Here is a 57,671-nt window from a genome sequence, read left to right on the forward strand (position 1 = left end):
TTCTTCGCAGCAAACAACGCATCGAGCTTCTGCTCGAAGGTGTGGTAGTCGATGCGATCGTAAAGCTCCATGCGTGTCTGCATGGTGTCGATAACGTTCTGTTGCGTGCCGTCGCGACGGATCGCGGTGTAAACGTTTTCCGCGGCTTTGTTCATTGCGCGGAAAGCGGACAGCGGGTACAGCACCAGCGATACATCGGCACCGGCCAGTTGCTCGGTGGTGTACAGCGGGGTCGCACCGAATTCGGTGATGTTGGCCAGGATCGGCGCTTTCACGCGGCTGGCGAACAGCTTGTACATGTCCAGTTCGGTGATGGCTTCCGGGAAGATCATGTCGGCGCCAGCCTCGATGCACGCAGCAGCGCGATCCAGGGCAGATTCCAGGCCTTCGACTGCCAAGGCGTCGGTGCGAGCCATGATCACGAAGCTGTCATCAGTACGCGCATCCACTGCGGCTTTGATGCGGTCGACCATTTCCTGCAACGAAACGATTTCTTTATTAGGACGGTGGCCGCAACGCTTTGCGCCGACCTGGTCTTCGATGTGAACGGCGGCAGCGCCGAACTTGATCATCGACTTCACGGTACGAGCGACGTTGAACGCCGAGGAACCGAAACCGGTGTCCACATCCACCAGCAGCGGCAAGTCGCAGACGTCGGTGATACGACGCACGTCGGTCAGTACGTCATCCAGGCCAGTGATGCCCAGGTCCGGCACGCCGAGGGAGCCGGCAGCCACCCCGCCACCCGACAGGTAAATCGCCTTGAAACCGGCGCGCTTGGCCAGCAACGCGTGGTTGGCGTTGATCGCGCCGACCACTTGCAATGGATGCTCGCTGGCGACCGCATCGCGGAAACGCTGGCCTGGAGTGCTCTTGTTCAAACTCATGACTCACCTCGTTTGGCTGTCGGGTTAGCGCCGTCCTGGTAATGACGGGCGATATTACGTTTGGAGGCGCCGATGTGACGGCGCATCAACAACTCGGCCAGTTCACCGTCACGGTCGGCGATGGCATCGAGAATTCGGTGGTGCTCGGCAAATGCCTGGTGCGGGCGATTGGGTACGGTGGAAAACTGGATGCGGTACATGCGCACCAGTTGATAGAGCTCGCCGCAGAGCATTTGGGTCAGCGTGCGGTTGCCGCTGCCCTGGATGATCCGGTAGTGGAAGTCGAAATCGCCTTCCTGCTGGTAGTAGCCTCGTCCGGCCTGAAACGCCTCATCGCGCTCGTGGGTTTCGAGGACGCGGCGCAGTTCGTCGATTTCTTCGAGGGTCATGCGCTCGGCGGCCAGACGGCAGGCCATGCCTTCAAGGGACTCACGGATTTCGTAGAGTTCCAGCAACTCGGCATGGTTCAGCGAAACCACTCGTGCCCCAACATGCGGCACGCGCACCAGCAGACGCTGGCCTTCCAGGCGATGGATCGCTTCACGCAGCGGCCCGCGGCTGATGCCATAGGTGCGCGCCAGCTCCGGCTCGGAGATCTTGCTGCCCGGGGCGATCTCGCCCTTGACGATGGCCGCTTGAATACGCCGAAAGACGTTTTCGGAAAGTGTCTCCGAATCGTCTTGGGTAGTGAGCGGGGGATCCAGTTGATCCAACATATTGTCGACACCTTGAAAGCTGATGCCGCAAAAACTAGCGAAAACAGGCCGCACAGTCAAAGGTTAATTCGATATTGTCGACAATCGTCTAATAACCGACCGCACCATAACAAAGCAGCACAATGGTTTATAGCCGCCTGCCAGCGCTGGCGCCATCAAACCACCGTGCTAGAATGCCGCCCGCATTTGTTTGTGGCATCTGCACTGCTTGTCATAAATAGCTGACAGGCATACGAGGGAGCTTGTGCAGCAATGCCAGGGCCTTGAATCGAAGTACGGACCGCTGCGCGCCAGGATTTATGAGACTCAAGCCCTTCCCGACATTCCTTTATCTACTTTGCCTGCCCGGTTTTGCCGCGGCAGGGGAAAAGACGGTGTACGGCCTTAACGAGTACGCGTCCCTGGATGGCATCAACCTTGAAGTCGCGGCCAAACTCGACACCGGAGCGAAGACCGCTTCTCTGAGTGCCCGCGACATCAAACGCTTCAAACGCAATGGCGAGTCCTGGGTGCGCTTTTACCTGGCTATCGACGCCGCTCATTCGCACCCGATCGAACGCCCACTGGCCCGTGTCAGCAAGATCAAGCGCCGGGCCGGTGACTACGACCCGGAAGAAGGCAAGAAGTACACGGCCCGCCCGGTGATCGAGCTGGACATTTGCATAGGTTCGGCTTTGCGCAGCATCGAAGTGAACCTGACCGACCGCAGCGCTTTCCAATACCCGTTGTTGATCGGCTCCGAAGCGCTCAAACGCTTCGACGCGCTGGTCGACCCCAGTCTTAAATACGCTGCTGGCAAACCCGCCTGCGCCACCGACGCTCATACCGCAGAGTAATTCCAATGCGCTCTCTTAACCTCCATCTGAAAATGCTGATCGCCATCCTGGTGGTGCTGGGCATTTCAGTTACGGCCTATCAGATCTTCGTGCTCGGCATTCCCGTGACCGAAGACGCCACCGACGACTTGTGGAACATCGACGCCAAGGTCGAGTTCGTCGCCAGTGCCAAAGACCCGGTCAAGATCCAGATGTTCGTGCCGCCGCTGAGCCGCGACTTCGTCAGTCTCAACGAGAGCTTCATCTCCAATAATTACGGTGTGGCGGTGAACCGTGTCGACGGCAACCGCAAGGTCACCTGGTCGGCGCGCCGGGCCAAGGGCAACCAGACACTGTATTACCGCCTGGTGCTGACCAAGCGCTACTCCGGCGAAAAATCCAAAGTCAAAGGCCCGACCTTCCGCGACAGCATCGCCGTCGAAGGCCCGGAAAAAATCGCCGCCGAAGCCCTGCTCGCGCCGATTCGCCAGCACTCGGCCGACGTCGAAACGTTCATTGGTGAGGCGATCAAGCGGGTCAACAACCTCAGCGACGACAATGTGAAACTGCTGCTGGCTGGAGATCCGTCCAGCGCGAACAAAGCCAAAATCGTCGAGCTGGTACTGTCCATCGCCCACGTGCCGGTGGAAAAGGTCCACACCATTCGTCTGGTGGCCGATCAGCCGCAAGTACCTGAATTGTGGCTGCGCAGCTTCAACGGCACCGACTGGCTGTACTTCAACCCGGAATCCGGGGAACAAGGCCTGCCGACCGACCGCTTGCTGTGGTGGACCGGCGACGAAAACCTGATCACGGTCGATGGCGGCAAAAAAGCCAACGTGACTTTCAGCCTGAACAACAGTGAAATGAACGCCATTCGCCTGGCCAAGCTGACCGATGAAAACACCGACGCCAACTTCCTCGAATACTCGCTGTATGGCTTGCCGCTGCAAACCCAGCAGACGTTCATGATCATGGTGATGATCCCGATTGGCGTGCTGGTGATTCTGATCCTGCGCAACCTGATAGGCATTCAGACACTCGGCACCTTTACCCCGGTGCTGATCGCCCTCGCCTTCCGTGAAACCCAACTCGGCTTCGGCATCGTGCTGTTTACGATCATCACAGCGCTGGGGCTCTCGCTGCGTTCCTACCTGGAACACCTGAAGCTGCAAATGCTGCCGAGGCTGTCGGTGGTGCTGACTTTCGTGGTGGTGCTGATCGCGACCATCAGCCTGCTCAGCCATAAACTCGGCCTGGAACGCGGGCTGTCAGTGGCGCTGTTCCCGATGGTGATCCTGACCATGACCATCGAACGCTTGTCGATTACCTGGGAAGAACGCGGCTCGGGCCATGCCATGAAAGTGGCCATCGGCACCCTGTTCGCCGCGTCCCTGGCGCACTTGATCATGACCGTGCCGGAGCTGGTGTACTTCGTGTTCACCTTCCCGGCGATCCTGCTGATCCTGGTGGCCTTCATGCTGGCAATGGGTCGCTATCGCGGTTACCGCCTGACCGAACTGGTGCGCTTCAAGGCGTTCCTGAAGAAGGCTGACGCCTGATGTTCGGTTTCTGGAAGACCTGGAAGGCCCTGGAAGCCCGGGGCATCATGGGTATCAATCGGCGCAATGCAGACTACGTGCTCAAGTACAACAAGCGCAGTCTGTACCCGATTGTCGATGACAAGATCATCACCAAGGAGCGCGCCATTGCTGCCGGCATTCATGTGCCGGAATTGTATGGCGTGATTTCTACCGAGAAAGAAATCGACAACCTCGACGAGATCATCGGCGGGCGCACCGACTTCGTGATCAAACCGGCCCAGGGCGCGGGCGGTGACGGCATCATTGTGATTGTCGACCGTTTCGAGGGCCGCTACCGCACGGTGTCTGGCAAGATCATCAGTCATGAGGAAATCGAGCACCATGTCTCAAGCATCCTCACCGGCCTGTATTCCTTGGGCGGTCACCGCGACCGCGCGCTGATCGAATACCGGGTGATCCCGGACCAGATCTTCAAGAGCATCAGCTATGAAGGCGTGCCGGACATTCGCATCATCGTGCTGATGGGCTACCCGGTGATGGCCATGTTACGCCTGCCGACCCGGCAATCCGGCGGCAAGGCGAACCTGCACCAAGGCGCGATCGGCGTCGGCGTCGACCTCGCGACCGGCGAGACACTGCGCGGTACGTGGCTGAACAACATCATCACCAAACACCCGGACACCACCAACGCCGTGGACGGCGTGCAACTGCCCTACTGGGACGGTTTCATGAAACTCGCTGCCGGCTGTTATGAGCTGTGCGGATTAGGTTACATCGGCGTTGATATGGTCCTGGACCAGGAAAAAGGCCCGCTGATCCTTGAGCTCAATGCCCGGCCGGGGTTGAACATTCAGATCGCCAACGATTGCGGCCTGACCTTGCGCACGCACGCGGTCGAAGCGCGTCTGGAAGAATTGAAGGCTCGCGGGATTACCGAGAAGGTGAAGGAGCGAGTGGAATTTGCGCAGGAGATGTTTGGGCATATTCCGGTGGTTGAAGTCTGATCCGGGACCGAGTCGCCACCATCGCGAGCAAGCTCGGCTCCTACAAGGATTGCGCAAATCCTGTAGGAGCCGAGCTTGCTCGCGATGGCGGATTTCCAGCCGATACAACACTCTACCCGTCCCCCAACCTGCCAATCCCCGACATCTCCTCTAGGAGCAAATCCTGCAGAGGACTACAATCGCCACCCCGCCTCGATGGCTGATCCGTCCCGCCCATGTTGACCTGTTCCGTACATCCACTCCCTTATCGCGCCAACCCCGCCGAGTACTTCGCGGCGATTCGTCATGCCCCCGGTGCCGTGCTGCTCGACAGTGGCCGGCCGAGTGCCGAACGTGGCCGTTTTGATCTGCTCAGCGCCTGGCCGCTGGAGCAATTGGCGGTGCTGCCTGACGAAAGCGGCAGCGATTTCCTGCAACGCCTGCGCGACCATCTGACACGACTCGGTGAAGCGGCTGTTCCTCATGAACTGCCCTTCGCCGGCGGCCTGATCGGTTATCTGAGCTACGACTTCGGTCGGCACCTGGAGCATCTGCCGAGCCAGGCGCAAGACGATCTGCACTTACCCGACGCGCGTTTCGGGTTGTATGACTGGGCCTTGATCAGCGATCACCACGTGAAGACCAGTCAACTGGTGTTTCACCCGTCGTTGATCGAAAGCGAACGCCAGCGTCTGATCACGCTATTCAGTCAGCCGACCGCTGAAGCTGTTGAACCCTTCACACTGAAAGCGCCGATGAAGGCCGATCTGAGCGCCGACGAGTATCGACGGGCGCTGGAACGTATTCAAAACTACATCCAGGCCGGCGATTGCTACCAGGTCAATTTCGCCCAACGCTTCCGCGCTGAGTGCCAAGGCGATCCATGGGCGGCGTATGTCGCCCTGCGAGCCGCGTGCCCGACACCCTTTTCCGGTTTCCAGAGCCTGCCCGATGGCGGCGCGGTGCTGAGCCTTTCCCCGGAGCGCTTCGTCAAAGTCAGCGAGCGTCATGTGGAAACCCGCCCAATCAAAGGCACCCGCCCGCGCGGCCTGACCGCAGCCGAAGATGCCGCGAACGCCGCCGAACTGCTGGCCAGCCCCAAGGACCGCGCGGAAAATTTGATGATTGTCGACCTGCTGCGCAATGACTTGGGCCGTACCTGCCGCATCGGCTCGGTGCGGGTGCCGGAGTTGTTCAGCCTGGAAAGCTATCCGAACGTGCATCACCTGGTGAGCAGCGTGACCGGTGAACTGGCGGATGAGCGGGATGCGCTGGACCTGATCGCCGGCAGCTTCCCCGGCGGCTCGATCACCGGCGCACCGAAGATTCGTGCGATGCAGATCATTGATGAGCTGGAGCCGACCCGGCGCGGCTTGTACTGCGGGTCACTGCTGTATCTGGATGTGCGCGGCGAGATGGACAGTTCCATCGCGATTCGCAGCTTGCTGGTCAAGGATGGGCAGGTGTGTTGCTGGGGTGGCGGCGGGATTGTCGCCGATTCCGAATGGCAGGCTGAGTACCAGGAATCGATTACCAAGGTAAAGGTACTGCTCGATACCCTGCAGAACCTTTAAAAGCATCGCGGGCAAGCCTTGCTCCTACGGGTTTTGAGTCGTTCCGATTTCCGGCGTACGACACAAAACCTGTAGGAGCAAGGCTTGCCCGCGATGGCGTCCTCGAAAACGATTACAGACCCAATGCCCGATTCGAAGCCTTGATAAACTCCTGCTTCAGCTCTTCAAATGTGTGCACCGCCGGAAACTGCGGGAACTCGCGGATCACATTGTCCGGCGCATGGAACAGAATCCCGGCATCCGCCTCACCCAGCATCGTGGTGTCGTTGTAAGAATCCCCCGCCGCGATCACCCGGTAGTAAAGGCTCTTGAAGGCCAAAACCGACTGACGCTTGGGATCTTTCTGACGCAACTGATAGCTGGTCACCCGACCCGAATCGTCGGTAATCAGACGATGGCAGAGCAAGGTCGGGAAGCCCAGTTGACGCATCAGCGGCTGGGAAAACTCGTAGAACGTGTCTGACAGAATCACCACCTGAAAACGCTCACGCAGCCAATTGACGAACTCAATGGCGCCATCGAGCGGCTTGAGCGTGGCAATCACTTCTTGAATATCAGTGAGTTTCAAGCCGTGTTCGTCGAGGATTCGCAGACGTTGCTTCATCAGCACGTCGTAATCGGGAATGTCCCGAGTGGTGGCCCGGAGCGATTCGATCCCGGTTTTTTCGGCGAAAGCGATCCAGATTTCCGGGACCAGTACACCTTCAAGATCCAGACAGGCAATTTCCACAAGACACTCCCATTTGTATTGATTATTGAGTCGAGCGAGTAAAAAGACTGCCGAACTCTAGCGATTCAGACTGATCGGCGCAACGCAGAGGGCGCGCCAGCGACTGCAGGATTTTGTTACCATCAGGACCATATAGAGCGCCCAGCGCCACCGACCTGTAGGAAGCCGCCCTGATGAGCCCAACGTTCGACGTCGTGGAACTCGCCACGACCTATGCCAATAAATCTGCGCAGGACATTCTGAAACTCGCGTTTGCCGAGTTTGGCGATGACCTGTGGATATCTTTCAGCGGCGCCGAAGACGTGGTGCTGGTAGACATGGCCTGGAAACTGAACAAGAACGTCAAAGTGTTCAGCCTCGACACCGGCCGCTTGCACCCGGAAACCTACCGTTTCATCGATCAGGTGCGCGAGCACTACAAGATCGACATCGAACTGGTGTCACCGGACCACACGAAACTTGAACCGTTCGTGAAGGAAAAAGGCCTGTTCAGTTTCTACAAGGACGGCCATGGCGAATGCTGCGGTATCCGCAAGATCGAGCCGCTGCGCCGCAAGTTATCCGGCGTAACCGCCTGGGCCACCGGTCAGCGCCGTGACCAGAGCCCCGGCACCCGCAGCGCCGTCGCCGTGCTGGAAATCGACACCGCGTTCTCTACCCCCGAGCGCACCCTGTACAAATTCAACCCGTTGGCGCAAATGACCAGCGAAGAGATCTGGGGCTACATCCGCATGCTGGAGCTGCCGTACAACAGCCTGCACGAGCGCGGGTTCATCAGCATTGGCTGCGAACCCTGCACCCGGCCAGTGCTGCCGAATCAGCATGAGCGCGAAGGTCGCTGGTGGTGGGAAGAGGCGACGCAGAAAGAATGCGGGTTGCATGCCGGGAACATCATCAGTAAATCCAAGGCATAACCTGTAGGAGCCGAGCTTGCTCGCGATTGCGGACTGCCATTCAACCTCTATTTTGACTGTTAGACCGCTATCGCGAGCAAGCTCGGCTCCTACAGGATCGTGACTGGCTTTAGAAATGTGTACACACGAATGTCACCATAGGTGCCATTTGTGTGTGCACTTTTTGTTTCTACGCCCCAAAAAGTTACACCCTCTTCTTCAGACTTCCTCAGTCGATCATCCCCGCAATTCCCATCGAAAAATAAATAGCTGTTCAATCGGTCAATTTATATCGCCTTTTTTTCAATTACTTACTGGAAACCGATAACAAAACGAAATTACTAAAGGTTTTCATAGATCCCTGGCTGGCATGGATCTGGCTTCAGTGCATACATGTTTTGTATACAATCACATCAAAACATACACACACTTTCGATCCGCAAGCCTGAAGCGCCCTATCCCGTACAGGCTGCAGATGCCCCGTAACCAATGATGCTGACTGCCCGCGACGAAGATTTGTCGAGCCCACGCTCATGCACAGTCATCGCGACGCCTAGCTCGGAGCCTGCCGGAATGCGTACTAGCCTCTCAAATAACAATATCGCGCTGGATCTGCCCTCCTTTCCCACTGCCGCCCCCCACGGCCCAACGTTTCAAGACCCCGTGGTGCTCAGCCCTCGCCTGCACAACAAAGACCTCGCGCCGACCAAAGCCGAGGGCCGGCGCTGGGGCCGCTACAGCATCTTTGCCCTGTGGACCAACGACGTTCACAACATCGCCAACTACTCCTTCGCCATCGGCCTGTACGCCCTCGGCCTGGGCGGCTGGCAGATCCTGCTGTCGCTGGGGATCGGCGCGGCGCTGGTGTATTGCTTCATGAACCTGTCGGGATACATGGGACAAAAGACCGGCGTGCCGTTTCCTGTCATCAGCCGGATCAGTTTCGGCATTCACGGAGCGCAGATTCCTGCACTGATCCGCGCCGTTATCGCCATCGCCTGGTTCGGCATTCAGACATACCTGGCCTCCGTTGTCTTTCGTGTGTTGCTGACGGCGGTGCATCCCGGTTTCGCCGACTACGACCACAACTCGATCCTTGGCCTGTCGAGCCTGGGCTGGGTGTGTTTCGTGGCGATCTGGTTGGTGCAACTGGGGATTCTTGCCTATGGCATGGAGATGGTGCGGCGCTACGAAGCGTTTGCCGGGCCGGTGATCCTGCTGACCGTCGCTTCCCTCGCCGGGTGGATGTACTTCCAGGCCGATGCGACCATCGCCTGGTCGATCCGCGAACCGCTGACCGGTGGCGAGATGTGGCGCAATATCTTCGCCGGCGGCGCGCTGTGGCTGGCGATTTACGGCACGCTGATCCTGAATTTCTGCGACTTCGCACGCTCGTCGCCGTGCCGCAAAACCATCAAGGTCGGAAATTTCTGGGGCTTGCCGGTGAATATTCTGGTGTTCGCCAGCATCACCGTCCTGCTGTGTGGCGCGCAATTTCAGATCAATGGCCGGATCATCGAAAGCCCGACCGAAATCATCGCCTCGATCCCCAATACCTTCTTCCTGGTGCTTGGCTGCCTGGCATTCCTGATCGTCACCGTGGCAGAGAACATCATGGCCAACTTCGTGGCCCCGGCCTTCGTGCTGAGTAACCTGGCGCCGAAGTACCTGACGTTCCGCCGCGCCGGGCTGATCAGCGCGACCATCGCGGTGCTGATCCTGCCGTGGAATCTCTATAACAGCCCCTTGGTGATTGTGTATTTCCTCTCCGGCCTAGGCGCCCTGCTCGGGCCGTTGTACGGCGTGATCATGGTCGATTACTGGCTGGTACGAAAAGGTCAGGTCAACGTGCCGCAGTTGTACAGCGAAGACCCCAACGGCGCTTATTACTACAGCCGTGGCGTCAATTTACGCGCCGTGGCGGCTTTTATTCCCGCAGCGTTGATCGCCATCGTCCTGGCGCTGGTACCCGGTTTCCACAGCGTATCTCCGTTCTCCTGGCTGATCGGCGCCGGGATCGCCGGAATGCTCTACCTGATCATCGCCAAACGGCAGCCCCACTACGCCGACGTTAGCGGTGAAGCCATCGCGGTCGACAACGTCAGCCATTAATCCCTTGGCGACCCGACAGCGTCGGGCCGCAGAACCACCCCGCTATAAGGACTTCTCATGCGAATTCTCGTGGTCAACGTCAACACCACCGAATCCATCACCCAGGCCATCGCGCGTTCGGCTCAATCGGTGGCCGCACCGGGCACGGAAATCATCGGCCTGACGCCGCACTTCGGTGCTGACTCCATCGAAGGCAATTTCGAAAGTTACCTGGCCGCCATCGCCGTGATGGACCGGGTGATGTCCTACGACCAGCCTTTCGACGCAGTGATTCAGGCCGGTTATGGCGAACACGGCCGCGAAGGCTTGCAGGAACTGCTCAACGTGCCAGTGGTGGACATCACCGACGCGGCGGCCAGCACCGCGATGTTCCTCGGCCATGCCTATTCGGTGGTAACCACGCTGGACCGCACCGTGCCGCTGATCGAAGATCGTCTCAAACTGTCCGGCCTCTGGGATCGCTGCGCATCGGTGCGAGCCAGTGGGCTGGCGGTGCTGGAACTGGAGTCCGATCCGCAGCGGGCGCTGGAAGCGATTGTGCGTCAGGCGGAATTGTCGGTGCTGGAGGACAAGGCCGAGGTGATTTGCCTGGGCTGTGGCGGGATGGCCGGGCTGGATGAACAGATCCGTCAGCGCACTGGCGTGCCGGTGGTGGATGGCGTGACGGCGGCGGTGACCATTGCCGAATCACTCGTGCGGTTGCGGTTGTCGACGTCGAAAGTGCGCACGTATGCGACGCCTCGGCCGAAGCACATTGTTGGCTGGCCGGGACGGTTCGGGCGGTAGACCGCGTTATCGTTCATCGCGGGCAAGCCACGCTCCCACAATGGATTTTGGGTGCTCAAAAATCCCCTGTGGGAGCCGGGCTTGCCCGCGATGGCAGCACCTCCGGTATCAAGCCAGGCTCAAACCGCACTAAACCGCTGCCCCAACCCCTGCTCCGCAAACTGCTCAATGATGAAATCCACAAACGCCCGGGTCTTGCCCGGCAACAGTTTGTGTTCCGCGTAATAGATCGAAATGTTGCCATCGTCGATGTACCAGTCCGGCAGCACTCGTTGCAGCTTCCCGCTCTCCAGATAACCCGAAGCGAACGGCATGCTCACCAGTGCAATCCCCAGCCCCTGGGCTGCCGTCGCGCACGCCGCTTCCGAATCGCTCATGGTCATTCGCGCCTTCAGCGTCAACGGACTGTGCTGCTGCGTGCGACTGGTCAACTGCCAGGAACGCACCCGGCCGGTCTGCGGCGAACGAATCAGAATGCCATCGTGGTGCTTGAGATGATCGGGCTCGACGATGACGTCGTGCGCCTCCAGATAACCGGCTGACGCCACCAATACCCGATGCGCCGGCGTCAGCTTGCGCGCCACCACACCTTGGGGCAGTTCGAAACCGCCGCCGATGGCCGCGTCGAACCCCTGCGCGATCAAATCCACCTGACGGTTATCGAAGTGCCAGTCCGGATTAATCGCCGGAAAGCGCCGCAAAAACTCCCCCAGCAACGGCACGATATACAGACGCCCGAACACCGTCCCCATGCTGACCTTCAACGTCCCCGCCGGTCGCCCTTCGGCGCTGGCCAGATTGGCCACGGCATTCTGGATGGTGTGCAGGCTGGAACTGACCTCGCCGAGAAACAGCTGACCGGCTTCCGTCAATGTCAGGCTACGGGTGCTGCGTTGAAACAGCCGCACACCGAGCCGCGCCTCAAGTTTTGCAACACTCTTGCCCACAGCTGCCGGGGTCAGACTCAAGCGCCGAGCGGCTTCGGCAAAGCTGCCGACCTCGGCGCTGCGCACGAAGCATTCGATACTGCTGAAGGTTTCCATAAGCGCCACTATAAACTTTTGGTTTACACAGACTATCGCAATTACCGTCTACTCAGCGTGTAATCCGCAATCGATACTAGGCTCCATCAACCGAGGCATCCGCCTCGGGACTTTGGAGATCGATATGACTACTCAGAACCTCAGCGGCAAAGTGGCGTTGATCCAAGGTGGATCTCGCGGTATCGGCGCAGCCATCGTCAAACGCCTGGCCGCTGAAGGCGCGACCGTTGCCTTCACCTACGTCAGTTCCACAACCAAAGCCGAAGAATTGCAAAACAGCATCACCGTCAGCGGCGGCAAAGCCCTGGCCATCAAGGCGGACAGCGCCGACGCCGAGGCCATTCGCAGCGCCGTGAGCGCTACCGTCAAAGCCTTTGGTCGCCTGGACATCCTGGTCAACAACGCCGGCGTGCTGGCCGTTGCCCCCCTGGAAGATTTCAAACTCGAAGACTTCGACCAGACCCTCGCCATCAACGTGCGCAGCGTGTTCATCGCCACCCAGGCCGCTGCCACACACATGACCGAGGGCGGTCGCATCATCAACATCGGCAGCACCAACGCCGATCGCATGCCCTTCGCCGGCGGTGGCCCGTACGCCATGAGCAAAGCGGCGCTGGTTGGCCTGACCAAAGGCCTGGCCCGCGACCTCGGCCCACGCGGCATCACCATCAACAACGTGCAGCCCGGCCCGGTCGACACCGACATGAACCCGGCCGACGGTGACTTCGCTGAAAGCCTGATCCCGTTAATGGCAGTGGGTCGTTACGGCAAAGCCGAAGAAATCGCCAGCTTCGTTGCCTATCTCGTCGGCCCGGAAGCCGGTTACATCACGGGTGCCAGTTTGACCATCGACGGTGGTTTCGGCGCCTGATGCGCTAGACGCAATCAAAAGGTGGGAGCGAGCCTGCTCGCGAAGACGGTGCGTCAGGCAACATTGTTGTTGTCTGACCTATCGCATTCGCGAGCAGGCTCGCTCCCACATTTGTCAGCTGTTGCGTTAAGCCCATTCCAGGGCAGGTAAGCCGCATACGCTCGGCGTGAACGCCTTCAACGTACGAAGAATCCCATCGGCATGTGCGTATTTTTCGTCCGCCATGGCTGCGTCCGGGATCGCTATCGCAGTCATCCCCGCCGCTTTCGCCGCGGTGACACCAAACGGTGAATCTTCAAACACCAGGCAATCCTCCGGCGCGACGCCAAGCGGTGCAACGTGGTTTTCTGACCGAACGACTGACGCGAAGAACTGGTGCCCACTGCTATCGGAATATGGTTGGTCTTCAAGTGCCGCACCAGTTCCTCTGCACCCGGCATCGCCAGAGCTGTAGGAAAACGCTCGCGTATCAGCGGCTCACGGATCACCAGGAACTCTTCGGCGGTGATCGGCAGATCGAGCGCCTCGACCACGTAACGCGCCAGATCACCGGCACCGCGACCGATAATATTTTGCTTGATGCTCCAGTCAAAAACCCGACCGTAACGCGCGGCGATCAGGGACGTGACCTCGGTATAAATGCCCTCGGTGTCCAGCAACAAGCCGTCCATGTCGAAAATCACAGCCTTGATCGGGCCGAACTGATTGAGCGGTGCATTCATCGCATCGGATCCGTTTTCTAATGACATCCCAGAGGCGGCTCAAATACGGCCGGGTCCGTGATCGATTAAAGGATTCAGCAGCATAGCGAGCACGACTGACATTGGGCAACGGGCAATGCCTGACCGTTACAAAAAGTGCTAGTCGTCATTTAGCGATTTTCCCTACATAAAACGCCTCCTTTCCCGACTTCTTTACCCGCTGATCCCAAGCAAAGTCTCGCGCTCACATTTGATCTGCGCGAGGGACTGCGAATGTTCGTACCTGACAAGGTACTGGCCTTGAATAACGCCATCGGGCTGCTGGTGGTCGCTGCCATGGACCCTGAGCAGCCGGACGTCAAAGCGCTGCTCGCAGACTTTCGGCTGTGCCTCAACGACTACGACGCCTGGGCGGAGAGTTTCTGGACCGGCAAGGCGCTGGATATCGAGCAGGTATTCAAGGTCGGCAACGAAGTCCGGCTGGTCGCACCGAAGCATTCCACGACACCTGTCAGCGCAACCGTCGCCGCGTGTCCGGCCAGCGGCCCGTTGACGCTGGTGCACATGTTCGATGCTGCGCGATTCGTGCCGATTGGCAATACGCCGGTGATGCTGGAGCCGTTGAACGCTAATGGCACCTATGGCGAGCCGGTCAACCACGAGATCGGCCCCAGCGGCATCCTCGAAATCCCCGAGTGCGAGCGCGGCCAGCGTTACCGCATCACCTTCTTTCCGAATGTTTCCACTGACCATGTCAAAGCGTTGTACGCCTCGTATCAAGGTGTCATCGACGACCTGGAAAACTGGCTGCGCAACGAGTGGTCGAGCGAATTCGAATCATCATGGGCCGCGTATTCCGAGGCCGGATTCATCCAGCGCTACGGCCTGTTGCAACAGGCTGACTGGCTCGGTTTCGAGAACTCGCTGAATGGTTTGTGGGATGACGTGAAGCAGATTTACGAGCTGATCACGGACCTGCAAGCCAACAGCGAAAAACTCCTTGAATACCTGACCGAGGCCGAACTTGAAACGCTGTTGAAGGCCTCGGCTGAATCGATTGCCAATCTGTTGTTGGTGTTGAGTGACGAGCCGTTGATGTTCATCCATCTGGCGGCGTTCACCAGTTGGCTGCGGATGATGCCACCGCAGCACATCGCCGAGGTCGTGGCGGAAATTTGTACAGGGATATTGATCGGATTCCTGTTGGCATGCGCTACAGGTCCTATGGGACTGACGTCCGGCATCAGCGCCAGAGTGCTGAGCAAAATCAAATCGGTGCGAGCGCGCAAATGGCTGGCTGCCGCGAGTTTTCGCCTGGCCGCCCAATCCGACCTGACGCCCCATGCGGGTGTACTCAAACCCCTCGCGCTCAACGTCCGGACTGCTCCGCTGAACCCTGCGCCTGCGGTGCCGTTGCAGATCAGCGCGGGCTCTACGCCGGCTGTACTGGTGAACAACCCGGTTGCCATCGCGCGCAACAAATCCACAGCAAAAACTCGCCTGAGCCGCAAGGAAAACCGTGACGACGCCCCCGAGCAGGCGAAAAACCCCAACGGTGACAGCGCCGATTGCGCACCACTGACCTGCACCAACGGTTGCCCGGTGTCGATGGTCACCGGCGAAGAGCTGCTGACCCTGGAAGATGGAACGCTCAACGGTTTACTGCCGTTTGCGTTCACCCGGTTGTACCGAACCAGCGCCGGGGAAATCGATTGCGGGCTGGGCTGGGGTTGGAGTCATTCGCTGGCGCACCGGTTGGAGCTGGACGCAGAACACGTCGTCTGGATCGACCATGAAAACCGCCGCACAACGTTTCCGCTGCCCAGCCAGGAACGCCCGGCCATTCACAACAGCCTGTCGCGGGCGGCGATTTATCTCGGGGATCAGCCTGAAGAATTAGTCCTCGCCCTGGCTGGCGAGACGGTGCGCTTTTATCACTTTCGCAATGGGCGGCTGACCGAAATCAGCGACGCCTACAACAACCGATTGCACGTCACCCGTGACCGACAGGATCGCATTCAGCGCCTCGACAACGGTGCAGGTCGTTCGCTGCTGTTGCGCTACGAGCGCCGGCACATCATCGCTGTCGAGTATCAGTCGTTTCACCCTGCCGACAATGCGGATGACACCTGGCGCACAGAGCAAACGCTGATCGCCTACCGCTACGACGCCCGACAGCGACTGATTGAAGCGACCAATGCCGCCGGGGAAAGCGAACGGTACGACTACGACGACCAACACGTGATTCTCCAGCGGCAACTGGCCGGGGGGGCAAGTTTCTTTTGGGAGTGGGAGCGGTCCGGCAAAGCCGCGCGATGTATTCGGCACTGGGCGACGTTCGCGCAAATGGATACGCGTTATGCCTGGGACGACAACGGCGCAGTACTGGTTAAAAACGTCGATGGCAGCGAGGAAGTGTATGTCCATGACGACACCGCGCGACTGGTGCGCCGGGTTGAACCGAATGGTGCCGAGCACCTAAAGACGTATGACCACAAGGGTCAGCTGATTGCCGAACAGGGGCCGCTGGGAGCAATTACTCAATACCGCTACGACGAAATCGGGCGGCTGATTGCGCTGATTCCACCTGAAGATGAGCCAACGTCCTACGAGTACCGCAACGGTTTCCTGCATGCGTGCTATCGCGGCAAAGCGGTATGGAAATATCAACGCAATGCTCAAGGCGATGTTACCGAGGCCATCGATCCCGACGGCGAGATCACCCACTACCACTACGACGCTCAAGGTCGCCTGCTGTCGATCCGTTATCCGGACAACAGTCGTCATGTTTTCGTTCGGGATGCTATCGGGCAACTGATTGAGGAAACGCTGCCGAACGGCGGACAGCGACGGTTTTCCTACGACGCGTTGGGACGGCAAATTACCCGTCAGGACGAACACGGTACTGTCACTCAATACCAGTGGGATGCCGTTGGCCGACTGATTCAGACCATTCTTCCTACTGGCGCCAGCCGTGCCTTCAGCTACAACGCCTACGGCAAGATCACCGCCGAACGCGATGAGCTGGGCCGCATCACGCGTTTTGAGTACGACGATGACCTGCACCTGGTCAGTCGCCGGACCAACCCCGACGGCACGCAACTGCGTTATCGCTATGACAACGCACGGCTGCTGCTGACCGAAATCGAGAATGAATCCGGCGAACGCTATCAGCTGGACTACACGCCCAGTGGATTGATCCGACAGGAAAGCGGATTTGATGGTCGACGCACCGCGTACGTCTACGACCTCAATGGCCATCTGCTGGAGAAAACCGAGTTCGGCGATGACGGCTCGCAGCTGACAACCCGTTATCAACGGGACTCGGCCGGTCGCCTGCTGATCAAAACCCTGCCCGACGGCATCAAGGTCGAATACCACTACGACAGCCTGGGCCGCTTGGTCAGCGTTAATGACAACCATGATCACCCACTGGAATTCGAATACGACACTCAAAACCGGCTGATCACTGAACACCAGAGTTGGGCCACGTTGCGTTATGGCTACGACGCTTGCGGCCGACTCAGCCACCTGCGCCTGCCAGACAACAGCAAACTCGCCTACCACCGCGCCAAGGGTGGCGCACTGACAGCCATCGACCTTAACGGCACACGTCTTACCAGCCACACCTATCAATTCGGCCGTGAATTACAGCGCCAACAAGGCTTGTTACACAGCCAGTACGAGCACGACGAACAAGGTCGCCTGAAGGCCCACGCGGTCAGCCAACACCAGCAATCGCTATACCGACGTGACTTTACCTACAGCGCCAACGGCAATCTCGACGCCATCGCTGACACCCGCCATGGCCAACGCAACTACCAATACGATCCCCTCAACCGCCTGATCCGCGTCCGCCATTCCCGCGATCAACAACCCGAAAGCTTCGCCCATGATCCGGCCGGCAATCTGCTGATGCAGGATCGCCCCGGCCCGTCCACCGTCAAAGGCAATCGCCTGTTGATGCAAGGCGACCGCCACTTCGACTACGACGCCTTCGGCAACCTGATCCGCGAACGCCGAGGCACTGCGCAAAAACTCGTCACCGAATACCGCTACGACTGCCAGCACCGACTCATCGGCGCCACCCTGCCCAACGGCACCTGCGCGACCTACCGCTACGACGCCTTCGGCCGCCGTATCAGCAAAACCGTCGACGGCAAAACCACCGAGTTTTTCTGGCAAGGCGACCACCTCATCGCCGAACACAGCCAGGACCACCATCGTAGCTACCTCTACGAACCCGGCACCTTCCGCCCACTCGCCATGCTCGACGGCAAAGGCCCACGCCAGGCCTGCCCGTTCTACTACCAACTCGACCACCTCGGCACCCCGCAAGAACTCACCGATTACAGCGGCGACATCATCTGGGCCGCGCAATACACAGCCTACGGCCGCCTGACTCGACTGAACCGCGATACGCATCAAGTGCTGGATCAACCGCTGAGGTTTCAAGGGCAGTATTTCGACGCGGAGACGGGGCTGCATTACAACCGGCATCGTTACTACAACCCGGATCTTGGACGGTATCTGACACCGGATCCGAGTGGGTTGGCGGGTGGGATAAACGGGTATCAGTACACGCGGAATCCGACGGGGTGGGTTGATCCGTTGGGGTTGAGTGAGTGTCCTGGAGGGGATGGGTGTAAGAGGCCGGCGTTTGGGGAGGAGGATCCGGCGGGGAAGATAGGCAATAACAAAGCCGAGCCCGAGACTCCAAGACCTAAACAAGAGAACTATTATTTGTACCGAGGAGATAGCCGAGAGCCATGGGAAATTTTTGAGGCCGGCTTTGAGCCATTGGGCGAAAGTAGAGACCTATACCTACATGCTTTGGATAATCGCAGCCCACCAAGTCACTTTGTCAGTACTTCGACCGTGGAAAGTGAGGCTAAAAAATTTGCCACCGGTTTCGGCTTTGATGACGGATATGTATATGTACTAAAAAATATTCGCGGAATTGATGTAAATAAAGAGCTGGGCTGGATGTCACCACATTCGCGCGAGACAGAAATCGCGTTTCCAGGAGGAATAAAAAACCAAGACATCGTCGGAGCCACACCGGTATATGAAGATGGCAGCTATAAGGGCTATTCGATACCTAATCCTTTCAGGAAATAAACATGAAATCCGTTGAGATACTTATAAGTACCCACGATAAAGTAGAGACAGCTACGATCGAATGTGACAGAAAAAAATCGACGCTCACATTCATAATGCAAAACGGCTTTAAAAAAACCTACACCGCCTATGACCTGTATGTTTGCCTTGGCATGCTACGAGCCGACTTCCCTGAAACAAAATTTTTGTGCAAAGGTGCAAAACTAAATGTTCATCCTTCAAGGATGTCGTCGCAAATGTCCAACGGATTAGTAGCATATGAGCTTGAACTTGGAATGCCTAGCGAAGAAAAAAGCGTAGTGCGGATTTTTGACTACGAGGACAAAGACATTACCAACGACATTAATGAGCAGCAAGCGTTCTATAAAAACTGGATCGCCTCACTGGCGCAGTCCGCCCCAGAAAAATCCTGAAAGCAACATAAATGACTATTAAAATCCAAAAAAAACAGCATCTAATATTTCAGCGCCCAGATGCTTTTATAAATCCATTACATAAGAGCGGATACAAATGAAACATCGAATAACCCTACAAATCGGGGAAACTCTTGAAACTGCATTACTCATAGAGAGCTTTAGCTCACTAACCCTCATAAGGGACAATGGTTTCAAAAAAACCTATAGCGGCGACGATTTATACTTGTGCCTAGCAAAAATACGTCGAGATTTTCCTGAAATAAAATTTCTTTGCAAAGGAGCAAAGCTAAACGTCTACCCTTCGAGAATGTGCTCGCAAATGAGCAATGGCGCTGTAGCGTACGAAATGACATTGGGAGAAAAGGCGGGGCGTGAGCAGATTGTCCAAATTTTTGACTTCGACGACCAAAACATTTCCAACGACATTTCTGATCAAATAGATTTTTATCAACAATGGATAAGTTCTTTTGGCTTCAAGCCGACAACCCTGTGAATAGCGTAAGTATTGTTGTAATAAAAAATGGCAATCGCCAAACTGCCGAACTACTATGTAATTCGAAAAATCTGACCATTACCATAGCAATGAATGATGGATATCGAAAATCATACACCGGCGACGATTTCTACAAATGCCTAGCCCATGTACGAAGAGATCATCGCGACATGATTTTTATGTGTAAAGGTGCAAAAATTAACGTACACCCTTCTTCCATGTCCTCACAGATGTCACTTGGAGTAAAAGCATACGAACTCACGTTAGGAAAACGAGCATCACTAGATGACATTGTGAATATTTTTGATTACGAGGAAAACAATCTAACCAATAATCCTGATGTTCAAGAAGAGTTTTTCTTGCGTTGGTTTTGGTCTGAAATCGCCGACGAATAGACCCTTACAGTAAAAAGCCCAGCTCGAATTCTGGGCTCTTCCTCTCATAAGCGTTCAGTCTCAGCCACCAGAACCACTGGTACTTCCAGCGCTTCCAGAACTATCTGATCGTCCAGCCCCACTCCCACCAACACTCCCCATCGAACTCCCACCACTCACCACCCCACTTCCCGCCTCCGACCTCGTGCTGCTCCCATCCGCATCACCACCATTCCCGCTTTGGATAGAACCAGGTGGCAGCGCCTTACCATCCGAAGAGTTCGCATTCATTTCGGTATACGGAGGCATTCCCCCTTTATCCACAGGCGCATCATTCCCGTTGGATTGAGCAACGGCGTTCAATGAACCGACAGACAACAGCCCTGCAATGATCAGGGCTGTTAGTTTTGAACTGATCATGGTGCATCTCCTTTAAAAGGTGCATACCAGATCTGGCAGCGCTCACTTTTTAAAGTTGCCGCACAATCGACCAGCGGCTTTTCAGCCGGGTTCACCCGAGTAATCATCACTGGCAATGTCCGGATCCTCAGGTTCCGCCTCGACATCTCCGCGCTTCACATCATCAACTGGCAGTTGCCCCACCGCCGTATCGTCATCCGGCGGACGTTGATCACGACTCAATGAGTTGGTCGGTGAAGGCAGCGGATATTCAGGGGTGTCGTCGATATCTGTGTCTTTCGGATCTGTGTTCATAAGCACCTCTCGAAGGGCCTGAAAATCAGGTCCTAATACTTCGAGGGGATGATGCAGGGGAGTGTTCGATCAGAGAGACGATCGGTCGAAGCGCGGCGCCAAAGATAAATCTTCGTCTTCGTCCTCTTCGTCCTCTTCGTCGTACTCGAGGTTCCCCACATCGCCCGCGTCATCAGAATCGTTGAGCGGCACCGTGGTGTCGTCCATCAGTGAACCTGGATCTTCGTTGCCAGGGTCGTTGATGAACGGAAGCCCGCTCGGACCTTTTTGTTCGTTGCCGTCGGTTTCAGGCGTCATGGCATGCCTCGTAATTTTTGGTTGTGTATTAAGTTCGAGACTGCCTTTGGCCGAACGTTCCGGCTTGCGAAGCCCAGATACGAAAAACCCGGCGCGGGGCCGGGTTTTTTTCTACTCGAGAGCAAGTTAGTGATGTTTGTTTTTATGTTTGTGATTGTGCTTGTGACCACCACCGGAATGGGAGCTGCCATGATCATTGTCGTCGTTGCCCAGGTTGTTGCCGACGCCACCACCCGCTGCACCACCAAGACCAGCACCAATGGTCGCACCCGTTGAGCCGCCGAGACTGTTGCCAATCACCGAGCCGCCTGCCGCCCCTAAGCCACCGCCAATTGCCGCTTCATTGCGACTGCCCTTATTTGCCCCGACTGCGCTCCCTGCCGCACCGCCGACACCGGCGCCAATGGCTGCGCCCGTGCTGCCGCCCAATTGTCCGCCGACGACATTACCCAGCGCACCACCCAGACCGCCGCCTACTGCTGCGGTGCCGTCGTTGGCTGCCATTGCTCCTTGAGCCATCAACAGTCCAACCACAAACGCGGAAAGCGCCAAACGTCGAGCACTTACGCTTCTAGTCTTTTTGCCGTTGTTAACCGGTGTCATAGGACGCCTCGTATTCTTCTGGGGTATATGGGCTTTGAGACTATGTTTAAAGAATCGTTCATAAAAGAAAAACCCGGCATTTAGCCGGGCTCTTCAATGCTGATCGATCAGGATCAGTGACGCTTGTGACCTTTGCCCAGGTTGCTGCCTACGCCGCCGCCCAACGCACCACCCAAACCTGCACCGATGGTGGAGCCGCTCTTGCCGCCCAGGCTGTGGCCGATCATCGAACCACCGGCTGCACCAACACCGCCACCAATGGCGGCTTCAGTACGGCGGCCTTTAGGCGCCGCAACAGCGCTGCCGGCTGCGCCCGCTACGCCAGCACCAATCGCTGCGCCGGTGCTGCCGCCCATGCTCTGGCCGACCACATTACCCAGCGCGCCACCAAGACCGCCGCCGATCGCGGCGGTGCCATCACTGGCAGCCATCGCACCTTGAGCAACCAGAAGCCCAAGAACCAGAGCAGGCAGTGTTAAACGCATGACGAAAACCTCAAAAATAGGGGAAAAAAGAAAGCCGGGGATTGAATGCTGTAACGCAGTAAACGTCCACAAAAAATCATCCGCACTTCGCAATTAGCGACGGTTGGACAGCTTTTATGGAAAAGGTTTTATGACAGGCGAAAAAAAGCCCGCTGGGGAACGGGCCAGGGTACAGCTTTCTAACGGATGGTTTGAGCCTACGGACGAGCTTGTGAAAAGTCTGTGAAAAATAAAGGGAACGTCATGACCGAGCGACTGAGGTCCGGTTTTGAATCGATACTGCGAAAATGAAAACCCCGCTCGAAGGCGGGGTCTGTCCGGTTAACAGTTATTTCCTGGAAGGCGCCGCCACTTTTGGCAGAAATTTCGCCTTTGGGCCTCTGGGCGTCGTCGATTTCACTTTGCTGATCTGGACCGGGTCTTCCCCAAAGCCCGCCACATACTCTGTCTGGCCACAATTAACGCAATTGTTGATCGGAAATTCAGCCCCGTCGTCTTCGATATACGGATCAGCCATACCTCTTCCCCTCTCAAAAGGGTCGACACCGGCAAAGCCCTTTGCCTGAAAAATATCGACCGCCAAGGTTTTTGAGACTAGCCGGTCACTACCGGACTTGTAATTCAGATTTTCGCACGCCCGACGAGTGGCCCGCGTTGCACCCTACAACTCGACGCGTGATTAAACCGAATGAATCACCTCAGTTTGACCGCTGTCCCTGTCACAAAAACCACCACCATCCCACCCTTGCCGGCCGGCATGCTGATCTCAAAATCGAGCCCCACCACCGCGTCTGCCTGAAGCGCCCGCGCCCGTTCCTTGATCTCGTCAGTCGCTTGAATCCGCGCCTCCTTCAATGCACGCTCCAATGTCTGAGAACGCCCCCCAAAAATATCCCGCATTCCGGCGAACACGTCACGGATAACGTTAATGCCCTGCACTGACTCTGCACTGACAATGTCCAGATAAGCGGTAATTTGGCGGCCTTCGATGGCGTGGGTTGTGGTGGTGATCATGGGGATTCCTTCTTCATAAACAGTGGATCAAGGCAACTTGGACAAATAAGCAGCCAACGCATCAAACGCCGGCAACGTCACCGGATCATTCGCCGAATTACTCGCAATCGGGTGCGAGGCGTAGCGAACAATCACCATCTCGGCTTTCGGATCGACATAGATGCGCTGACCATGAACGCCACGCGCCATGAATGCCCCACCCTCCTTGTCCGTCACCCACCACATCGAGCGGTAACTCCAGCCCTTCAACAAGTCATAACCGGCCTTGGCAAAAACCTGTTTGTCGCCGCCACGGCGGATGTCATCCACGACGGCTTTGGGCACGATCTGCTGGCCGTTGAACCGACCATCATTGCGCAGCATCTCGCCAAACCGGGCGAGGTCACGCAAGCCAGTGTTCAAGCCACCGCCAGCAAACGGCGTCCCGATGGAGTCCACCGTGAAATAGGCATCCTGCTCGACGCCCAAGCGACTCCAGATGCGCTCCGACAATAACTGCGCAACATTACGGCCGGTCGTTCGAGCGATGATCCAGCCCAAGACGTCAGTGTTGACGGTCTTGTAGCCAAACGCGCTGCCGTGTTCACCTTGCAGTTGAACGGTCTGCAAAAACTCGTAGTAACTTCGCGGCCCGGTGTAGTCCTTTGGCTTGGGCAATGGGCTACCAGCCTTTGCGTGTGCCCAGACTTCGGCATTCGGGTCGGCATAGTCTTCGCTGTATTTGAGCGCGGTTGTCATATCGAGGACCTGACGCACCGTAGCGCTGCCGAACGCAGAAGCCGCCAGCTCTGGAACGTAATCGACGACAGGCTTGTTCGCATCGATCCGCCCTTCAGCCACCAACATCGCGCCGAGCGTGCCGACCACAGATTTGGTCACCGACATCGCCGCGTGCTGACCTTCGGGTTTCAGTACGCCGAAGTAGCGCTCATAAACAACCTTGCCCCTGTGCATCACCACAATCCCATCCGTGTAAGTCGCCGCAAGGGATTGATCCCAAGTCATCGACTGCGTTGCGCCGAGCGGTGTGAAGCTGAGGGCGCCGATATCGTTGAGAGGCGCGGAAACCAGCGGCACCGGGTCGCCCAGGCCTCGTGAAACGTTGATCGTCGGCATGAGCTGCCGGAAGTTCGAGACACTCCAGCGCATCGCCGGAAATTGGAAATAGCTGCCATCTTCGAAGCGCACGGTGCGATCGGCAGGAGGAGGCGAGCCGACCATCCAGCCGAGTTTTGCGGGATCGCTGGCTTCGGCGTCGGGGAATGGTGTTGCGGTGACGAGTGATGACAGGCTGCACGCCAATACGGCAGCGATGGACATGACATTGCGACGGTAAGCAGCGCGAGGGGGGGACATGGTGTCGATTCCGTTCGAGGGGTCCGGCAGTCTAACAGGTGGGTGGCGAGGCTGAAGATCGGGCTTTTCAAGGAACTGAAGAGGTCGTACCGGATGGGAAAAAATCAGGCGCTAAAGAAGTTTAATCAACACCGCAGTGACGGTTGCTACCGTACCAATCATCCCAATGGCTATCGCCACCGGATACCAAAAGGTTTCACGGGTCATCTTGCCCGCCTCGGCACTCAGCTTGCCCGCTTCAGCATTCAGCTTGCGCTGCTCAGCGAGCAATTTGATGATCTCTACGTGGACCTTTTCGAGTTCGGCCTGTTTCATAGTCATTTCCTGCATAACTCGCGTAGGCGTCGATGACGCGAACCAGATGGTCATCGGGAATGAGTTCGTCCAACGACACTGGAAACAGTGCGCTCTGGGAGCGGTTTTCACCTTGGATAAATCGCATAAAAAAGATGCCCGTATATTGCGATACCTGAGCCATCAATGAGCCGAATGAGTTTTTCCAACTTCGAATACACCGGTAAGCGCAAGCAGACCGCCGTGAACGGTTCCTGGCCGAGATGGATCAGTTCGTGCCTTGGAGCGACTTGCTGGCGTTGATCGAGCCGTATTACCCAAAGGCCGGCGGTGGCCGCAAACCGTATACGTTGTTGTTTTGGCGTTATTTGCACGGCACTCCGTATGCCGCGATTCAACGCAATTGGGTGGATACCCCTCCTTAAGAGGGGGGCGGTGTGAGCACAGCCTGTTCACGATGCTCTTAATGCACCGTGTAAGTCCTTCCACCGCCCAACAGAGAACAACAAGCATGTTTTATGAAAACATCGATACCTCCTCCATCAACGACGAGGACCTACCGTGGGTTCCGTTCGCACCTTACAGCGATGAAGTCTTCATCAAATACATCAAATGCGACCCGGTTCGCGGGGAAACCATCACCCTGCTCAAGGCCCCGGCCGGGTCTGCTCTGCCCAAGCACTATCACTCCGGCACGGTCATCGTTTACACCGTCAAGGGTGGCTGGAAATACCTGGAGCACGACTGGATTTCGACACAGGGCGGCGTGGTGTTCGAAACCGCAGGTTCCAGCCATACGCCTATCGCGCTGACTGAATATGGCGATGAACTGATCACCTTGAACATCACCCAGGGCGACCTGCTGTATTACGACGATAACAACAACGTCGTTGCCGTCGAGAACTGGAAATCCAGCGTGGATCGTTACCTGGCGTTCTGCAAAGCCAATGATATCGAGCCCAAAGACATCACCAGCTTTGCGGTCTGACCAGCCCTCGAATCTCTCAGCCGTCCGGTGTTCGACCGGGCGGCTGCGCCGTTGTAATGAATAAAAAACGGAGACACCCATGTCCCAGAAGCTGCAACCCGCCGGACGTTTCACCCTGAAACTCTGCGCACTGTTGGCCAGCTCGGTCGCATCCGCACAAGACTCACTGCCCTTCCCGCCGACGCCCTCGGCCAGTGACGCCAAACCGACGCTGCAAGAATCAAAGCACCAGAAACGTCAGCATCAATCTCACCTTCCTGCCGAGGCCCCCAATATTCTGGTGATCATGCTTGATGACGCCGGCTTCGCGCAGTCCGACACCGTCGGCGGCGCAGTCCATACGCCGACTCTGAGCCGAGTCGCCGACAGCGGTGTGCGCTACAACGCTTTTCATACCGCTGCCATCAGCTCCGCTACTCGCGCCGCATTGCTTACCGGACGCAACCATCACCGAGTTGGCAACGGCGTCATCGCAGAGCTGGCCACCGACTGGGAAGGCTACACCGGCAAGATACCCAAAAGCTCGGCGACCATGGCCGAGGTGCTCAAGCAATATGGCTATAGCACCGCCGCATTCGGCAAATGGCATAACACACCACCCATGGACACCACGGCGGCCGGTCCTTTCGATACTTGGCCGACGGCCTACGGTTTTGAACACTTCTACGGTTTCATGGCCGGCGAAACCTCTCAGTACGAACCGCGTCTGTACCGCGACACAACGCCAATCGAACCGGTGCGAGATCCGAAATATCACCTCAGCGAAGATCTCGCCAATCAGGCCGTAAACTGGCTGCAAGACCATCAGACCTACGCGCCAGCAAAACCGTTTTTCATGTATTGGACACCGGGTGCCGTACATGGCCCGCACCAAGTGAATGCGCAATGGGCCGATAAATACAAAGGCAAGTTCGACGGTGGTTGGGACGCCTATCGTGAGCAGACGTTTGCTCGCCAGAAAGCTCTGGGCTTTATCCCGCAGGACGCCGTCCTTACGCCGCGCCCGGCGGAACTCCCAGCCTGGGACAGCTTGTCTTCCGAACAGAAACAGTATCAGGCACGGTTGATGGAGGTGTATGCCGGCTTCCTGGAACATGCCGACACGCAGGCCGGCAAGATCCTCGACGAACTGGAGCGTGAAGGTAAGCTCGACAACACGCTGATCTTTTATGTGTTCAGCGACAACGGCGCTTCCTCCGAGGGGATGGAGGGCACGATAAATGAGTTGCTGGCCCAAAATGGGATTCCAGTCCCCAAAGAGCAGCAGTTGAAAGTCCTCAACGAGATGTATGGCGGCTTGTCCGCACTCGGCGGTCCTAAACTTGAAAGCATGTACAACGCCGCGTGGGCCTGGGCAGGTTCAGGGCCATTCGTAGGCACTAAACTAGTCGCCGGCTACTTCGGCGGTACACGCACGCCGCTGGCCGTTTCCTGGCCGAAACAGATCAAGGCCGACGCCAGAGTTCGCGCACAATTCCACCATGTCAACGACATTGCCCCTACTGTCTACGACGTGCTGTCGATCACGCCACCCAAAGAGGTTAACGGTATCGCTCAGGACCCAATGGATGGAGTCAGCCTGCGCTACACCTTCAACGACGCTCAGGTGAAGTCGAAAAAACCGGCGCAATACTTCGAAGTCTTAGGCAGTCGCGGCATCTACAAGGATGGCTGGATGGCCTCGGTTTTTGGCCCGCGCAAACCCTGGGTGCAAGGCTTTGCGCAGTTCATGGGCTGGAATCCGGCGAATGATCAATGGTCGCTCTACAACCTGCAAAACGACTACTCCCAGGCCAACGATGTAGCCGCGAGTCATCCGGAGAAACTTGCGGAGCTGAAGGCGGAGTTTGACGTGCAGGCCAAGGCGAATCATGTCTTTCCGATTGGTGCCGGTCTCTACCCCTTCCTCGATCCGACTGCACGAATCTCTAGCAGCCAACGCGAATGGCATTTCAGTGATCGCGTCCATCGCTTTCCGGAATTCGCTGCCCCCAACCTGCGCAATCAGAACAGCAAAGTTGTCGTCGACGCCGACGTTCCAGCTAACGCCACCGGTGTGTTGTATGCCTTGGGCGGTATCGGTGGTGGGGTCAGCCTGTACATGGATGACGGTTTCCTGATCTACGAGTACAACGCGCTGGCTATCTCTCGAGTCAAATTGCGTTCGGCCGAACGAGTACCCGCAGGCAAAGTCAGTATCGAAGTGCTGACGACCATGTCGTCAGCCAAGCCCGGAGCGCCGGCCAGTCTGAGCTTGCGACTTGACGGGCAGGAAGCCGCTAAAGGGGTGACGCCGTTTACTCCGGCACTGACGTTCACCGCCAGCGAAACCTTCGACGTGGCTGAAGACCTAGGTTCCCCCGTCACCCTGGACTATTTCGAGCGTGCGCCCTTCGCATTCAATGGCAAGGTCAAGGATGTACACGTGACGTATTTGCCTTGACACTCAATGCCGCCCGGATAACCGGGCGGCAACTTGCAGCAGCGAGTTTGGCTACGTGAACTATGAGGTCGATGAGGTCGATGAGGTCAAATTAACTCGGACCATCGCTTCCCCCCAATCATGGGGGGCGGCCAACGCTGGTTCACCCCCTAGCCTCTGGTGTTGAAACCGCAGCGATCCGCCGAGCGGTCCGAACGCAGCCTGCCCCCATGCCTACCCACGAAACCCCGCCCCAGGGCTTGCATCTCATGGCCAAACCCGTCGGGCCGATCTGCAACCTCGATTGCAGTTACTGTTTCTACCTCGAAAAAGAACAGCTTTACCCGCCTCGGGAACGCTTCAGCATGACTGACGAGGTGCTGCGTCTGTATGTGCAGCGCTACATCGAGGCCCAGCCCACGCCTGAAGTCGAATTTACCTGGCAAGGCGGCGAACCGACGTTGCTGGGGTTGGATTTTTTCCAACGCGCGGTCCTGTATCAACACCAGTTCGCGGGGAACAAAGTCATTCGTAACACGTTGCAGACCAATGGCACGTTACTCAATGACGACTGGTGCGCATTCCTCGCCCGTGAACGCTTCATGGTGGGGATCAGCCTCGATGGCCCGCGATTCGTCCACGACCTCTATCGCCCCGACAAGCGCGGACACTCCAGTTTCGATGACGTGATGCACGGTCTCGAACTGCTCAAGCAGCATGGCGTCGACTTCAATGTGTTGGTTACCGTGGCGCGCGATGTCGCCAGATTCCCCTTGGAAATCTATCGATTCCTCAAGTCTGAGGGTGTTCGTCATATTCAGTTCAATCCCGTGGTGGAGCGCGAGCCCAGCGCCTCACAGGTCAGTCTGGGTCTGCATTTCGCTATCCCGCCGGAGTTGCGCTTGCACGTGGTGCCGGAGCCCGCGATGGTGACGGAGCAAACGGTTGCCCCCGAGGCCTATGGCGATTTTCTCATCACGATTTTTGACGAGTGGGTGCGTCAGGATGTCGGGGAGGTTCATGTCATGAACTTCGAATGGGCACTGGCCTCATGGTGTCAGCTGCCGGCCTCGGTGTGCCTGTTCAGCCCCCGCTGCGGCAAAGCGGCGATCGTGGAACACGACGGTAATGTCTACTCCTGCGATCACTACATGTATCCCGAGTATCTACTGGGCAACCTGAAGACCGATGATCCTGCCGTGCTACTCGCCTCTCCTGCACAACAAGCCTTTGGCGCCGCCAAAGAAGAGACATTGCCGACGTATTGCCAGCAGTGCGATTACCGCTTCGCCTGCCATGGCGAATGCCCGAAAAACCGCTTCATGAATGCGCCCAACGGCGAGCCGGGCCTAAACTACCTGTGCCCGAGCTACAAGAAATACTTTCGTCACCTGACGCCCTACATGAACGCCATGGCGCAACTGGTCAGCCACAAGCAACCCGTGGCGTTGATCATGCAGGCCTTCGCCGGCCCGCTGATCGTGCCACTGGATAAATAACCTTTTAGCTCTGAAAGCTGAAGTCGCGAAACTGTTCGCGAAGCTTCATCTTTTGCAATTTGCCGGTGGCGGTATGCGGCAGCGCTTCGACGAAGGCCACATCGTCCGGCAGCCACCACTTCGCCACGCGGCTTTGCAGTACCTTCAGCAGATCGTCTTTGCTCGCGGTTTTACCAGGTTTGAGCACCACCACCAACAATGGCCGTTCCTGCCATTTGGGATGAGGGATGCCAATCACCGCCGCTTCGGCGACGGCCGGATGACTGACGGCAGCGTTTTCCAGATCAATCGAGGAAATCCACTCGCCACCTGACTTGATAACGTCCTTGGCGCGGTCGGTGATCTGCATGTAGCCGTCAGCGTCGATCGTTGCGATGTCACCGGTATCGAGCCAGCCCTCGCTATCAAGAATCTGCCCTCCCTCGCCGCCGTAATACTGGCTGGCGATCCACGGTCCCTTGACCAGTAGAAGACCGCAAGCCTTGCCATCTCGCGGTAGTTCAGCGCCTTGCTCATCGACAATCTTCATCGACACCCCAAACAACGCCCGCCCTTGTTTGGCCTGCAAGTCGAGCACTTCTTCCAGCGGAGCATCACGGTGTTTGGGCAACGGATTGCAAATGGTGCCCAGCGGGGACATCTCGGTCATCCCCCAGGCATGCAAAACACGCGCATTGAAACGGGTTTCAAACGTATCGACCTGGCTGCGCGGCGCGGCGGCTCCGCCGATCACCACCCGGTTCAGACATAGCTCTGTCGCCGGTTGCAAAGCCTGCGCCTCAACATGCTGTTGCAGCATCATCCACACCGTCGGCACACCCAGCGCCAGGGTCACCTGTTCATCACGCATCAGCGTGTAGAGACTCTCGCCGTCAAGTGCGGCGCCCGGCAACACCAATTTGGCGCCACACATTGCGGCGGCATACGGCATACCCCAGGCATTGACGTGGAACATCGGCACGACCAACAACGCTGAATCCGCCGCCGATAGACCGAAGCCATCCGAGGTACACAGCGCCAGCGAATGCAGGATCGATGAACGGTGCGAATACAGCACACCCTTTGGATTGCCAGTGGTGCCCGAGGTGTAGCACATTGACGACGCCGTGCGCTCATCGAACTCAGGCCAGGTGAAGTCGTTGCTGTGCTCGGCGATCAGGTCTTCGTAGCACATCAAACCAGGCACATTGATTGCCGGCATTTGCTCCCGGTCACACAGAGCGATGAAAGCTTTGACTGTCTTCAGGCGCGGCGCGATCTGCTCGACCAACTCAGCGAACGACAGGTCGAAAAGCAGGTACTGATCCTCGGCGTGGTTGGCGATGAATTCGATCTGCTCGGCGAACAGCCGTGGGTTGATCGTATGCAGTACCGCGCCCATGCCCGAGACACCGAAATACAATTCCATGTGCCGGTAACCGTTCCAGGCCAGGGTGCCGATTCGGTCGCCAGGTTGCACGCCCAACGCAACCAGCGCATTGGCCACTTGTTTAGCGCGTTCGCCAATGTCGGCGTAAGTACAGTGATGCACCGATCCATCTGCCGTGCGTGAGGCAATTTCGGTGTGTGGATGCGCCTTCAGCGCATGTTCCAGAACGGAAGAAATCAACAGCGGTTGATCTTGCATCAAGCCCAGCATGGATTTGTGTTCCTTTTATTCTTGTTTGATGTCGATGTTTGAGAAACGGCAGAGACTCACAGGTAGCCGATTTTCGGCAAATGCCAGTGCGGCCGCGCGACCGATGCCCGAGGCGGCACCGGTGATCAGCACGTTCTTGTTTTTGAGCTCGGGGATGGCCATGAGGGTTTCCAGTTTCAAGGAGCACGACGGAGCAAGAAATGCGACAGTGCCGGGATCAGCACCAAGGCGCCGACCATGTTCCAGATGAACATGAAGGTGAGCAGAATGCCCATATCGGCCTGGAACTTGATCGGCGACCAAGCCCAGGTGATCACGCCCGCCGCCAGGGTGATGCCGACCAGCGCCACCACTTTGCCGGTGAACGCCACGGAGTTTTTGTAGGCTTCGGTCAACGACAGACCGGCACGCTGCTGAGCCAACTGAACGCTGAGCAGGTACAGCGCGTAATCGACACCGATGCCGACACCCAAGGCAATCACCGGCAAGGTCGCTACCTTCACGCCCATGCCCAACCAGACCATCAACGCCTCGCAGAGAATCGACGTCAGCATCAACGGCACGACCGCCACCACCACCGCCCGCCAGCTGCGGAAGGTGATGAAGCACAGCACGATCACCGCGCCATACACGTAGAACAACATGGTGCGATTGGCGTCGCGCACGACGATATTGGTCGCCGCTTCGATCCCGGCGCTACCGGCGGCGAGCATGAACTGCCGATCGTCGTTGCTGTGTTCACGGGCGAACTGATCGGCCACTTTCACCACGTGATCGAGGGTTTCGGCCTTGTGGTCGGAGAGATAAGCGATCACCGGCATCATCGAACAATCACTGTCGAACAGTTCCGGGTTGTTCACCGAGGCCTGTTGCGCGCCGTAGTTCAGCACGTTCTGGTTGCGCGCGACGGTCAGCATTTTCGGGTTGCCTTCATAGGAACCCGCTGTGATCTGGCGCACAGCGTTGACCAGCGACACGGTAGTCTGCACACCCGGTTGCTGTTGCAGCAGCCAACCGAGACGATCGGCTTCCACCAGGGTTTCGTACTTCAGGCAACCTTCGCTGGCGGTTTTGACCATGACCGCAAACTGGTCGCTGGACAGCGAAAAGTTGGCAGTGATGTATGCGTTGTCGCGGTTGTAACGTGAGTCGGCGCGCAGTTCGGGTGCACCCGGATCGAGATCACCAATCTTCAAATGCGTGCTGACCATGAAGCCACCTACCGCCAGCAACCCGGCCACCACCACCGCCACCGTCGCCCAGCGACGCTCGGTAAAGCGGTCAAGCAGGCTCCACACATTGCCCAGCCCTTTCCCCTCCACCTCCTGCCTTTCCTGACGCAAGCTGCGTGCCGCCGCCTTGGGACTGACACCCCAATAAGACAGCAGCACTGGCAGCAACACCAGGTTGGTAAAGATCAAGACCGCCACACCAATGCTCGCGGTGACGGCCAGGTCCTGGATCACCGGAATGTCGATCAGCATCAGTACCGCAAAACCCACGGCATCGGCCAGCAATGCGGTCAGTCCGGCCAGGAACAGACGGCGGAAGGTGTAACGTGCGGCGATCAACTGATGGGTGCCGCGTCCGACGTCCTGCATGATCCCGTTCATTTTCTGCGCGCCGTGGGACACGCCGATGGCGAACACCAGAAACGGCACCAGAATCGAAAACGGGTCGAGTACATAACCGAACAAGGTGATCAGGCCCAGTTGCCAGACCACCGCAACCAACGAGCACAGAATCACCAGCGCGGTGCTGCGCACGCAACGGGTAAAGCCAAAGATGATGACAGTGGCAATCAGCGCCGCGGCGCCGAAGTACATCATGATCAGCATCAAGCCATCGATCAGATCGCCCACCAATTTGGCGAAACCGATCACGCGGATCTTGATCGGGCCTTTGCCCTCTTCACCGGCAACGCGTACCGCGCTGCTGCCGGCAAACTCAAACTTGTTGCGTAGCTGCTCTTCAAGCATCCGCGAAAAATGGTGGTAGTCGATTGCGGCGCCCGTGACCGGATCCTTCTCCAGCAGCGGCACCACAATCATGCTCGATTTGAAATTATTGCCGACGAGACTGCCGATGATGCCGGAACGGGCAATGTTCAAGCGCAGTTGCTCGACCCCACTGGCCGAGCCGTCGTAGGAGTCCGGCATGACCGGGCCACCACGGAAGCCCTCCTCCGTGACCTCGGTCCAGCGCACGGCAGGCGTCCACAATGACTTTATCCAGGCCCGGTCCACGCCCGGGGTCAGGAACAAGGTGTCATTAACCTGCTTGAGCACCTCCAGGTATTTCGGGTCGTAGATGTCGCCGTCGGTGTTTTCCACCACCACCCGAACCGTATTGCCCAGCCCGCGTAACGACTGGCGATTCTCAAGGTAGTTTTTGATGTACGGCTGACTCTGCGGAATCATCTTTTCGAAGCTGGCATTGAGCGTCAGCCCAGTGGCCGCGAAATAGCTCAGCACTACCGTCACGATCAGGCAGGTCAGCACCACCAGCAGGCGATTGTTGAAAATCAGGCGTTCAAGGACATTGCCGGAGCGTGCATCGAAGCCCTTCAGCTCTCGGATCACCGGCATCGTATCGAGGTTGTAGTTACCCATGAAGTGGCTCGTCTCTTTTTATTATGTGGAGTGGGCTCATTCGAAGGGCAACTGGCGCAAGCCCTGTGCGCCTGCGACCACCACCGCCCCTGGTACGATGGCCTGCGCCGCAGCGACGGGCCCCAGGCGGTCTTGTGGCTTTTGCGTGAAACTGGCTCCGTCGTCGGTGCTGACAAGCACATGCCCGGCCTGGCTGATCAGGATGATTCGGCCGTCGGCGGTGATCGTGCTCGCGGTGATGCTTGAGGACAGGCCCAGTTCAACCTTGTCCCAGTTCACGCCGTGATCGACGCTGCGATAAACATTGCCCCGCAGGCCATAAACGAGCACCGAGCCCGGTTTGCCGGTGATGCCGAAATAGCTGCCGCTGTAGGGCGTCGGGAGATTGATGAAGCGTTGCGTTGCCGGGTCCAGTTTCAATACCAGGCCTTGCTCGCCGACAATGAACAGGTCATCGCCGATTGCTCGTATCCCGTAGAAATTCAGTGCCCCCGGATTGTCGGTGCGATCCATCAACGGAACCCAGTTCTGGCCGCCGTCTTCGGTGCGGAAAATCAGATTGAACGCGCCGACGATATATCCGGTTTTATCATTGGCGAACCAAACGTCCAGAAAAGGTTTGTCAGCCCCTTCATCGACAATTCGTTGAGTCTCAGCCAATAACGCCTCATTCGGCTGCTGCCCTTCTTGCCTCTGAAAATGTTCGAGCATGATCCGCCCCACCTGACGGCCATCGAGCTGACGCTTCCAGGTTTCACCCCTGTCGTCGCTGTGCAACACAATGCCGTCGTGCCCGACCGCCCACCCCTGCGTCGGGCTCGGGAACTGCACCGCCACCAGATCGGAACTCACCGGCACTACTGCCTGGTGCCAACGGACGCCGTTATCATCGGAATAAAAAATATGGCCGCGTTGGCCCACGGCGACCAGGCGCTTACCTGCACGGGTCAACCCGGTGAACATCCCGCTAATCGCCTTTTCACTCTGAATCGCGGGGCTCGAGAGCACGTCGACAAAATCGGCGGCGACTACGGCTCTGGTAAATGGCACAGCCAACGCCACAGTTAGCGCAGTGAGCGCAATCCATCTAAATGTATTCATGAGGTTTACTCGGCAAAAAAAGCCGCCGAACAGTGCGGTACACACTGTCGGCGACAAAAAAACACCTGCGTTATGGCTCAGCGAATACCCGTACCGGCCAATGACTCAGGTGCCCACTGCGCTTTCGAAAGCGGGTCGATGTACTTGACGCCGCCGTACGGGCCGTAGATGCCGGTGATGTTGTAGCTGCCAGAGACCAAGTCATAAATCATGTGGTTATCGGAATTCGGCGCCTGCACGTCATAGCTGTATGCCAGGTGTGCAAAGGATCCGCGGTACAGCTTGCCGCTGGCGTCATATTCATCCGAAGCCAGGGCGATCCAACTGTCTTCGTCGAGGTAGAAGGTGCGCTTGCTGTAGATGTGGCGTTTGCCCGGTTTCAGCGTGGCTTCAACGACCCACACGCGGTGCAACTCCCAGCGCATCAGGTCCGGATTGACGTGATGCGGCGTGGTGATATCCGCAGCTTCCTTGTGATAGTTCAACTTGTAAGTGTTGTAAGGAATGATCATTTCCTTCTTGCCGACGAGTTTGAAGTCGTAACGGTCCATTGCGCCGTTGAATACCCAGGCATCGTCATAGGTCGAAGCACCGGCCGAGCCAGGGTTTGGCGTGTCGTAGGCGATATCCGGTGCGAGTTTCACGCGGCGCTGACCTGGCAGGTATTGCCAGCCACGCCGCTCCATTTTCAGAGGGTTGACGGCATCCTGCACCAGGATGGCTTCGCCTGCGCGACGGGCCGGGGCCTGGTAGTAGAGTTTGGTCTTGAAGAACAGATCCGTCTCTTTCGCCGGTTCCGTACGCTTCGGATCGTACAGCGGGTATTCCAGATAGGCATTACCAGAGGTGGCCAGAATTGCCCTCCCGGAACTGTCGACGTTCCAGGAGTCATATTTGATATTGGTGGCATAACCCTGATAACGCAGCAGGTGGTTCCACATGGCCTCATAGCCATCTTTCGGGATCGGAAACGGAACGCCCGGCAATGAGTTTTCCAGTGCTAGCCCGCCTTCGAGTGTTTTGGTGCCGACGGCATTTTTTGCGGTGTTATCCAGCAACCGTTGAGGCAACGCAACGCTGCGATGGGTCGGAAACACATCGACCCGGAACGTCGGGTAACGCTTGAGCAGTTCTTGCGTGGTCGCGGTCAGTTTGTCGGTGTATTGACTGACGTTTTTGCCATCGACGACGACGCGTGGCTTGTCGGCCTCGTAAGGGTCCGGACGGAACGAACTACCCGGTTGAAAACTGGCCGGCGCCGTGGTGAGTCCGCCGGTGTAGGGCGGAATGGTGTTGTCGGCATTGCCGGCCTTTTCAGCACCGACGCCTGTCAGGCTGTTGCCGAGTTTGGCCGCTTCATCGGGGGACACGGCTGCGTGTGCCGCACCAGCGATGGCAACGGTCAAAGCAGTGAACAAAAGCGTGTTGACGAACTTCATGGAGTGACTCCTGCTATCAAGCAAAGACTTCGATCAAATGGTCGTTTTGAAGGTAAAAGTGACCATGCCCCGATCCTTGAGCTGAGGCTGAACACCGCCGAATGCAGTGGTCTGCCCCGGTACGCAGTTGTATTGGCCGTTGGCCCCTGGTGCTGCGCCCTGGCCCTGTGCACCTGCACCACCGGCTGAGCCGCAGGTGTCGAACGGACCAAAGTTGTCCACGTACTTCAGGTCAAACCGGTACTGGTTGTGTACGTCCATGCCAACGCCCACCGAGTAACTTCCGGAGTCCTTGTTACCCCCGAGCTGAACCGACGAGTTGCCCGAAAGGCCGACGCCGTAGCTGGCCGGCAGGTACATATCGATGCCGGGGAACACCTGATACCAGGTCGGGTTGAAGTTGACGCCCAGCACGTAGTTGTCCTTGGTGACCTTGTCGACACCGCGATACCAGTCTTCGCCTTTGAACAGCTGCTTGTTCTCGGTGACGTCCAGCCAGCGGCTGTAGGCGAGTTCAACCAGCAAGGTCGAACTGTCCCAGACCGGTGTCGCACCGAAAGTGGTCAAGCCGTTGAGTACCGCGTGCGCGGTGTTGCCTCGGGCCACACCATTGTCACCATCAAAGCTGCTGATGAAGCCCGGCAAACCGGCAGCACCGGCTGCCGGACTGACCGTCGCCGGTACGCTGGCCAGCGGCATGTTGTGGCGATAGTTCAGGTCGAAACCGACGCTGACACCTTCGATGCTTTTCGACAGGCTGATGCCGTAGATATCGATGTCGTCGACATAGAACTGGTTGTAGCTGCCGGCATTGCCGGAGATCAGTTGCGCAGGGCCGATCGCCGTAGGTTGCAACACCAGGTTCGGCAGAATGTCGGAGGTTTTGCGGTAGTAGAAACCCAGCGTGCCCTGCAGCCATTCCGGGCTCCACTTGGCCATCAGGCCGAAGTCACCCTGCTTGTCCGGGGTAAACGTATGCCCGTTGGTCAGCCGTAAAAACTGGTTGGCACCCAGTGGGCCGGGTGTGCCGAACAGAGGGTTTTGGCCGCCGATCAACGACAGGTTGTGCCCGCCATTTTGAATGCCGTCGTTGAACCCCAGATAAGTGCCCGACTCCGGCAACCGCGCGGCATCCCAGTCCAGGAAGTACTGCGCGGCGAGGGTCAGTTCCGGGTTAATCGTTAAACTGGTGGACAACTGATTACGCGGAATGAAAAGTTCTTTGGCTTCTGTTCCCGGGACCGCCAGCGACTTGGAAATATCCAGGCCGGACTGGCCATAACTGTTGCCATGGGCAAAGGCGAGGATGCTTTCACCCCAGTAAACGGTGTGCTTGCCAAGCTTGCCGCTGAGCAGTGATTCATCGCCGACTTCAGTGCTGCCAAACACGAAGGCATCAAGGATTTCCGAAGAAGGACCGTTGTAATACCGATCGGCGTAACCACTCTGGTGCCGGGAATCCGGCCGGCCGCTGTTGAGCTGATTGGTCGAGGCGTTGTCGCTGCCAATATCGTCGTAGGCGTGGTCGTACCAGGTGTTGGCGCTGACACGGAAACCGACTTTTTCTTTGTAAACCACGTCCAGTTCGGACAGCACATCCAGTCGCTGAGAAACGGGACTACCGGAGGAGAAGTTGCGATCCCCGTCATTGTTGTTCCATGAATTGGCCAACTTACTGTTGGGGGCTTCCACGCGCTGGGCGTAGTTGAACTTCAGCGTGTTGTCGAAACGAACCGCAAAGTCTTCATTCCCCGTGTTGATCTCCACAGCCCCCACGGGCGCGATGCCCAGGCCGGTGAGAATGGCGGAGGCCAACAACCCTTTGCGAAGGTTTGCATGGCAGATCTTATTATTTTTGTTCATCTAGCTTGCCACCTGCTCTATGGTTTACGAAAAGTCATGGGTTGAATCACGGCGTAATGAGCCTCCTCTCAGGTGCGCTGCAAAAGGGTGACCGACACCGCCCGGCCCAGGGCGGTGCTATGTTGTAAAGCCGTGCGGGCCCCAGCAATTTGCCTGCCGTCGGCCATGTCGCGCAGTTGCCAGACCAACTCGACCAGTTGCGCCAACCCGGTGGCACCCGGGGCGTGACCACGTCCCAGCAAGCCACCCGATGGGCACACCGCATTCATCTGTCCTTTCAGGCGGTGTCCTTGCTGCACGAATCGATCGATCTCGTCCTCCCGGCAAAAGCCCAGCGCGGCGCTATTGATCATGAAGTCGCCGACGCTTTGGTCATGCAGTTCAACCACGTCGATGTCTTCCGCACCGAGGCCTGCCTGCTGATAGGCCAGCTGCGCGACTCGCCGGGTGGTCGCCTGTCCGAGCACATCCAGCACGCAACCCGATTCCTGCTCTGAAGCGCTGTCACTGCCCCTGGCGCTGGCCAGCACGGTGACGTCCGCCCGAGCGCCGAAGCGCAGGGCAAAGGCCGGGGTACAGATCAAGATGGCCGCCGCACCGCAGGCCGGCGGGCACAGATAAGGCGCGAGCCAGCCGTCGCGATCCGGCACGCGGTTCAACACGGCGTAGGGATTGCGCCCGGCCTGGGCCCGTGCCCGCTCAAGCACTTGATCGAAGCTGCTTTGAGCAATGCCCATGCGTGTCAATAACCAGCTGGTTTGGGCAGCGAACAGCAGCGCCGGTTGTTGTCGACGGTCGATAAAGCCGACAGGGTTCTCACCCTGCCTGACCTTTGCCGACTCATCGCGAGCGAGATCTTTCAAACCGAAAAACTCACGATTGGAAATGCGTGCCGGCATGCACTCGACACCCACCAACAGGACACATTCAGCCTGGCCGCACAGCAGGCTATTGCGGGCCAACTGAAAAGCACTACTGGCCGACCCACAGCCATCGCCGAAGCTGAATATCGGCACGCCCGAGTAGCCAATCTGCGACAACATCTGCTCGGCGATACCGGCTTCACCGTGTACGCAGGAAGTAAACACCTGGTCGACCAGGTCATAGTCGATCCGCGCATCGGCCAGCGCCGCACGAATGGCTTGCCCCGCCAGCGCCGCATGACTGTCGGAGCCACCCAGCGGTAGAAACGGCACCATTCCTGCACCGGCGATCAGCACTTTTTCAGACATGAACCTGCTCCCACTCGCCGATACGTTGGCGCTTTTGTGAGGTCAGACTATTGCGAAGTCGTAAAGCGAACCCCCCCATTGACTGGGGGGGGCGGCTGGAAATCGATTTTTTTTGGGGGGGCGGGGGGGGGATTGAAGGATGATCCGAACGGATCACCTCGGGTGGTGGACTCGCATTAGCCCGCTGTCTCGAGAATTCCCAGCATGTATGCACGCGCGACAACATGCTGTCTTGTGCCGGCCTGGAATTTTCCAAACAGGTTTTTCAGGTGCCACTTCACGGTTTCCTCGCCGACATTCAGCGCCAGGGCGATTTGCTTGTTGGACAGGTTGCGAGCCAACAACTGCAACACCTCGCGCTCCTTGGGCGTCAAAAGACGACTTGGGGACACGCTCAATGGGGTGGATTCCGGTCGCGGAACAGGTGCGGGCGTAGAGGTCGCCGCGAGCAAATTGACCGTATCACGCTGGAGCGTCTGCTCCCATTTGATCAGGTCCGGATGGGTGTCCTGCACCACGCGTAACATACCGTTTTCTTGCGCGAGGCTGACAGCCTCCAGCAAATAGTCAGTGCCGCCCTGTCCGGTCGCCCGAAGTGCAAGTGCCCTGAGCAGCTTGATCTGCACGATGTCTCGCCCACGACGCAGGTATTCGGCTGTTTCGCTAACCTTGTCCAGCACCGCCAGCATAGCCTCCCAATCACGTTGGGCCAGTAAGGCATAAGCGTTGGCTACCCCGGCCAGCAAGTCCAGCTCCGGACCAAGCAACCCTGCTCGCTCACGGGCAATAACCGGCGTGAAACTGTCCAGCCGTCGCCATAATGCCTGACAGGTATCGCTGCGTCCCTGCAAGGCATGCAGGCGTATTTGTTCTCCCAGGGAGGCAATGCAAAATCGTGGAATATTTCGCTCTTCTCCAAGGGCGAATAACGCCTCTAGCAGATCCTGCCCGCGATGGCCCTGCCCCTGGATTGAAGCCAGTCGAGCGGCGGCGAGAAAACCCTGCACAATGGCATCGGGGGACGCCAATCGTTCAACGATATCCAGCCTGTTCGCCAGCACCGTAGCGGATTCCTGAATCTCCCCCTGTTCCAGCAACACTGTCGCCAGAGCGCTCGCTAAAATGACCGCCACCGGACTGCGCCGACCGATGTCCCGTTCGGCATGCAACAGGCTGTCGTGCAACGCCGTGCGCGCCGACACCATTCGGCCCTCGTATAAATAAGCAAGACCGACCACCCACTCGCCATACCCGCGTATGGCATCAAGGCCAGGACTACCCGCGTAAATCGGTGCTCGCTGAAGGATTCGTCGGGCTTTCTCCGGTTGTCCCTGCAACAGCGTCAGCCGGGCGATCTGGCTCGCGACAATGGCTTGCACCTTGATTGAGAATGAAGGCAATCGATTGACCCAAGGCATGATGAGTTCATGCGATTCATCCGGATGGTCCGCAAAGTAGGCGGCTGCGGCGGCGATGGCGGCAGCTTCACAACGTGTCGCCTCGTCGGCGGACGGATGCTGTTCAATAGCAGCAATCAATTGCGCCGCTTCTGCCTGACGCTCTCCCAATGCTAATGTCCAGGCCGCCGCCAGGCAGATGCGCGGATGCGACAACACGTCAGCGGGACCAAGCTCCTCGACCCACTCCAGCACCCGGCTGAACTGCCCTTGCAACATGACTTCGTACAGGCATTTGCCGATCAACGTATAGGCCGGCTGGGGCATGCCGGCCAACAGATATTGCCGGGCGGCCTGCTCCAGGAAACCGTGGTGCTCCAGCCATACAGCGCCGCGCCGGTGATAACCCTGACGTTCCTCCAACGGCAAGTCGGCAAAACGACCGAGCAGAAATTCCCGCGCCAATGGATGGATGCGCACCCAGTCACTGTCGATACTTTCAACAAAAATCGGTGTCGAGGCACACAATTCCTTCAGTAATTCACCCGAGCGAGAGTTGCCCGTCAGCGCCTCACATAACAAGGGCTGGACCATTTCCAACAATGCAATGCCAGTCAGAAAGCGAACCTGCTCCTCCCGAAGATGTGCGACCAGACTGTCGACGAAATAACGCTGGATATCACCCAGACAAGTCGACAACTCTTCGACTGCCGCACTTCGATTCGGGCTCTTCTCCAACGCCGAAATCGCTAATTGCAGGCCAAGCGGCCAGCCTTCGGTTATCTCGTGCAGCCGCACGCAGAGGTCGGCATCAACCCTTGCGCCGAAACGGTCATTGAGGATGGCGACCGCCTCTTCCACATTCAGTCGTAAAGCCGCAGTCATGATCGTCGTGAAAAGCCCTCTTGCCGCGAGGTCGGTCACTTGCAGATTCAACCGTGTGCGAGAGGCCATGATGATGCGCAAATTGGCCGGCGCGTTGTGCAACAGGTACGTCAAGGAGTAACGGATCGTCAGCTCGGGCAGGGTATCCACTTCATCCAGAATCAATACGGTTTCACTACCCAGATCAGCCACTTCCGCCAACCACTGCGTCAGCCCTTCCTGTTCGTCACGCCCCAGTCCCGCAATAGGCTCGAATGCGCGGGCAAACGACGGCCGACCGCTGCCAATTGCCATGGCAGCTCCCAGCCCCTGGACAAAACGAGCACCATCATCTTGTGCATCCAGCGTAATCCAGGCCACCACTGCGCCGTGAGACAAACATTCACGGCGCCATTGGGTCAGCAGAAAGGTTTTGCCGAAGCCTGCCGGCGCTTGAACAGCGATCACCACCTTGTCTGTCAGTTCCTGGGTATGGATACCCAGGCGGTTTCGCATCCGTGCTGATTTCTGACTACGCGGTGGTGTCGTTTTGAGGATCAGTTGGGGCTCTATGCAATCCATTTCTTTCAGACCCTGGTGGTTGAGAGACGCTTACCCAAGGAGCGTCTGAAGGTCGCTGATCGTGGCCTTTGATGGCAACTTTGAAGCTAGTGATTTTCTGACCTGAGCTCTGCAAGTTCTCGCCAAACACCGCTGGATACAGTTCCTGACGGTCGAACACTACCATGGAATAGTCCGTGGACTTGAAGCCTGGTGCAATGCAAGCCGCGTGCGTACTTTCGGTGGAGTGACCTGCACGCCACGCCAAAGCATCCGTTCAGGATAGCCCCTACCTTCCAGCCAGGGCTCTGTATTCGGCCGGTGTACTTGCGTGCGCAACTTTGAACGCCGCAGTCAGATGGCTTTGAGAGCTGAAGCCACACTCCAGTGCCACATGCAAAATAGGTAGATCGGTCTGCATGAGCAGATCACGTGCATGTTCTAGTCGCACATTCATCACATAGCGATGGGGCGGCATACCCATGGCGCGCTGAAACAGCCGCCGGAAATGAGCCGGACTGACACCCGCCTGGCCAGCCAGCGTGCTGATCGACAGTTCCTGCCCCAGATGCTCGCGAATGAAGGCCAGTACTGTATGTAGACGCGCTAGATGAATATGCGGCGGATAAATACCTCTGCTCGCGTTAACTCGTAGCGCACGATACACCTGCTCAAGCATGACCATGGCCAATCTTGCCATGAACCCCTGATCAGCTCCCTTCCCAAGACTTAGCTCATCCATCAGTTGCCGGGCCGCTGCGCTCACCAAACCATCACTGAAGGGCAATGGTGCCTGCGCGTCTGCGCATATCTCACGCAATTGTTGAAACACACCATCAGTGCGCTCGGGCAGATAAAAAACCGCGAAATCAATGCTGCCGGAATAGTGCCAATGAGTGGCACAGCTCGCAGGCACCAGTATTGACAAACGAGGCATTGATATAGAGCGCAACTCGCCCCCTATCCCCTCCTTCACCCGTGAGCCACCGAATTGAGTCAGCAGAACCATGCTGTCAATCGGCGGTGCGGAGCGATCAGTTGCATGTAGAAAATAGCGCTCTGCATACAAGGGCATTTCACTGCACACCATGCCGCCAAGCATGGGTAGCCCCAGTGTTTCATGTACTTGCAGCTGCGGATTCATGGGCATCTCAGAATGAGCATATTTTGATAAATATGACCGCTTTTCAGGTGAGTTGTCGATGTCGGGAAGAACAATAATCGGCCAAATATTCCGCCACTCGCCTTAATGCGAGGCAGGCACAACCGCTCGCCCGCATGACTGATCACAGCCAGGAAAACAGCATGAGCAAGAAGACCGTCACTGTATTCGGCGCCACCGGGACTGCCGGCGTCGCCTGCGTCAATGAGTTCATTCGCCAGGGCCTGGTCAATATCAATGTGCTGGCGCGCCGCTCCGGCCAGGTGGAACGCTCATCGTCGGGCATCAGCAAGAGCGAGACGCAAAAGCAGCTGCAGTACGCCGAATGGGCGCGCCAGGGCGTGACCATCAAGGAGGTCGACGTCACCATTGCCGAAGCGCTGGTCCCGGCGCTGCGCGGCACCGACTACCTGGTGTCCTGCGTACCCCTCTACGCCACCGAATCGCAGATGCCGCTGATCTTTGCCGCCAAGGAAGCCGGGGTCGAACGCTTCGTGCCGTCCGAGTACGGCGCGATCTACGAGTTCGAGCAGTTCTGGCAGACCGACACCACGCACCGCTTGATGGCCCGGCAGAAGGCGTTCATCCGGCGCATGATCGAATTGGCCGGCATGGACTACACCATCATTCCGGCCGGTGCCTGGATCGAGTACTACATGCTCGAGCCGGTGATGGTGATGGGCGATCCCGACGCCAAGTTGGCCTGGTCGACCGGCGCGGATGTCGGCCGCATCATTCCGCATGTGCTGGCCCACCCGGCCTCGCGCAATGCGATCTGCCCAGTCGCGACCACGGCCTGGTGTTCGTGGAACGAGCTGCTGGCCGCGCGCGAACAGGTCGTGGGTCGCCCGATCGAGCGTAACGTGTTGACGCCCGATCAGTGGCGTGCGGCCTACGCGGCTTCCAGTCCCGGTGCCATCCAGACCCTACTGGCGATCGGTGTCGCCATGGTCGATACCCCAGCGGGCATGTCGCTGTTCGGCAACTGGAACAAGACCTTCCTCCCCGAGTTCAAGGGGACGCCGCTGCAAGAGCTGTTCGTCGACACCGTAGAGCCTTTCGTCGAAGCCACGCGCGCCGCGCTGATCGCCGCCGGCGAACTGCCGGCCGACGCCTAGAGTGCAGGCCATAAGAAAAACCGAGTGATATGACGAGGCCCATCATGAAACTAAGTAACCGGATCAACCTGCCTGACATTTCAATAACCGGCTTTGAAACGCCCCTGAACGAGGTCGAGCGCGGCATCCAGGACAGCGTGCATCGCTTTGCCAAGGATTTCATGCGTCCCCTTGGTCAGGAACTCGACAAGATGACCGCAGAGCAGGTGGTCGCCCCCGGCTCGCCGTACTACAGCGTGTTCAGCGAAGCCGCCAAGCTGGGCCTGGATTCCGATCTACTGGCCGAACTGCCGCCGGAAACGGCTGTACGCGTCGAGTCTATGATCGGCGAGGAAATGGGCTGGGGCGATGCCGGTCTGGCGGTTTCCCTGGGCGTCAGCACCTTCCCGAACGAAATGGCCAAAGCCGTAGGGAACCAGGAGCTGATCGATCTGAGTGCCGGGAAAATCGGCTGCTGGATGATTACCCATCCGGACAAGGGCACTGATGTCAGCGCCTTCGACTTGCAGCGCGACTGGGTGCCGGGGCAGTTGGGCAACAAGGGCAATCTCTTCGCCAAGGTCGGCGAGCACGAGATCGTCATTAATGGACAGTGCTCGGCCTGGGTGTCCAACGGCGCGGTGGCCCAGGTGGCCCTGGCCTACATGACCGCCGACTATGGCAACGGTTTCTACGATGCCAATGGCTTGCCTTATGGCATCTCCGTAATCGTGCCCCTGGACTTGCCCGGTGTCAGCAAGGGCAAGCCGCTGGAGAAGATCGGTCAGCGCGCCCTGCCGCAGGGCGAGGTGTATTTCGACAACGTGCGGATTCCCAAGCGCTTCGCCGTGGCCCTGCAGGACGAGTACTACGGCAACGTCGTTTCGACCTGGTCGTTCGCTGGCACCCACATGGCGCAATGGTTCACTGGCGTGGCACGTTCCGCGTTCGAGCTGGCCCTGGCCTACTGCCATGAGCGCAAGCAGGGTGGCCAACTGCTGATCAACCACCAGCTTACCCGCTACCGCATCGGCGACATGATGCGTCGTGTCGAGCTTTGCCGGGCTGTCGCCCGCCGTTCCCTGGCCTATGCGCGTCTGTCCCCGCAGGGGCACCCCTGTGCCACGGCTTCCAGCAAGGTCACCGTGACCGAAGAGGCTATGCGCGTGGTCAGCGATGCCATGCAGCTGTTCGGCGGCAACGGCCTGACCCGCGAGTACCCCATGGAGAAGTTGTTCCGCGATGCTCGCGCCGCGCTGATCGAGGATGGCGAGAACATGATGCTCACCACCCGCCTTGGGTTCCTTGTCCAGGAGCTCTACGAAGACGGCTGGCCCCAATACTGATCCAAAACCCGACTAACAATAAACTTTGGAGACAATAGAAATGGCTAAATATCCCGTAGTTGTATATGGCGCCAGTGGCTACACCGGCATGCTGACCATGGACTGGCTGATTGACCAGAACATCCCCTTCACCGCTGTGGCACGCAATGCCAAGCGTGCGCAGGAAATGATGGCGCAGCGGGTGGTACGGCTGGAGTCCGCGACCTACGAAATCATCGAGGCCGAGCACAACGTCGAGTCGCTGAGCGCCGCCTTCAAGGGGGYAAAGGTTGTCTGCAACACCGTTGGCCCCTTCGTCAACTTCGGTCTGACCACCGTTGAGGCCGCGCTCAAGGCCGGCTGCCACCACATAGATACCACCGGCGAGCAAAGCTATGTCCGTCAGGTTCGCGAGCAATTTGGCGAACTCTATCGTCAGGCTGGCTTACTGGTTTCGCCATCGCTGTCCTACATGTTCAGCTTCTCCGAGATCGCCGCCGAACTGGCGCTGGAAACCCCCGGCATCGACGTGCTGGAAACCGCCGCCCTGTGCCGCGGCCCGCGTGATGTCGCAGGGGTCAGCCTGGGCTCGGCGGCCTCGATTTTCGAATTGTTCCACAGGGAGCAGTTCTACCTGTGGGAAAACAAGCTGGTGCAGCACCCAGCCACCGCTTCGTTCAACATTGTCGACCCCAACTTCATGCAGCCGGTTTTCTGCCTGCCTTGGGGGGGAACCTCGCTGCCGATTTACTTCGAGCATGATCCGCGCGTGCGCGCCTGCACCTCCGCGGTCGGTTTCTACGACAACAATGTGATGCCGATGGTGCATGGTCTGAGCCAGAAGTGGGAAGCCGAATACAAGCACCTGTCCAAGGAGCAGCAGGACGCGGTGGTGAGGAGCCTGGTAGAAGCCACCACGCCGAGCATGCCGCCCCGCGAACGCACCACCTTGCAACGCAGCGTCGACATCGCTATCGGCCGCGGTCACCTGGCCGCCGTGCGCGCTACCGTGCATGGCGTCACACCCTATATTTCCACCGGTGCCCTACAGGCCGCGGCGGCGATCAAGCTGCTCGACGGCGACACCAACAAGGTCGGCTTCGCTTCCGGCTCCAAGGCTTTTGGACACCGCTATCTGCTCGGTTTCCTGGAAGAGCGCGGCCTGGCCCGTGCCACCGTTACCAAACTCTGATTACCGGCACAGGAACCACTTATGGCCATCATTGACTTTTACGATCGCGGCTGGGGCATCAACCCTGCTGGGGTCGCCTACATCCAGGGTGAGCGCTCCTACACCTTCAACGAAATCGGCGAGCTCTCGTGTCGCATCGCCAATAAGCTGCTCGCACTGGGCTTGCCGAAGGAAACCAAGGGTGCCGTTTGGTCAGGTAACGACGTCACCGCCTGGGCCTGCACACTGGGTCTATGGCGCGCCAACATGACCTGGATTCCAGTCAACGCGCGCAACTCGAGCGAAGAAAATCACTACATCCTCGACGCATTCGACTGCGAGGTGATGTTCTACCAAAACGATTTCGCGGGAATCATCACCGAGCTGCGGCCCAAGCTGCCGAAGATCAAGCACTGGATCTGTATTGATGCCGATGCTGTCGATGCACCTTCGTTGGAACTATGGAGTGCCGGCCAGCCGGCGAGCCGTCCCGAAGTCGCCTATGACATGGACGACGTGGTGGCGGTCTCACCCACTGGTGGCACTACGGGCACGCCGAAGGGAGTGATGAACACCCACCGCAGCGTGCAGACGTTCATTGCCCACTTCATGCTGACCTGTGCTTATCGCAATGGTGAAAAGCCGGTGAATATGGCCGCCGCACCGATGACCCACACTGCCGGCCTGTTGGCCGTACCCTGCACGGCGCAAGGTGGCACTGTAGTGGTTATTACCAAACCCGATCCGGCATTGATGTTGAACGCCATTGCGCAGCACAAGGTCAGCGAGCTCTTTCTGCCGCCAACGGTGATCTACAGGCTGTTGGAGATTCCCGGTATCGAGAAGCTGGACTTCTCCTCGGTGAAGTACCTGATGTACGGCGCGGCTCCGATGTCGGTAGACAAGCTGAAGAAAGCTATCGAGATTTTCGGTCCAGTCATGACCGGCGGCTATGGTCAGACCGAAGCACCGGCCAGTATCGCCAACCTTCGTCCCGACGAGCATATGGTGGGCGACCAATTCGCCGACGACGAACGCCTGTCCTCGGTCGGCCGCCCTAACCCGCTGGTCCGCGTCGAAGTGATGAGCGACACCAACCAGATCCTGCCGCGCGGTGAAACCGGTGAAATATGCGTGCGCGGCGACCTGATCATGAAGGGTTACTACAAGCAGCCGGAGAAGACCGCCGAGACCATCGTCGACGGTTGGCTGCATACCGGCGACATCGGCCATATCGATGTCGAAGGCTATCTGCACCTCACCGATCGCAAAAAGGACATGATTATTTCCGGCGGTTTCAACGTCTATCCCAGCCAAGTCGAGCAAGTGCTGTGGGGACATCCGGCCGTTCAGGACTGCGCCGTGATTGGCGTGCCCGATGAGAAATGGGGCGAGGCCGTCAAGGCCGTGGTCGAGCTCAACCCAGGCCAGGAAACCACAGAGCAGGAGCTTATCGAGCTGTGCAAAGTCAAGCTGGGTAGCGTGATGGCACCGAAGTCTGTCGACTTCACTAGCAGCCTGCCACGTAGTCCGGTGGGCAAGGTGCTGAAAAAAGAACTGCGTCAGCCGTATTGGGAAAACTCGGCTCGGAAAATCTGACACAACCGGAGATCTCAGGCCCGTCGGGCTACCCGATTGGGAAAAAATCGAGGTCGATCTTCAACCTCAGCCTGCACGTGGCCGAGATACGCCTGGCTAAACCCGGCACCGACCAGCACTTCAGGAAGCCGCTGCCGAGGCGCGCACCCAACGTCAACCACGCCGTGGGGTGCGAGCTGGACACCGACCAACTGAATATAAGGAATTTTCAATGAGCAATATCTATATCGCCGGCATCGCCATGACCGTCTTCGGCCGCCACAACGAACGCAGCCTCGACGACTTGGCACGCGAGGCTTTCCATGGTGCGTTGAAGGACGCCGACTGCAGTGCCGCCGATCTCGATATCGCATTTTATGCCGGCATGACCAATGGCCCATTGCAAGGCCAGCTCTCGATCCCCGGTCAAGTCGTGTTCAGCAAGATCGGTATTGAAAGCATTCCTATCTATAACGTCGAGAATGCCTGCGCTTCGGGTAGCTCAGCCTTCAATTTGGCCGTGCAAAGTCTCAAGGCCGGTACAGCCAGTATCGCTCTGGCGTTGGGTGCGGAAAAGATGAATATCCCGGATAGACTGAAGGCCCTCTCGCTGTTCGAGGCTGGATGGGATGTTTCTCGCGCCGAAGAGAATTACCAGATGTTGGTGAAAATGGGCGAAGGCGTGGTATCACCCGCCGGGTCGGAATCGGACAAGCCTTACAGCAAGTTTATGGCCATCTATGCCGCATTATGCCGTCAGCATATGAAAACCTACGGCACCACGCAGCGGCAGATCGCAGCAGTGTCGGCGAAAAACCACACCCACTCGGTACATAACCCTTACGCTCAATTTCGCAAAGCCTTCAGTATCGACGAAATCCTTGCCGCCCCTCCGATCACCTACCCGCTCACCCTGCCAATGTGCGCGCCGCTGTCGGACGGTGCAGCAGCAGCCATCCTGTGCACCGAGGAAGGACTCGCACGCATCGGTGCGGACAGAAGCCGCTGCATCAAGGTAGCGGCCAGCGTTATCCGTAGCTTCAGCCATCGCCGTCTCGATCAGCCGGAACTGAACGTCGGTCGCCTGGCCGCTAACCAGGCCTATGAACAGGCGGGCCTGGGGCCGCAAGACATGCATGTCGCCGAAGTCCATGACGCCTCGGCGATGGGCGAAATAATTCAGGTCGAAAACCTGAGTCTGGTCCCGTTTGGTCAGGGCGGACCTGCGGCTGAACGTGGCGAATTCACGCTGGGCGGGCGCATCCCGGTCAATACTTCAGGTGGCCTGGAATCGAAAGGTCATCCACTCGGCGCTACCGGGATCGGCCAGCTCTACGAACTTGTGACGCAACTGCGCGGGGAGGCTGGCGCACGCCAGGTACATGGCGCACGCCATGCAATCCAAGAAAACGGCGGCGGTTTGCAGGGTATTGAGGAGGCAGCAGTCGCGATCCACATTCTCAGCAAATAGTTCTTTTCAGCAAAAAATTTGTAGTGGCGAAACCAATCAAAACAAGAAGGATAAAAAACATGTTCCAAAACAAAGTAGTCGTCATCACTGGCGCAGGATCAGGCATTGGTCGGGAGTTGGCTATCCAACTGGTGGAAGCTGGCGCACATGTCGCACTGTCCGACATCGACCAAGTAGGCCTCGACAAAACCATGAAACTATTGCCTGACGCCAGCAAAGCGAAAGGTTACATCCTGGACGTATCGTCCTGGGACGCCTTCCAGGCTCATGCTGACGAGGTGAAGCGAGATTTTGGCACAGCGCACTTCGTCATTAACAACGCAGGTGCCGCAGTCATCGGGACAGTTGCCAACACCTCCATCGATGAGTACGAGTGGCAACTCGGTATCAACATGTGGGGCGTGCTGTACGGTACCAAAGCGTTCCTGCCGATGATGTTGGCCCAGCGAGAAGGCTGCATCGTCAATATTTCCAGCGTATTTGGCCTGGTGGGTTACCCGATGCAAAGCGCCTACAACATGTCGAAGTTCGCCGTACGTGGTCTGACCGAAGCATTATGGTCTGAACTCGATGGTAGCGGTGTACGCGCCGTGTGTGTGCACCCTGGCGGAATCAAAACCAATATTGAAAAGGCCGGACGACGCTGTAAAGCCGCCGGTAAAACAGAAGAAAGGTTCACGGCACTGGCAGAAAAAATGCTACTGACGCCAGCGGCGGATTGTGCCGGCGACATCATCAAGGGGCTCCGCAACGGAACCAAACGCATTATCACAGGAAACAAGTCGAGCACCTTGTTCTGGGTAAGCAGGCTGTTCCCCAATAGCTATCCGGCATTACTCAAGCTGCTTGGCTGAGACCCAAAAGTTACAAGATGTCTCTGCGTGATGCGAGGCGTCACCACCTCTCAGGAACAATCCCATGACCGACAGTTATACCCGCAAGCTTTTTATTTCTGCCGCTTGTTTCAACGTACTCGCGGGTCTTCCATTACTTGTAGCTATGCGACCCGTAGCTGCGCTGTTGGGGCTGCAAATTACCCCTACCTCAACCCTCTTCATTCAACTCACCACGTGCCTGGTTATCATATTCGGCTGGGCCTATTGGATGATCGCTCGCGATCCACTGCAGTATCGTCCCTATATCCTGCTCGGGGTGATCCTGAAAGTACTGTTTGTTGTGGTGGTTTATGGCCACTGGCTGGCTGGCAGCATACCTTGGCCATTGCCGGTGGTGGCATCAGGTGACATCGTCTACTCACTACTCTTCTGGCGTTATTACCAGCGTGCCCCCCGGTATAGCCTCGATTGACTGGATCGCCGAGCAGATGGGCCACACCAACGGGAACATGATCCGCCAGCACTATGGGACGTGGATCAACGAGGATGGGCCGGATGTCGTCGGGATGTTGCAATTAGCACTGAAGCTATAGAGGTTCAGCTATTACGTCTTGATTGGCGTATCGCACTTTGCCCGCCCATCGCGCTCTGAATACCTCGACGGTGATCCTCACCGAACCAGCCCATGCTCATTGCTCCCTCGCCTCGATAGCAAAGCTCGCCCGCCAGGCTGTCCAGCCGCGCAACACGTAATCCTTGATCAGGCGTTGGCGTTCAAAGCTCAACAGTTTGGCATCGTCCAAGGCGGCCAGGTAACCTTCGAGCTCTCCCAGAGCGTCGACAAAGATACCGGGGGCCTTGGCCTGGGTGACATCATTGATGCGTTGGTGCAGGGCGATTCCGAGCGGCAGCGAAAGCTGTGCGAGGGCTGCCGTCACCTGATGCCAGGTCACTGCTGGCTCGGCTGGTGGGTAGTCGTAGGGATTGGTCAATGGCGGGGGCATAGGTTCAAGTCCGTTTCGAGTGAGTGGCCCCCCCGAGCGCAAAACCAAAGGGCCGGGAGTTGGTACACCCGTCTATGGGGTGGTGGTTTTCTCGGCCACAAAAAAGGCCCCCACGCCTTTTCCCATATCGCCCTTTTTCAGACGCCAGAAACCACAAACCCCCGACTTTCTCTAGGAAAATCAGGGGTTTGTGTTTACTAAATTTGGCGGTGAAGGAGAGATTTTAATTTAACACCATTTTCGACCAACAAGGCCCGTATTCCGGGGCTTTCAGCGTGCATAGTAGTACAATTGAGTAGTACAATCCGCTGTACCACTCCCCTCTCCACGGCGCTCCAATGGCAGACAATCTGATTCAGAAGAAAGGCGAGTCCACGTGGTATGTGCGACTGGCCGTCCCTGCCGATGTACAGAAAGCCGTTGGCTCCAAGGTGCTGGTTCAGTCGCTGAAGACCGGACTTCGCAAGGAAGCAATGAACGCACGCCTTCCGATCCTCGCCAACTGGAAAGCTCAGTTTCAAGCAGCACGGGATAAACGCACCAACCGTGGAGATGCTTGGAAAGAACGCCTTGCAGGGGACGCTCACGACTTCAGCAACATCATCCGCCAACTCAAGACCGATGTGGCCCTAGGTGAGTCGAAACCAACACAACTCGACATTGATCCAGCAGATCTTGAAGAGTTTCGGCAATTCGTTTTCAGCGATACCGAGAGCGGACAACGGCGCCGGGCAGAAGCTGATGTGGTGTTTGCCAAGCAGGGATTGGAAGGCGAGCTTGCTGTCCACGACTTGGCTCATAAACTGCTGCTCGAAACCTTTGGCGAACTGATTGCTTACGCCAACGACTTCTCGATGCCAGAAACTGAAGAGATGCAAGTCATCCTGACTAACCCTGCCGCCTACAAACCAAAATCACCAATTACCACAGCCCGCCTGAAGACCTATCGAGAATTCAGGGAAAGTCGTGGTGGCGCGGCAAAGCACGTCGACCAGCAAGTGGGCAAGATGGAGCGGCTGTCAGAATTTCTCAAGAAAGAGGGACTGCCACTCAACTTTGACACTGTGGATAACTGGCTCAAGTCGTTGGACCGGGCACCCAAGACCCTTAGCCAATACCTAATGGCGGGCACTGCGTTCTGGAAGTGGGCGATGAAGTACGACACGGCTTGGCGTGAAGAATACAAGGACAAGGTAAACCCGTTCGTAGGCCATGAACTGCCACAGGGCGGAGGCTCTGAGCTAGCTGGTCAGGACCGACAAATTTACACGCGGGCCGATACCCTCAAGCTGCATCAAGCCGCACTGGATAACGGAGATAAACCGCTTGCTGACCTTATTGCACTGGGCTGGTACACCGGGGCCAGGATTGAAGAACTTTGCCGACTCAACAAAGACAATGTGGTCACTGTTGACGGCATCAAGTGCTTCGACTTCCCGAAGAGCAAGAGCAAGGCGAGCAAACGTGTAGTGCCGATCCATCCAAGCTTGTTGCTCACCATTGATCGCCTGAGCGAAGACAGCACCGATACTTTCCTCATCCCCACCAGCTCGCACGACCACTACGGCAAACGATCACACGCGATATCCAAGGCGTTTGGCAGACTGCGTACAGCAGCAGGCTTCAGCAAACTCCACGTCTTCCACAGCTTCCGTCACACCGTAGTTACTGAGCTGATCAGGGCTGACGTACCAGACGCCTTGGCAAAAGAACTGGTTGGGCATGAAACGGGTTCAGTGACCCACGACGTGTATTCAAAAGGTGCGAGCACAACACAAAAGCTAGCAGCGATTTCCAAACTTCCCGCTTTTCCTTGAACCAAGCATCAACCACTTAAGTTTCGAGGCTGCGTCAACCACGACAGAAAACTCATCGAAACCACAGCACAACTCCAGAAAAACCTGCATCAGTTTCGTCTTGCTCCAATCACCAAGTTCCGTTCTGCCCAGTGTTTACGGGCTTACATGGGTGGTTGGACTAAGCAGGACGCTTTCTCTCCCGCTCGAAACTGGTTTTGTAAATAAAGGATGACAAAAATACCAGTTGACTCAGCACCCATAAGTCCGTATATTGCTGACTCTCTTGAGCAAGCAACTCAGGAACATCCGGCGGGGGATATCCCACACGTCTAGCCCCGGGTGGGCTGATGATCAAGACCGCGATAGTCTGACAGCAAGTACTCACTGCCCTCCGCAATAATATGGAGAACTGGCACTGAGATTTCGTGCTGCCTGCGATTTACCAAACAAATCAGGCACAACCCGAGAGGACGCCCTTTTAATGAACTGAACAAGGAGAAATAACATGCAAGTATTTAATGTCGCTACACCTGAAGTGAATACCACCGCTGAACTGATCGCTTATTTCCGCACCAATGGCAATCACCATATCGCCGATAATCTCCTCATTCAAAGTGGCTCATTGGAGCTCTGCTCTGATCAAAGCTATCACCACTCAGATGAGCGCCCCTCCGTCTCCGAGATGAGAGATGAACTGAGGTTCATCCGCCAAAATATGGTCGTGTTAAAGACTCATCCCGAGATGGTCACGCCAGAACGCTCAGATGCTGTTATTCGAGCTCTTTATGCTCTGGCATACGACGCCTTGGAACAACTGGCTGACCGCTAGCAATTCCCAGAAAAAGCCTATCGACTTTAGTTGTCGAGTCGTACAGGCACGCTTGAAGTAATAAAGCATTAGAACGCTGATCAGCCTAGCGAGTACTCCGCTGGGCGTGATTCGTCGCACCCAGGCAATAACGCCAAAGGCACACCCGTCGAGGAGCTGCCAATGAATTGAACTTGAAGAAGGAGAACCACCATGAGCAATGCACACCAAGAACCATTTATAAAATTCCCCAAGGCCCTCCTAGCCGCTACGCACTGGATCAGCCTGACTACTGGTGAGGAAATCCAATTCACCCCGTCGAACAAGATTCTTTGGCTTCACATCAAGGATCGCTTCGACTTCTTCGCCAGCTTGGGCAACGAATGGTTTGATAATCAGGAAGCGATTGCCGCAGCTACTGGCAGCAACATTAGCACCGTGAAGCGATTCCTTGCCGACCTGACAAAGCACGGATACCTCAAGGCATCGAAGAAAAAGGTTTGGGGATGCGCATTCTCCAATAGCTACACCGTCGCCCAAGACCTTGTTGGAATTGTTCGCACGGAGAGCAAGACTGCAATGGCAGGGGGCGCTACGCCGACGGTGCCAGACGCGACACCGGAAGCAGTTCCAATCGTGGTAGCAATCGTGCCAACATCGACAGTAGCCACAATCACGAGTCCAGAAGCACCACCACCTGTTATCGGGTTGGCATACCGCCCCCCATCGAACGATGGTGATCCTCCGAATTGGGGATAGCAACAGTTCAGAATGAGCTACCGCAAAGCTCAAATTGAACTTCCCCAGATAGCTCAAATTGAACCACCGCATAGATCAAATTGAGCTGCCGGCATGGCTCAAATTGCACCACTATTAAGATAGATAGAACAAGAAAGATATAACAATAATAATTTAAAAAGATAGATATACAAAGAAAGAGGTTAGCACGGCACAGCGGGAGGCGTAAGCCGAAAGCTGAAATTGACCCGCACTTACCTAGTAAATTCTCTTTCATAGTACTTATTGAAAATTATGAAGGTAAAGTAACAAAGTAAATGTGACTCCATGTAAGGACAAGTCAGGCCTATAGCTTCCGCTATGTAACATCCCGTGCTAAAGCTCTTGGACCGTGCGTAATGTCACGACCGATAGTGTCGTATCTGTACCAACCGTAAAATCATTGGCACCACCTACGAGGAAAATGCCTAACGAAACTAGAATAGGAGAAAATAATGAACAGCATGCACAATGAATACCGTGAAACCCTTTCCCAGAGCGGCCGAGGCTCTAAAACCGCAGCAGAAACACCATACGTACAATTCACATCCCCAGGCCTCAAAAAACTAGTACCACCTACGGCACCAGCAGTACCAACACCAGAACCCTTAGCTCCAGAGTCAGAGGTTGCTTTGGTTTATGGTGTTGGCATTGATGACTCTCCAGAAGGTGCCAAGGATGCGGCTCATGTTGCGTGGCGTGCGATGATAAAACGGGTGTACCACAACCCACTCCCAACGTATGTTGGGTGCTCTGTTGATCCAAGCTGGCACTTGTACTCAGATTTCAAACAGTGGTTTGATGTGAACCACGTTGTTGGCTATGAGCTGGACAAGGACATCCTTCAACCGGGTAATAAGATATACAGCCCTGACACATGCGTCTTCGTCCCCCATTTCATCAATCAGGCTGTAGTGTTGAGAAGGAAGCCACCAAAGTCGGGTTATCACGGAGTTTACGCATTTGCCGACCGATGGTACGCCAGCCTTACGCACAAAGGTGAGACCAACGATGGCAAGAGTAGAGTGGATGCCCTTGAGGCTCATTCCGACTGGCAGAGGATGAAGGCTGACGCCACTGACGATCATCTTCATTATTACTTGAAAGAGATTGCACCTGATTTGCGTGTTGTACGAGCACTGATTAAATACGCCGACTTGCTTCGATCAAACGCTGACCAAGGTATTCAGACATTGAAGTACCAGCACTGATTATTGAAGGAGGAAGCAGCAGTTAACGCTGCTGCACCTCCTATCCACGCAGTGTACAGCCCAGTGAGTCGCCCTGGCTAACGCAGGTAGAAGTAAAGGAACACCACTACCAGCACGACAAAAATCACCCGGCCTTGGATTACGTCAGAGTTCGCCTTGTCCACCTTAATCTGTTTGTAGGTGTCGGCGTCGCTCAAACCCTGCTCCTTGTACTTCAATACATGGTTGATTTGCTTGTCGAGTTTCTTGTTGTGGCTGTTTTTGTTTGACGTGACGATCAGCCAAACAATCAACCATAGACCTCCAGTCAGAATGGTCATGATCAGGTGCAAGACGTGGTTCGTGTTCTTTTTCTGGCTGGTCAATACAAACAGTTTTTCGTTCATGGTTCATCCTTGCGACATGGCTGGTGGCTTGAGTGGTGTCGCTTAGGGATTGAATTTATCCCAAATTCAGATATCTGAAAACCAGATATAGGTTGGTAGGCTGCCCACTCGTAGCCAGTCACCCATGTCCAAGACGATCTATAGACCCGAACACACTGTGCTTTTGTCGTTGCTGAAGAAGCACAGGAAAGCGGCTGGTCTGACTCAAGTCCAGTGCTCAAAGGCTCTGGAGCGTCCACAGTCCTTCATGAGTGACGTAGAAAGTGGGACACGTCGCTTGGACATCGTCCAGCTTCGCGATTTGTGCAAAGTCCTGGGAATTGGTTTGCAAGACTTGATTGCAGAGTTTGAGGAATCATTGTCAGAGGACTGACAGGACGACAGCTCACAGATTTTGCCGGTGAGTTGAATGGTCAACAGGCAGAGCCAGAGGCTGTTCCGGTGCTGCGCTGCAATTCCTTTGTCTGACTACTGGCGGTCATGGCATGCTGACCTACAAAGTCATTACAGGGATCAGGGGCAAGCAATGGGCGAAGAGTCTGGCGGCGACAATAAGGTCAAAGGGACAATCGAAGCGGTAACGGGCCTGGTTAAGGCTGTGCCTGTG

50 protein-coding genes and 3 pseudogenes (2 of these 53 running past the window's edge) are annotated in these 57,671 nt (G+C 57.1%); 29 read left to right on the plus strand and 24 right to left on the minus strand.

From position 1 onward, the window contains the following. Window positions 1-887, minus strand: partial view of a methylisocitrate lyase gene (gene prpB, locus AC1DWM_RS07950; RefSeq protein ID WP_027922545.1) — the 5' portion only. 4 nt of this gene lie to the left of the window's left edge; the window shows 887 of its 891 coding nt (coding positions 1-887); the start codon lies at window positions 885-887; the stop codon falls past the left edge of the window. Next, entirely contained in the window at window positions 884-1,600 is a 717-nt protein-coding gene (locus AC1DWM_RS07955) for a GntR family transcriptional regulator (RefSeq protein ID WP_404942948.1), read from the minus strand. The genes prpB and AC1DWM_RS07955 overlap by 4 nt, the downstream gene beginning before the upstream one ends. A 302-nt stretch (window positions 1,601-1,902) precedes the next feature. Between AC1DWM_RS07955 and rloA the strand changes: the two genes are divergently transcribed. From rloA to pabB, 4 genes are all read left to right on the plus strand, one after another. Then, the gene (rloA, locus tag AC1DWM_RS07960; RefSeq protein WP_477794954.1) at window positions 1,903-2,439 is read left to right on the plus strand and encodes a retropepsin-like aspartic peptidase RloA; all 537 of its coding nucleotides are present in this window, start codon (window positions 1,903-1,905) and stop codon (window positions 2,437-2,439) included. A gap of 5 nt (window positions 2,440-2,444) precedes the next feature. Then, window positions 2,445-3,980, plus strand: coding sequence for an osmotic stress tolerance membrane protein RloB (gene rloB, locus AC1DWM_RS07965; RefSeq protein ID WP_477794955.1), 1,536 nt, complete (start codon window positions 2,445-2,447; stop codon window positions 3,978-3,980). After that, on the plus strand, window positions 3,980-4,966 hold the full coding sequence (locus tag AC1DWM_RS07970) for an alpha-L-glutamate ligase-like protein (protein WP_223516753.1): 987 nt from the start codon (window positions 3,980-3,982) through the stop codon (window positions 4,964-4,966). The genes rloB and AC1DWM_RS07970 overlap by 1 nt, the downstream gene beginning before the upstream one ends. Before the next feature lie 215 nt (window positions 4,967-5,181). Beyond that, window positions 5,182-6,519: an aminodeoxychorismate synthase component I gene (gene pabB, locus AC1DWM_RS07975; RefSeq protein ID WP_223516755.1), complete on the plus strand. Its 1,338-nt coding sequence runs from the start codon at window positions 5,182-5,184 to the stop codon at window positions 6,517-6,519. Between the two features lie 112 nt (window positions 6,520-6,631). Here pabB and thrH read toward each other — a convergent pair whose 3' ends face one another. Then, on the minus strand, window positions 6,632-7,249 hold the full coding sequence (gene thrH / locus AC1DWM_RS07980) for a bifunctional phosphoserine phosphatase/homoserine phosphotransferase ThrH (protein ID WP_223516757.1): 618 nt from the start codon (window positions 7,247-7,249) through the stop codon (window positions 6,632-6,634). A 173-nt stretch (window positions 7,250-7,422) separates the two neighbouring features. Here thrH and AC1DWM_RS07985 point away from each other — a divergent pair, with 173 nt between their 5' ends. From AC1DWM_RS07985 to AC1DWM_RS07995, 3 genes are all read left to right on the plus strand, one after another. Then, window positions 7,423-8,163: a phosphoadenylyl-sulfate reductase gene (locus tag AC1DWM_RS07985; protein WP_223516759.1), complete on the plus strand. Its 741-nt coding sequence runs from the start codon at window positions 7,423-7,425 to the stop codon at window positions 8,161-8,163. Window positions 8,164-8,715: 552 nt separating this feature from the next. After that, window positions 8,716-10,254 (plus strand): NCS1 family nucleobase:cation symporter-1, encoded by a 1,539-nt coding sequence (locus AC1DWM_RS07990; protein ID WP_477794956.1) that lies wholly within the window; start codon window positions 8,716-8,718, stop codon window positions 10,252-10,254. Between the two features lie 57 nt (window positions 10,255-10,311). Then, window positions 10,312-11,040, plus strand: coding sequence for an aspartate/glutamate racemase family protein (locus tag AC1DWM_RS07995; RefSeq protein ID WP_477794957.1), 729 nt, complete (start codon window positions 10,312-10,314; stop codon window positions 11,038-11,040). Between the two features lie 119 nt (window positions 11,041-11,159). Here AC1DWM_RS07995 and AC1DWM_RS08000 read toward each other — a convergent pair whose 3' ends face one another. Next, entirely contained in the window at window positions 11,160-12,083 is a 924-nt protein-coding gene (locus AC1DWM_RS08000; RefSeq protein WP_223516764.1) for a LysR family transcriptional regulator, read from the minus strand. 124 nt (window positions 12,084-12,207) lie between these two features. On the opposite strand from AC1DWM_RS08000, the gene AC1DWM_RS08005 reads away from it, so the two are divergent. Beyond that, window positions 12,208-12,954, plus strand: coding sequence for a 3-oxoacyl-ACP reductase family protein (locus tag AC1DWM_RS08005; protein ID WP_223516766.1), 747 nt, complete (start codon window positions 12,208-12,210; stop codon window positions 12,952-12,954). Window positions 12,955-13,080: 126 nt separating this feature from the next. On the opposite strand, the pseudogene AC1DWM_RS08010 reads toward AC1DWM_RS08005, so the two are convergent. After that, window positions 13,081-13,676 (minus strand): annotated as a pseudogene (locus tag AC1DWM_RS08010) (HAD-IA family hydrolase). A 252-nt stretch (window positions 13,677-13,928) separates the two neighbouring features. On the opposite strand from AC1DWM_RS08010, the gene AC1DWM_RS08015 reads away from it, so the two are divergent. The 3 genes from AC1DWM_RS08015 to AC1DWM_RS08025 all read left to right on the plus strand — a co-directional run bounded on the left by AC1DWM_RS08015 (window position 13,929) and on the right by AC1DWM_RS08025 (window position 20,080). Continuing rightward, window positions 13,929-18,776, plus strand: coding sequence for an RHS repeat-associated core domain-containing protein (locus AC1DWM_RS08015; protein WP_477794958.1), 4,848 nt, complete (start codon window positions 13,929-13,931; stop codon window positions 18,774-18,776). Window positions 18,777-18,778: 2 nt separating this feature from the next. Continuing rightward, window positions 18,779-19,189, plus strand: coding sequence for a hypothetical protein (locus AC1DWM_RS08020; RefSeq protein ID WP_477794959.1), 411 nt, complete (start codon window positions 18,779-18,781; stop codon window positions 19,187-19,189). A 456-nt stretch (window positions 19,190-19,645) separates the two neighbouring features. Beyond that, on the plus strand, window positions 19,646-20,080 hold the full coding sequence (locus tag AC1DWM_RS08025) for a hypothetical protein (RefSeq protein WP_477794960.1): 435 nt from the start codon (window positions 19,646-19,648) through the stop codon (window positions 20,078-20,080). Between the two features lie 480 nt (window positions 20,081-20,560). Here AC1DWM_RS08025 and AC1DWM_RS08030 read toward each other — a convergent pair whose 3' ends face one another. From AC1DWM_RS08030 to AC1DWM_RS08065, 8 genes are all read right to left on the minus strand, one after another. Beyond that, window positions 20,561-20,773 (minus strand): hypothetical protein, encoded by a 213-nt coding sequence (locus tag AC1DWM_RS08030; RefSeq protein ID WP_477794961.1) that lies wholly within the window; start codon window positions 20,771-20,773, stop codon window positions 20,561-20,563. Window positions 20,774-20,842: 69 nt separating this feature from the next. Next, window positions 20,843-21,070, minus strand: coding sequence for a hypothetical protein (locus AC1DWM_RS08035; protein ID WP_477794962.1), 228 nt, complete (start codon window positions 21,068-21,070; stop codon window positions 20,843-20,845). Window positions 21,071-21,196: 126 nt separating this feature from the next. After that, window positions 21,197-21,673, minus strand: a complete 477-nt coding sequence (locus tag AC1DWM_RS08040) for a glycine zipper domain-containing protein (protein ID WP_223516778.1) — start codon at window positions 21,671-21,673, stop codon at window positions 21,197-21,199. A gap of 113 nt (window positions 21,674-21,786) precedes the next feature. Further along, window positions 21,787-22,158, minus strand: coding sequence for a bacteriocin (locus AC1DWM_RS08045; RefSeq protein ID WP_223516780.1), 372 nt, complete (start codon window positions 22,156-22,158; stop codon window positions 21,787-21,789). A 328-nt stretch (window positions 22,159-22,486) separates the two neighbouring features. Continuing rightward, window positions 22,487-22,675, minus strand: a complete 189-nt coding sequence (locus AC1DWM_RS08050) for a hypothetical protein (RefSeq protein WP_452627509.1) — start codon at window positions 22,673-22,675, stop codon at window positions 22,487-22,489. Between the two features lie 176 nt (window positions 22,676-22,851). Next, window positions 22,852-23,172 carry a YbjQ family protein gene (locus AC1DWM_RS08055; RefSeq protein ID WP_223516782.1) on the minus strand — a complete coding sequence of 107 codons (321 nt, stop codon included), beginning with the start codon at window positions 23,170-23,172 and terminating at the stop codon, window positions 22,852-22,854. Window positions 23,173-23,199: 27 nt separating this feature from the next. Further along, window positions 23,200-24,492: a serine hydrolase domain-containing protein gene (locus AC1DWM_RS08060; protein WP_477794997.1), complete on the minus strand. Its 1,293-nt coding sequence runs from the start codon at window positions 24,490-24,492 to the stop codon at window positions 23,200-23,202. Window positions 24,493-24,639: 147 nt separating this feature from the next. Further along, window positions 24,640-24,843, minus strand: coding sequence for a hypothetical protein (locus AC1DWM_RS08065; RefSeq protein ID WP_223516784.1), 204 nt, complete (start codon window positions 24,841-24,843; stop codon window positions 24,640-24,642). 165 nt (window positions 24,844-25,008) lie between these two features. Between AC1DWM_RS08065 and AC1DWM_RS08070 the strand changes: the two are divergent. The 4 genes and pseudogenes from AC1DWM_RS08070 to AC1DWM_RS08085 form a co-directional block, all read left to right on the plus strand. Then, window positions 25,009-25,229, plus strand: a pseudogene (locus tag AC1DWM_RS08070) (transposase); the annotation flags it as partial. A 104-nt stretch (window positions 25,230-25,333) separates the two neighbouring features. After that, a complete protein-coding gene (locus tag AC1DWM_RS08075; protein WP_223516786.1) occupies window positions 25,334-25,810 on the plus strand; it encodes a 2,4'-dihydroxyacetophenone dioxygenase family protein in 477 nt (158 codons plus the stop codon). Between the two features lie 79 nt (window positions 25,811-25,889). Then, window positions 25,890-28,253 carry an arylsulfatase gene (locus tag AC1DWM_RS08080; RefSeq protein ID WP_477794963.1) on the plus strand — a complete coding sequence of 788 codons (2,364 nt, stop codon included), beginning with the start codon at window positions 25,890-25,892 and terminating at the stop codon, window positions 28,251-28,253. A 209-nt stretch (window positions 28,254-28,462) separates the two neighbouring features. Then, entirely contained in the window at window positions 28,463-29,731 is a 1,269-nt protein-coding gene (locus AC1DWM_RS08085; protein WP_477794964.1) for an anaerobic sulfatase maturase, read from the plus strand. Between the two features lie 4 nt (window positions 29,732-29,735). On the opposite strand, the gene AC1DWM_RS08090 is transcribed toward AC1DWM_RS08085, so the two are convergent. From AC1DWM_RS08090 to AC1DWM_RS08130, 9 genes are all read right to left on the minus strand, one after another. Beyond that, on the minus strand, window positions 29,736-31,370 hold the full coding sequence (locus AC1DWM_RS08090; RefSeq protein ID WP_223516792.1) for a 3-(methylthio)propionyl-CoA ligase: 1,635 nt from the start codon (window positions 31,368-31,370) through the stop codon (window positions 29,736-29,738). Window positions 31,371-31,385: 15 nt separating this feature from the next. Continuing rightward, window positions 31,386-31,532, minus strand: a complete 147-nt coding sequence (locus AC1DWM_RS08095) for a hypothetical protein (RefSeq protein ID WP_223516796.1) — start codon at window positions 31,530-31,532, stop codon at window positions 31,386-31,388. Window positions 31,533-31,546: 14 nt separating this feature from the next. Next, window positions 31,547-33,982, minus strand: coding sequence for an efflux RND transporter permease subunit (locus AC1DWM_RS08100; protein WP_477794965.1), 2,436 nt, complete (start codon window positions 33,980-33,982; stop codon window positions 31,547-31,549). A gap of 36 nt (window positions 33,983-34,018) precedes the next feature. After that, the gene (locus AC1DWM_RS08105; RefSeq protein WP_477794966.1) at window positions 34,019-35,083 is read right to left on the minus strand and encodes a WD40/YVTN/BNR-like repeat-containing protein; all 1,065 of its coding nucleotides are present in this window, start codon (window positions 35,081-35,083) and stop codon (window positions 34,019-34,021) included. A 77-nt stretch (window positions 35,084-35,160) separates the two neighbouring features. Further along, a complete protein-coding gene (locus AC1DWM_RS08110) occupies window positions 35,161-36,522 on the minus strand; it encodes a DUF1329 domain-containing protein (protein WP_223516802.1) in 1,362 nt (453 codons plus the stop codon). A gap of 33 nt (window positions 36,523-36,555) precedes the next feature. After that, window positions 36,556-38,385: a DUF1302 domain-containing protein gene (locus tag AC1DWM_RS08115; RefSeq protein ID WP_477794967.1), complete on the minus strand. Its 1,830-nt coding sequence runs from the start codon at window positions 38,383-38,385 to the stop codon at window positions 36,556-36,558. 68 nt (window positions 38,386-38,453) lie between these two features. Further along, window positions 38,454-39,617 carry a thiolase C-terminal domain-containing protein gene (locus AC1DWM_RS08120; RefSeq protein WP_223516805.1) on the minus strand — a complete coding sequence of 388 codons (1,164 nt, stop codon included), beginning with the start codon at window positions 39,615-39,617 and terminating at the stop codon, window positions 38,454-38,456. A gap of 176 nt (window positions 39,618-39,793) precedes the next feature. Beyond that, a complete protein-coding gene (locus AC1DWM_RS08125; protein WP_477794968.1) occupies window positions 39,794-42,394 on the minus strand; it encodes a winged helix-turn-helix domain-containing protein in 2,601 nt (866 codons plus the stop codon). 334 nt (window positions 42,395-42,728) lie between these two features. Continuing rightward, on the minus strand, window positions 42,729-43,583 hold the full coding sequence (locus AC1DWM_RS08130; RefSeq protein WP_223518765.1) for an AraC family transcriptional regulator: 855 nt from the start codon (window positions 43,581-43,583) through the stop codon (window positions 42,729-42,731). A gap of 161 nt (window positions 43,584-43,744) precedes the next feature. Here AC1DWM_RS08130 and AC1DWM_RS08135 point away from each other — a divergent pair, with 161 nt between their 5' ends. The 8 genes and pseudogenes from AC1DWM_RS08135 to AC1DWM_RS08170 all read left to right on the plus strand — a co-directional run. After that, window positions 43,745-44,719, plus strand: a complete 975-nt coding sequence (locus tag AC1DWM_RS08135; protein ID WP_477794969.1) for an NmrA family NAD(P)-binding protein — start codon at window positions 43,745-43,747, stop codon at window positions 44,717-44,719. Between the two features lie 44 nt (window positions 44,720-44,763). After that, a complete protein-coding gene (locus AC1DWM_RS08140) occupies window positions 44,764-46,044 on the plus strand; it encodes an acyl-CoA dehydrogenase family protein (protein WP_223518761.1) in 1,281 nt (426 codons plus the stop codon). A 40-nt stretch (window positions 46,045-46,084) separates the two neighbouring features. Beyond that, complete coding sequence (locus AC1DWM_RS08145) at window positions 46,085-47,215, plus strand: saccharopine dehydrogenase family protein (protein ID WP_477794970.1); 1,131 nt, start codon at window positions 46,085-46,087, stop codon at window positions 47,213-47,215. A gap of 21 nt (window positions 47,216-47,236) precedes the next feature. Next, complete coding sequence (locus AC1DWM_RS08150) at window positions 47,237-48,793, plus strand: class I adenylate-forming enzyme family protein (RefSeq protein WP_223518752.1); 1,557 nt, start codon at window positions 47,237-47,239, stop codon at window positions 48,791-48,793. A gap of 211 nt (window positions 48,794-49,004) precedes the next feature. Then, a complete protein-coding gene (locus AC1DWM_RS08155) occupies window positions 49,005-50,243 on the plus strand; it encodes a thiolase family protein (protein ID WP_223518742.1) in 1,239 nt (412 codons plus the stop codon). Window positions 50,244-50,302: 59 nt separating this feature from the next. Then, window positions 50,303-51,097, plus strand: a complete 795-nt coding sequence (locus AC1DWM_RS08160; RefSeq protein WP_223518740.1) for an SDR family NAD(P)-dependent oxidoreductase — start codon at window positions 50,303-50,305, stop codon at window positions 51,095-51,097. Between the two features lie 64 nt (window positions 51,098-51,161). Beyond that, the gene (locus AC1DWM_RS08165; RefSeq protein ID WP_223518738.1) at window positions 51,162-51,551 is read left to right on the plus strand and encodes a hypothetical protein; all 390 of its coding nucleotides are present in this window, start codon (window positions 51,162-51,164) and stop codon (window positions 51,549-51,551) included. Next, window positions 51,535-51,672, plus strand: a pseudogene (locus AC1DWM_RS08170) (site-specific integrase); the annotation flags it as partial. The gene AC1DWM_RS08165 and the pseudogene AC1DWM_RS08170, both read left to right, overlap by 17 nt. A gap of 96 nt (window positions 51,673-51,768) precedes the next feature. Here AC1DWM_RS08170 and AC1DWM_RS08175 read toward each other — a convergent pair. Further along, window positions 51,769-52,083, minus strand: coding sequence for a hypothetical protein (locus AC1DWM_RS08175; protein ID WP_477794971.1), 315 nt, complete (start codon window positions 52,081-52,083; stop codon window positions 51,769-51,771). A 338-nt stretch (window positions 52,084-52,421) separates the two neighbouring features. Between AC1DWM_RS08175 and AC1DWM_RS08180 the strand changes: the two genes are divergently transcribed. The 4 genes from AC1DWM_RS08180 (at window position 52,422) to AC1DWM_RS08195 (ending at window position 56,678) form a co-directional block, all read left to right on the plus strand. Beyond that, entirely contained in the window at window positions 52,422-53,900 is a 1,479-nt protein-coding gene (locus AC1DWM_RS08180; protein ID WP_477794972.1) for a tyrosine-type recombinase/integrase, read from the plus strand. Window positions 53,901-54,387: 487 nt separating this feature from the next. Continuing rightward, window positions 54,388-54,711, plus strand: a complete 324-nt coding sequence (locus tag AC1DWM_RS08185) for a hypothetical protein (RefSeq protein WP_477794973.1) — start codon at window positions 54,388-54,390, stop codon at window positions 54,709-54,711. A gap of 192 nt (window positions 54,712-54,903) precedes the next feature. Beyond that, window positions 54,904-55,449, plus strand: coding sequence for a hypothetical protein (locus AC1DWM_RS08190; RefSeq protein ID WP_477794974.1), 546 nt, complete (start codon window positions 54,904-54,906; stop codon window positions 55,447-55,449). Window positions 55,450-55,922: 473 nt separating this feature from the next. Next, complete coding sequence (locus AC1DWM_RS08195) at window positions 55,923-56,678, plus strand: hypothetical protein (protein WP_477794975.1); 756 nt, start codon at window positions 55,923-55,925, stop codon at window positions 56,676-56,678. A 77-nt stretch (window positions 56,679-56,755) separates the two neighbouring features. Here the strand turns inward: AC1DWM_RS08195 and AC1DWM_RS08200 are convergent, their stop codons facing one another. Next, on the minus strand, window positions 56,756-57,064 hold the full coding sequence (locus AC1DWM_RS08200) for a hypothetical protein (RefSeq protein WP_457265811.1): 309 nt from the start codon (window positions 57,062-57,064) through the stop codon (window positions 56,756-56,758). A 124-nt stretch (window positions 57,065-57,188) separates the two neighbouring features. On the opposite strand from AC1DWM_RS08200, the gene AC1DWM_RS08205 reads away from it, so the two are divergent. Beyond that, on the plus strand, window positions 57,189-57,437 hold the full coding sequence (locus tag AC1DWM_RS08205) for a helix-turn-helix domain-containing protein (protein WP_477794976.1): 249 nt from the start codon (window positions 57,189-57,191) through the stop codon (window positions 57,435-57,437). A 153-nt stretch (window positions 57,438-57,590) separates the two neighbouring features. Beyond that, window positions 57,591-57,671, plus strand: partial view of a DUF4393 domain-containing protein gene (locus AC1DWM_RS08210; RefSeq protein WP_477794977.1) — the 5' portion only. It continues 759 nt past the right edge of the window; 81 of the gene's 840 nt are visible here — the first part of the coding sequence; its start codon is at window positions 57,591-57,593; the stop codon falls past the right edge of the window.

The sequence above is a fragment of the Pseudomonas sp. P4_C8 genome, from assembly GCF_056401975.1.

What these genes read in the sequence shown, in the direction of transcription:
- rloA (WP_477794954.1), top strand. Translation starts at nt 1,903, where the DNA reads ATGAGACTCAAGCCCTTCCCGACATTCCTTTATCTACTTTGCCTGCCC.
- rloB (WP_477794955.1), top strand. Translation starts at nt 2,445, where the DNA reads ATGCGCTCTCTTAACCTCCATCTGAAAATGCTGATCGCCATCCTGGTG.
- AC1DWM_RS07970 (WP_223516753.1), top strand. Translation starts at nt 3,980, where the DNA reads ATGTTCGGTTTCTGGAAGACCTGGAAGGCCCTGGAAGCCCGGGGCATC.
- pabB (WP_223516755.1), top strand. Translation starts at nt 5,182, where the DNA reads ATGTTGACCTGTTCCGTACATCCACTCCCTTATCGCGCCAACCCCGCC.
- AC1DWM_RS07985 (WP_223516759.1), top strand. Translation starts at nt 7,423, where the DNA reads ATGAGCCCAACGTTCGACGTCGTGGAACTCGCCACGACCTATGCCAAT.
- AC1DWM_RS07990 (WP_477794956.1), top strand. Translation starts at nt 8,716, where the DNA reads ATGCGTACTAGCCTCTCAAATAACAATATCGCGCTGGATCTGCCCTCC.
- AC1DWM_RS07995 (WP_477794957.1), top strand. Translation starts at nt 10,312, where the DNA reads ATGCGAATTCTCGTGGTCAACGTCAACACCACCGAATCCATCACCCAG.
- AC1DWM_RS08000 (WP_223516764.1), bottom strand. Translation starts at nt 12,083, where the DNA reads ATGGAAACCTTCAGCAGTATCGAATGCTTCGTGCGCAGCGCCGAGGTC.
- AC1DWM_RS08005 (WP_223516766.1), top strand. Translation starts at nt 12,208, where the DNA reads ATGACTACTCAGAACCTCAGCGGCAAAGTGGCGTTGATCCAAGGTGGA.
- AC1DWM_RS08015 (WP_477794958.1), top strand. Translation starts at nt 13,929, where the DNA reads ATGTTCGTACCTGACAAGGTACTGGCCTTGAATAACGCCATCGGGCTG.
- AC1DWM_RS08020 (WP_477794959.1), top strand. Translation starts at nt 18,779, where the DNA reads ATGAAATCCGTTGAGATACTTATAAGTACCCACGATAAAGTAGAGACA.
- AC1DWM_RS08025 (WP_477794960.1), top strand. Translation starts at nt 19,646, where the DNA reads ATGGATAAGTTCTTTTGGCTTCAAGCCGACAACCCTGTGAATAGCGTA.
- AC1DWM_RS08030 (WP_477794961.1), bottom strand. Translation starts at nt 20,773, where the DNA reads ATGAACACAGATCCGAAAGACACAGATATCGACGACACCCCTGAATAT.
- AC1DWM_RS08035 (WP_477794962.1), bottom strand. Translation starts at nt 21,070, where the DNA reads ATGACGCCTGAAACCGACGGCAACGAACAAAAAGGTCCGAGCGGGCTT.
- AC1DWM_RS08040 (WP_223516778.1), bottom strand. Translation starts at nt 21,673, where the DNA reads ATGACACCGGTTAACAACGGCAAAAAGACTAGAAGCGTAAGTGCTCGA.
- AC1DWM_RS08045 (WP_223516780.1), bottom strand. Translation starts at nt 22,158, where the DNA reads ATGCGTTTAACACTGCCTGCTCTGGTTCTTGGGCTTCTGGTTGCTCAA.
- AC1DWM_RS08050 (WP_452627509.1), bottom strand. Translation starts at nt 22,675, where the DNA reads ATGGCTGATCCGTATATCGAAGACGACGGGGCTGAATTTCCGATCAAC.
- AC1DWM_RS08055 (WP_223516782.1), bottom strand. Translation starts at nt 23,172, where the DNA reads ATGATCACCACCACAACCCACGCCATCGAAGGCCGCCAAATTACCGCT.
- AC1DWM_RS08060 (WP_477794997.1), bottom strand. Translation starts at nt 24,492, where the DNA reads ATGTCCATCGCTGCCGTATTGGCGTGCAGCCTGTCATCACTCGTCACC.
- AC1DWM_RS08065 (WP_223516784.1), bottom strand. Translation starts at nt 24,843, where the DNA reads ATGAAACAGGCCGAACTCGAAAAGGTCCACGTAGAGATCATCAAATTG.
- AC1DWM_RS08075 (WP_223516786.1), top strand. Translation starts at nt 25,334, where the DNA reads ATGTTTTATGAAAACATCGATACCTCCTCCATCAACGACGAGGACCTA.
- AC1DWM_RS08080 (WP_477794963.1), top strand. Translation starts at nt 25,890, where the DNA reads ATGTCCCAGAAGCTGCAACCCGCCGGACGTTTCACCCTGAAACTCTGC.
- AC1DWM_RS08085 (WP_477794964.1), top strand. Translation starts at nt 28,463, where the DNA reads ATGCCTACCCACGAAACCCCGCCCCAGGGCTTGCATCTCATGGCCAAA.
- AC1DWM_RS08090 (WP_223516792.1), bottom strand. Translation starts at nt 31,370, where the DNA reads ATGCTGGGCTTGATGCAAGATCAACCGCTGTTGATTTCTTCCGTTCTG.
- AC1DWM_RS08095 (WP_223516796.1), bottom strand. Translation starts at nt 31,532, where the DNA reads ATGGCCATCCCCGAGCTCAAAAACAAGAACGTGCTGATCACCGGTGCC.
- AC1DWM_RS08100 (WP_477794965.1), bottom strand. Translation starts at nt 33,982, where the DNA reads ATGGGTAACTACAACCTCGATACGATGCCGGTGATCCGAGAGCTGAAG.
- AC1DWM_RS08105 (WP_477794966.1), bottom strand. Translation starts at nt 35,083, where the DNA reads ATGAATACATTTAGATGGATTGCGCTCACTGCGCTAACTGTGGCGTTG.
- AC1DWM_RS08110 (WP_223516802.1), bottom strand. Translation starts at nt 36,522, where the DNA reads ATGAAGTTCGTCAACACGCTTTTGTTCACTGCTTTGACCGTTGCCATC.
- AC1DWM_RS08115 (WP_477794967.1), bottom strand. Translation starts at nt 38,385, where the DNA reads ATGAACAAAAATAATAAGATCTGCCATGCAAACCTTCGCAAAGGGTTG.
- AC1DWM_RS08120 (WP_223516805.1), bottom strand. Translation starts at nt 39,617, where the DNA reads ATGTCTGAAAAAGTGCTGATCGCCGGTGCAGGAATGGTGCCGTTTCTA.
- AC1DWM_RS08125 (WP_477794968.1), bottom strand. Translation starts at nt 42,394, where the DNA reads ATGCGAAACCGCCTGGGTATCCATACCCAGGAACTGACAGACAAGGTG.
- AC1DWM_RS08130 (WP_223518765.1), bottom strand. Translation starts at nt 43,583, where the DNA reads ATGAATCCGCAGCTGCAAGTACATGAAACACTGGGGCTACCCATGCTT.
- AC1DWM_RS08135 (WP_477794969.1), top strand. Translation starts at nt 43,745, where the DNA reads ATGAGCAAGAAGACCGTCACTGTATTCGGCGCCACCGGGACTGCCGGC.
- AC1DWM_RS08140 (WP_223518761.1), top strand. Translation starts at nt 44,764, where the DNA reads ATGAAACTAAGTAACCGGATCAACCTGCCTGACATTTCAATAACCGGC.
- AC1DWM_RS08150 (WP_223518752.1), top strand. Translation starts at nt 47,237, where the DNA reads ATGGCCATCATTGACTTTTACGATCGCGGCTGGGGCATCAACCCTGCT.
- AC1DWM_RS08155 (WP_223518742.1), top strand. Translation starts at nt 49,005, where the DNA reads ATGAGCAATATCTATATCGCCGGCATCGCCATGACCGTCTTCGGCCGC.
- AC1DWM_RS08160 (WP_223518740.1), top strand. Translation starts at nt 50,303, where the DNA reads ATGTTCCAAAACAAAGTAGTCGTCATCACTGGCGCAGGATCAGGCATT.
- AC1DWM_RS08165 (WP_223518738.1), top strand. Translation starts at nt 51,162, where the DNA reads ATGACCGACAGTTATACCCGCAAGCTTTTTATTTCTGCCGCTTGTTTC.
- AC1DWM_RS08175 (WP_477794971.1), bottom strand. Translation starts at nt 52,083, where the DNA reads ATGCCCCCGCCATTGACCAATCCCTACGACTACCCACCAGCCGAGCCA.
- AC1DWM_RS08180 (WP_477794972.1), top strand. Translation starts at nt 52,422, where the DNA reads ATGGCAGACAATCTGATTCAGAAGAAAGGCGAGTCCACGTGGTATGTG.
- AC1DWM_RS08185 (WP_477794973.1), top strand. Translation starts at nt 54,388, where the DNA reads ATGCAAGTATTTAATGTCGCTACACCTGAAGTGAATACCACCGCTGAA.
- AC1DWM_RS08190 (WP_477794974.1), top strand. Translation starts at nt 54,904, where the DNA reads ATGAGCAATGCACACCAAGAACCATTTATAAAATTCCCCAAGGCCCTC.
- AC1DWM_RS08195 (WP_477794975.1), top strand. Translation starts at nt 55,923, where the DNA reads ATGAACAGCATGCACAATGAATACCGTGAAACCCTTTCCCAGAGCGGC.
- AC1DWM_RS08200 (WP_457265811.1), bottom strand. Translation starts at nt 57,064, where the DNA reads ATGAACGAAAAACTGTTTGTATTGACCAGCCAGAAAAAGAACACGAAC.
- AC1DWM_RS08205 (WP_477794976.1), top strand. Translation starts at nt 57,189, where the DNA reads ATGTCCAAGACGATCTATAGACCCGAACACACTGTGCTTTTGTCGTTG.